This is a genomic window from Ruegeria sp. E8, from assembly GCF_056533985.1.
Genome location: NZ_JBQFOY010000006.1, coordinates 56,401 through 111,892, shown reverse-complemented (window position 1 = coordinate 111,892; position 55,492 = coordinate 56,401). Strand labels below are relative to the sequence as shown.

At 58.8% G+C, this 55,492-nt stretch carries 59 protein-coding genes and 1 other RNA gene (2 of these 60 running past the window's edge); 23 read left to right on the top strand and 37 right to left on the bottom strand.

Annotated features, from left to right (window positions below; translation table 11 throughout):
• The 4 genes from ACR0LF_RS10335 to scpA all read right to left on the bottom strand — a co-directional run.
• Positions 1–334, bottom strand: the beginning of a protein-coding gene (locus tag ACR0LF_RS10335) for a TerB family tellurite resistance protein (RefSeq protein WP_480578352.1). It extends 347 nt beyond the left edge of the window; the window shows 334 of its 681 coding nt (coding positions 1–334); its start codon is at positions 332–334; the stop codon falls past the left edge of the window.
• Positions 335–379: 45 nt separating this feature from the next.
• Entirely contained in the window at positions 380–868 is a 489-nt protein-coding gene (locus ACR0LF_RS10330) for an N-acetyltransferase family protein (RefSeq protein WP_480578350.1), read from the bottom strand.
• Positions 865–1,467: a VOC family protein gene (locus tag ACR0LF_RS10325; protein ID WP_480578348.1), complete on the bottom strand. Its 603-nt coding sequence runs from the start codon at positions 1,465–1,467 to the stop codon at positions 865–867. The genes ACR0LF_RS10330 and ACR0LF_RS10325 overlap by 4 nt, the downstream gene beginning before the upstream one ends.
• A 107-nt stretch (positions 1,468–1,574) precedes the next feature.
• Positions 1,575–3,701 (bottom strand): methylmalonyl-CoA mutase, encoded by a 2,127-nt coding sequence (gene scpA, locus ACR0LF_RS10320; protein WP_480578346.1) that lies wholly within the window; start codon positions 3,699–3,701, stop codon positions 1,575–1,577.
• A 168-nt stretch (positions 3,702–3,869) separates the two neighbouring features.
• On the opposite strand from scpA, the gene ACR0LF_RS10315 reads away from it, so the two are divergent.
• On the top strand, positions 3,870–4,316 hold the full coding sequence (locus tag ACR0LF_RS10315) for a DUF4174 domain-containing protein (protein ID WP_480578344.1): 447 nt from the start codon (positions 3,870–3,872) through the stop codon (positions 4,314–4,316).
• Positions 4,317–4,392: 76 nt separating this feature from the next.
• Here ACR0LF_RS10315 and ACR0LF_RS10310 read toward each other — a convergent pair whose 3' ends face one another.
• Both ACR0LF_RS10310 and ACR0LF_RS10305 read right to left on the bottom strand, forming a co-directional pair.
• Positions 4,393–6,438 carry an acetyl-CoA carboxylase biotin carboxylase subunit gene (locus ACR0LF_RS10310; RefSeq protein ID WP_480578342.1) on the bottom strand — a complete coding sequence of 682 codons (2,046 nt, stop codon included), beginning with the start codon at positions 6,436–6,438 and terminating at the stop codon, positions 4,393–4,395.
• A gap of 116 nt (positions 6,439–6,554) precedes the next feature.
• Positions 6,555–6,758 (bottom strand): hypothetical protein, encoded by a 204-nt coding sequence (locus tag ACR0LF_RS10305; RefSeq protein WP_480578340.1) that lies wholly within the window; start codon positions 6,756–6,758, stop codon positions 6,555–6,557.
• A gap of 650 nt (positions 6,759–7,408) precedes the next feature.
• Here ACR0LF_RS10305 and ACR0LF_RS10300 point away from each other — a divergent pair.
• Positions 7,409–8,560: a DcaP family trimeric outer membrane transporter gene (locus ACR0LF_RS10300; RefSeq protein WP_480578338.1), complete on the top strand. Its 1,152-nt coding sequence runs from the start codon at positions 7,409–7,411 to the stop codon at positions 8,558–8,560.
• 86 nt (positions 8,561–8,646) lie between these two features.
• On the opposite strand, the gene ACR0LF_RS10295 is transcribed toward ACR0LF_RS10300, so the two are convergent.
• The 3 genes from ACR0LF_RS10295 to ACR0LF_RS10285 all read right to left on the bottom strand — a co-directional run bounded on the left by ACR0LF_RS10295 (position 8,647) and on the right by ACR0LF_RS10285 (position 11,265).
• Positions 8,647–9,000 (bottom strand): hypothetical protein, encoded by a 354-nt coding sequence (locus tag ACR0LF_RS10295; RefSeq protein ID WP_480578336.1) that lies wholly within the window; start codon positions 8,998–9,000, stop codon positions 8,647–8,649.
• A gap of 133 nt (positions 9,001–9,133) precedes the next feature.
• Positions 9,134–9,619 carry a DUF6497 family protein gene (locus ACR0LF_RS10290; protein ID WP_480578334.1) on the bottom strand — a complete coding sequence of 162 codons (486 nt, stop codon included), beginning with the start codon at positions 9,617–9,619 and terminating at the stop codon, positions 9,134–9,136.
• 113 nt (positions 9,620–9,732) lie between these two features.
• Positions 9,733–11,265 carry an acyl-CoA carboxylase subunit beta gene (locus tag ACR0LF_RS10285; RefSeq protein ID WP_480578332.1) on the bottom strand — a complete coding sequence of 511 codons (1,533 nt, stop codon included), beginning with the start codon at positions 11,263–11,265 and terminating at the stop codon, positions 9,733–9,735.
• A gap of 183 nt (positions 11,266–11,448) precedes the next feature.
• Here ACR0LF_RS10285 and ACR0LF_RS10280 point away from each other — a divergent pair, with 183 nt between their 5' ends.
• Positions 11,449–12,654 carry a multidrug effflux MFS transporter gene (locus ACR0LF_RS10280; protein ID WP_480578330.1) on the top strand — a complete coding sequence of 402 codons (1,206 nt, stop codon included), beginning with the start codon at positions 11,449–11,451 and terminating at the stop codon, positions 12,652–12,654.
• Positions 12,655–12,717: 63 nt separating this feature from the next.
• Positions 12,718–14,118 carry a helix-turn-helix domain-containing protein gene (locus ACR0LF_RS10275; RefSeq protein ID WP_480578328.1) on the top strand — a complete coding sequence of 467 codons (1,401 nt, stop codon included), beginning with the start codon at positions 12,718–12,720 and terminating at the stop codon, positions 14,116–14,118.
• Positions 14,119–14,193: 75 nt separating this feature from the next.
• Here the strand turns inward: ACR0LF_RS10275 and ACR0LF_RS10270 are convergent, their stop codons facing one another.
• The 7 genes from ACR0LF_RS10270 to ACR0LF_RS10240 all read right to left on the bottom strand — a co-directional run bounded on the left by ACR0LF_RS10270 (position 14,194) and on the right by ACR0LF_RS10240 (position 20,676).
• Positions 14,194–14,433, bottom strand: coding sequence for an HP1242/YdcH family protein (locus tag ACR0LF_RS10270; RefSeq protein ID WP_480578325.1), 240 nt, complete (start codon positions 14,431–14,433; stop codon positions 14,194–14,196).
• A gap of 100 nt (positions 14,434–14,533) precedes the next feature.
• Positions 14,534–15,118: a thermonuclease family protein gene (locus tag ACR0LF_RS10265; RefSeq protein ID WP_480856298.1), complete on the bottom strand. Its 585-nt coding sequence runs from the start codon at positions 15,116–15,118 to the stop codon at positions 14,534–14,536.
• Positions 15,119–15,236: 118 nt separating this feature from the next.
• Entirely contained in the window at positions 15,237–16,895 is a 1,659-nt protein-coding gene (gene betA, locus ACR0LF_RS10260) for a choline dehydrogenase (RefSeq protein WP_480578319.1), read from the bottom strand.
• Positions 16,896–16,962: 67 nt separating this feature from the next.
• Positions 16,963–18,471: a choline-sulfatase gene (gene betC / locus ACR0LF_RS10255; RefSeq protein WP_480578316.1), complete on the bottom strand. Its 1,509-nt coding sequence runs from the start codon at positions 18,469–18,471 to the stop codon at positions 16,963–16,965.
• Positions 18,468–19,040 carry a choline-binding transcriptional repressor BetI gene (gene betI, locus ACR0LF_RS10250; protein ID WP_480578313.1) on the bottom strand — a complete coding sequence of 191 codons (573 nt, stop codon included), beginning with the start codon at positions 19,038–19,040 and terminating at the stop codon, positions 18,468–18,470. The genes betC and betI overlap by 4 nt, the downstream gene beginning before the upstream one ends.
• Positions 19,041–19,127: 87 nt before the next feature.
• Entirely contained in the window at positions 19,128–20,036 is a 909-nt protein-coding gene (locus ACR0LF_RS10245) for a DMT family transporter (protein ID WP_480578310.1), read from the bottom strand.
• Positions 20,037–20,076: 40 nt separating this feature from the next.
• Positions 20,077–20,676 carry a LysE/ArgO family amino acid transporter gene (locus ACR0LF_RS10240; RefSeq protein WP_480578307.1) on the bottom strand — a complete coding sequence of 200 codons (600 nt, stop codon included), beginning with the start codon at positions 20,674–20,676 and terminating at the stop codon, positions 20,077–20,079.
• Positions 20,677–20,763: 87 nt separating this feature from the next.
• Between ACR0LF_RS10240 and ACR0LF_RS10235 the strand changes: the two genes are divergently transcribed.
• Positions 20,764–21,657 carry a LysR family transcriptional regulator ArgP gene (locus tag ACR0LF_RS10235; protein ID WP_480578304.1) on the top strand — a complete coding sequence of 298 codons (894 nt, stop codon included), beginning with the start codon at positions 20,764–20,766 and terminating at the stop codon, positions 21,655–21,657.
• Between the two features lie 27 nt (positions 21,658–21,684).
• The gene (locus tag ACR0LF_RS10230) at positions 21,685–22,374 is read left to right on the top strand and encodes a nitroreductase family protein (protein WP_480578301.1); all 690 of its coding nucleotides are present in this window, start codon (positions 21,685–21,687) and stop codon (positions 22,372–22,374) included.
• On the opposite strand, the gene ACR0LF_RS10225 is transcribed toward ACR0LF_RS10230, so the two are convergent.
• A complete protein-coding gene (locus tag ACR0LF_RS10225; protein WP_480578298.1) occupies positions 22,371–23,666 on the bottom strand; it encodes an MFS transporter in 1,296 nt (431 codons plus the stop codon). The two genes, ACR0LF_RS10230 and ACR0LF_RS10225, sit on opposite strands and share 4 nt — an antisense overlap.
• Positions 23,667–23,812: 146 nt before the next feature.
• Complete coding sequence (locus tag ACR0LF_RS10220) at positions 23,813–24,553, bottom strand: YebC/PmpR family DNA-binding transcriptional regulator (RefSeq protein ID WP_171175476.1); 741 nt, start codon at positions 24,551–24,553, stop codon at positions 23,813–23,815.
• 110 nt (positions 24,554–24,663) lie between these two features.
• Between ACR0LF_RS10220 and ACR0LF_RS10215 the strand changes: the two genes are divergently transcribed.
• From ACR0LF_RS10215 to ACR0LF_RS10200, 4 genes are all read left to right on the top strand, one after another.
• The gene (locus ACR0LF_RS10215) at positions 24,664–26,436 is read left to right on the top strand and encodes an SLC13 family permease (protein WP_480578295.1); all 1,773 of its coding nucleotides are present in this window, start codon (positions 24,664–24,666) and stop codon (positions 26,434–26,436) included.
• Positions 26,437–26,452: 16 nt separating this feature from the next.
• Positions 26,453–27,187 (top strand): glutamine amidotransferase, encoded by a 735-nt coding sequence (locus tag ACR0LF_RS10210; protein WP_480578292.1) that lies wholly within the window; start codon positions 26,453–26,455, stop codon positions 27,185–27,187.
• 73 nt (positions 27,188–27,260) lie between these two features.
• Complete coding sequence (locus tag ACR0LF_RS10205; protein ID WP_480578289.1) at positions 27,261–28,118, top strand: bile acid:sodium symporter family protein; 858 nt, start codon at positions 27,261–27,263, stop codon at positions 28,116–28,118.
• A gap of 11 nt (positions 28,119–28,129) precedes the next feature.
• Positions 28,130–29,791, top strand: a complete 1,662-nt coding sequence (locus ACR0LF_RS10200; RefSeq protein WP_480578286.1) for an FAD-binding dehydrogenase — start codon at positions 28,130–28,132, stop codon at positions 29,789–29,791.
• Between the two features lie 13 nt (positions 29,792–29,804).
• Here the strand turns inward: ACR0LF_RS10200 and ACR0LF_RS10195 are convergent, their stop codons facing one another.
• From ACR0LF_RS10195 to ACR0LF_RS10185, 3 genes are all read right to left on the bottom strand, one after another.
• Positions 29,805–30,542, bottom strand: coding sequence for a YbaY family lipoprotein (locus ACR0LF_RS10195; RefSeq protein ID WP_480578283.1), 738 nt, complete (start codon positions 30,540–30,542; stop codon positions 29,805–29,807).
• Positions 30,543–30,637: 95 nt separating this feature from the next.
• Positions 30,638–32,416: an SLC13 family permease gene (locus ACR0LF_RS10190; RefSeq protein ID WP_480578280.1), complete on the bottom strand. Its 1,779-nt coding sequence runs from the start codon at positions 32,414–32,416 to the stop codon at positions 30,638–30,640.
• 87 nt (positions 32,417–32,503) lie between these two features.
• Complete coding sequence (locus ACR0LF_RS10185; protein WP_480578277.1) at positions 32,504–33,319, bottom strand: TIGR00282 family metallophosphoesterase; 816 nt, start codon at positions 33,317–33,319, stop codon at positions 32,504–32,506.
• Positions 33,320–33,452: 133 nt separating this feature from the next.
• Between ACR0LF_RS10185 and ACR0LF_RS10180 the strand changes: the two genes are divergently transcribed.
• A complete protein-coding gene (locus ACR0LF_RS10180; protein ID WP_480578274.1) occupies positions 33,453–33,680 on the top strand; it encodes a putative hemolysin in 228 nt (75 codons plus the stop codon).
• A 3-nt stretch (positions 33,681–33,683) separates the two neighbouring features.
• On the opposite strand, the gene ACR0LF_RS10175 is transcribed toward ACR0LF_RS10180, so the two are convergent.
• Complete coding sequence (locus tag ACR0LF_RS10175; protein WP_480578271.1) at positions 33,684–34,241, bottom strand: 5-formyltetrahydrofolate cyclo-ligase; 558 nt, start codon at positions 34,239–34,241, stop codon at positions 33,684–33,686.
• Positions 34,238–35,632, bottom strand: coding sequence for a magnesium transporter (mgtE, locus tag ACR0LF_RS10170; protein ID WP_480578269.1), 1,395 nt, complete (start codon positions 35,630–35,632; stop codon positions 34,238–34,240). The genes ACR0LF_RS10175 and mgtE overlap by 4 nt, the downstream gene beginning before the upstream one ends.
• A gap of 141 nt (positions 35,633–35,773) precedes the next feature.
• Here mgtE and guaD point away from each other — a divergent pair, with 141 nt between their 5' ends.
• Complete coding sequence (gene guaD, locus ACR0LF_RS10165; RefSeq protein WP_480578266.1) at positions 35,774–37,060, top strand: guanine deaminase; 1,287 nt, start codon at positions 35,774–35,776, stop codon at positions 37,058–37,060.
• Here guaD and ACR0LF_RS10160 read toward each other — a convergent pair.
• From ACR0LF_RS10160 to ACR0LF_RS10150, 3 genes are all read right to left on the bottom strand, one after another.
• On the bottom strand, positions 37,057–38,391 hold the full coding sequence (locus tag ACR0LF_RS10160; protein ID WP_480578263.1) for an 8-oxoguanine deaminase: 1,335 nt from the start codon (positions 38,389–38,391) through the stop codon (positions 37,057–37,059). The two genes, guaD and ACR0LF_RS10160, sit on opposite strands and share 4 nt — an antisense overlap.
• A 114-nt stretch (positions 38,392–38,505) precedes the next feature.
• Entirely contained in the window at positions 38,506–39,297 is a 792-nt protein-coding gene (gene hisN, locus ACR0LF_RS10155) for a histidinol-phosphatase (protein ID WP_480578260.1), read from the bottom strand.
• Positions 39,298–39,338: 41 nt separating this feature from the next.
• The gene (locus tag ACR0LF_RS10150; protein WP_170343628.1) at positions 39,339–39,710 is read right to left on the bottom strand and encodes a helix-turn-helix domain-containing protein; all 372 of its coding nucleotides are present in this window, start codon (positions 39,708–39,710) and stop codon (positions 39,339–39,341) included.
• Between the two features lie 342 nt (positions 39,711–40,052).
• On the opposite strand from ACR0LF_RS10150, the gene ACR0LF_RS10145 reads away from it, so the two are divergent.
• Positions 40,053–41,009, top strand: a complete 957-nt coding sequence (locus tag ACR0LF_RS10145; RefSeq protein WP_480578668.1) for an NADPH:quinone oxidoreductase family protein — start codon at positions 40,053–40,055, stop codon at positions 41,007–41,009.
• Positions 41,010–41,015: 6 nt separating this feature from the next.
• Here ACR0LF_RS10145 and ACR0LF_RS10140 read toward each other — a convergent pair whose 3' ends face one another.
• Entirely contained in the window at positions 41,016–41,897 is an 882-nt protein-coding gene (locus tag ACR0LF_RS10140) for a LysR family transcriptional regulator (protein WP_480578258.1), read from the bottom strand.
• 124 nt (positions 41,898–42,021) lie between these two features.
• Between ACR0LF_RS10140 and ACR0LF_RS10135 the strand changes: the two genes are divergently transcribed.
• Both ACR0LF_RS10135 and ACR0LF_RS10130 read left to right on the top strand, forming a co-directional pair.
• Positions 42,022–42,231, top strand: a complete 210-nt coding sequence (locus tag ACR0LF_RS10135) for a DUF1127 domain-containing protein (RefSeq protein WP_480856289.1) — start codon at positions 42,022–42,024, stop codon at positions 42,229–42,231.
• Positions 42,232–42,415: 184 nt separating this feature from the next.
• Positions 42,416–43,195: a Bax inhibitor-1/YccA family protein gene (locus ACR0LF_RS10130; RefSeq protein ID WP_480578252.1), complete on the top strand. Its 780-nt coding sequence runs from the start codon at positions 42,416–42,418 to the stop codon at positions 43,193–43,195.
• Between the two features lie 136 nt (positions 43,196–43,331).
• Here the strand turns inward: ACR0LF_RS10130 and ACR0LF_RS10125 are convergent, their stop codons facing one another.
• The 3 genes from ACR0LF_RS10125 to ACR0LF_RS10115 all read right to left on the bottom strand — a co-directional run bounded on the left by ACR0LF_RS10125 (position 43,332) and on the right by ACR0LF_RS10115 (position 45,048).
• A complete protein-coding gene (locus tag ACR0LF_RS10125; protein WP_480578249.1) occupies positions 43,332–43,838 on the bottom strand; it encodes a hypothetical protein in 507 nt (168 codons plus the stop codon).
• A 207-nt stretch (positions 43,839–44,045) separates the two neighbouring features.
• Positions 44,046–44,213, bottom strand: a complete 168-nt coding sequence (gene rpmG, locus ACR0LF_RS10120) for a 50S ribosomal protein L33 (RefSeq protein WP_007799108.1) — start codon at positions 44,211–44,213, stop codon at positions 44,046–44,048.
• 127 nt (positions 44,214–44,340) lie between these two features.
• Positions 44,341–45,048 (bottom strand): DUF533 domain-containing protein, encoded by a 708-nt coding sequence (locus ACR0LF_RS10115; protein ID WP_480578245.1) that lies wholly within the window; start codon positions 45,046–45,048, stop codon positions 44,341–44,343.
• Positions 45,049–45,316: 268 nt separating this feature from the next.
• Between ACR0LF_RS10115 and ACR0LF_RS10110 the strand changes: the two genes are divergently transcribed.
• The 3 genes from ACR0LF_RS10110 (at position 45,317) to ACR0LF_RS10100 (ending at position 47,207) form a co-directional block, all read left to right on the top strand.
• Entirely contained in the window at positions 45,317–45,952 is a 636-nt protein-coding gene (locus ACR0LF_RS10110; protein WP_480578242.1) for a DUF1326 domain-containing protein, read from the top strand.
• A 12-nt stretch (positions 45,953–45,964) separates the two neighbouring features.
• Positions 45,965–46,807 (top strand): DUF2182 domain-containing protein, encoded by an 843-nt coding sequence (locus ACR0LF_RS10105; RefSeq protein WP_480578239.1) that lies wholly within the window; start codon positions 45,965–45,967, stop codon positions 46,805–46,807.
• Between the two features lie 67 nt (positions 46,808–46,874).
• A complete protein-coding gene (locus tag ACR0LF_RS10100) occupies positions 46,875–47,207 on the top strand; it encodes a GYD domain-containing protein (protein WP_480578236.1) in 333 nt (110 codons plus the stop codon).
• Between the two features lie 6 nt (positions 47,208–47,213).
• On the opposite strand, the gene rnpB is transcribed toward ACR0LF_RS10100, so the two are convergent.
• The 5 genes from rnpB to gatC form a co-directional block, all read right to left on the bottom strand.
• Positions 47,214–47,613, bottom strand: an RNA gene (gene rnpB / locus ACR0LF_RS10095) — RNase P RNA component class A.
• A gap of 123 nt (positions 47,614–47,736) precedes the next feature.
• Entirely contained in the window at positions 47,737–48,453 is a 717-nt protein-coding gene (locus ACR0LF_RS10090; protein WP_480578233.1) for an N-acetylmuramoyl-L-alanine amidase, read from the bottom strand.
• Complete coding sequence (locus tag ACR0LF_RS10085; protein WP_480578230.1) at positions 48,404–49,093, bottom strand: hypothetical protein; 690 nt, start codon at positions 49,091–49,093, stop codon at positions 48,404–48,406. The genes ACR0LF_RS10090 and ACR0LF_RS10085 overlap by 50 nt, the downstream gene beginning before the upstream one ends.
• A gap of 38 nt (positions 49,094–49,131) precedes the next feature.
• Positions 49,132–50,619 (bottom strand): Asp-tRNA(Asn)/Glu-tRNA(Gln) amidotransferase subunit GatA, encoded by a 1,488-nt coding sequence (gene gatA, locus ACR0LF_RS10080; protein ID WP_480578227.1) that lies wholly within the window; start codon positions 50,617–50,619, stop codon positions 49,132–49,134.
• A 3-nt stretch (positions 50,620–50,622) separates the two neighbouring features.
• A complete protein-coding gene (gatC, locus tag ACR0LF_RS10075; protein WP_037308265.1) occupies positions 50,623–50,910 on the bottom strand; it encodes an Asp-tRNA(Asn)/Glu-tRNA(Gln) amidotransferase subunit GatC in 288 nt (95 codons plus the stop codon).
• Positions 50,911–51,139: 229 nt separating this feature from the next.
• Here gatC and ACR0LF_RS10070 point away from each other — a divergent pair, with 229 nt between their 5' ends.
• Entirely contained in the window at positions 51,140–51,298 is a 159-nt protein-coding gene (locus ACR0LF_RS10070) for a hypothetical protein (RefSeq protein WP_171092527.1), read from the top strand.
• A 157-nt stretch (positions 51,299–51,455) separates the two neighbouring features.
• Positions 51,456–52,019, top strand: coding sequence for a DUF4202 domain-containing protein (locus tag ACR0LF_RS10065; protein ID WP_480578223.1), 564 nt, complete (start codon positions 51,456–51,458; stop codon positions 52,017–52,019).
• Positions 52,020–52,094: 75 nt separating this feature from the next.
• Here ACR0LF_RS10065 and ACR0LF_RS10060 read toward each other — a convergent pair whose 3' ends face one another.
• Positions 52,095–52,766 (bottom strand): ceramidase domain-containing protein, encoded by a 672-nt coding sequence (locus tag ACR0LF_RS10060; protein ID WP_480578220.1) that lies wholly within the window; start codon positions 52,764–52,766, stop codon positions 52,095–52,097.
• A 60-nt stretch (positions 52,767–52,826) separates the two neighbouring features.
• Between ACR0LF_RS10060 and ACR0LF_RS10055 the strand changes: the two genes are divergently transcribed.
• Both ACR0LF_RS10055 and ACR0LF_RS10050 read left to right on the top strand, forming a co-directional pair.
• Positions 52,827–53,519 carry a metal-dependent hydrolase gene (locus ACR0LF_RS10055; RefSeq protein WP_480578217.1) on the top strand — a complete coding sequence of 231 codons (693 nt, stop codon included), beginning with the start codon at positions 52,827–52,829 and terminating at the stop codon, positions 53,517–53,519.
• Positions 53,519–54,694 carry a M24 family metallopeptidase gene (locus ACR0LF_RS10050; RefSeq protein WP_480578214.1) on the top strand — a complete coding sequence of 392 codons (1,176 nt, stop codon included), beginning with the start codon at positions 53,519–53,521 and terminating at the stop codon, positions 54,692–54,694. The genes ACR0LF_RS10055 and ACR0LF_RS10050 overlap by 1 nt, the downstream gene beginning before the upstream one ends.
• Here ACR0LF_RS10050 and ACR0LF_RS10045 read toward each other — a convergent pair.
• A complete protein-coding gene (locus ACR0LF_RS10045) occupies positions 54,691–55,143 on the bottom strand; it encodes a nucleoside deaminase (RefSeq protein ID WP_480578210.1) in 453 nt (150 codons plus the stop codon). The genes ACR0LF_RS10050 and ACR0LF_RS10045 overlap by 4 nt on opposite strands.
• On the opposite strand from ACR0LF_RS10045, the gene ACR0LF_RS10040 reads away from it, so the two are divergent.
• Positions 55,142–55,492, top strand: partial view of a pseudouridine synthase gene (locus tag ACR0LF_RS10040; protein WP_480578208.1) — the beginning only. 528 nt of this gene lie beyond the right edge of the window; only the first 351 of its 879 coding nucleotides appear in the window; its start codon is at positions 55,142–55,144; the stop codon falls past the right edge of the window. The two genes, ACR0LF_RS10045 and ACR0LF_RS10040, sit on opposite strands and share 2 nt — an antisense overlap.

The window sequence follows — 55,492 nt, the reverse complement described above, 5'->3', positions numbered from 1 at the left end:
GGTCGCAGAGCGTAGTGCTGTCTTCGGCAAACATCCGCGCGATTTTTCGGGCGTAGTCTTGATAGCCCGCCACATCCGTACGGGCCATGTTGAAGACGCGCGCCGCGCCCTCTTCGTCTTCGCGCGCGATCTGAAACACGTCACGGAAGGCAGTGACCTCGTCCCGGGTCACCTGACCATCGGCCTTGGCCATTTTTGCGCCCAGCGCAATCACGGCAATCGTGAACGCCACTGACCGTTCCGGCGGTGAACGCAGTTTCTCAAAAACTGCGGTCAGGCTTTCACCTTGGGCCAGCGCGCTGAGCGCATCGGATATTCGGGTCCAGATCGACATGGGCGTACACTAGCGTCAGAGTTGGCGGCTGTCAGGTGCGACAGATCACTCCGGCGCAAGAATTTTCTGCAACAGCACAAGATCCAGCCATTGGTTCCATTTGAACCCAACTTCCGGCATGAGGCCGACCTGCTGGAACCCCAACGCCTCGTGGAACGCAATGGCCGTGGGGTTGGCCGAGGATACCCCCGCAACCAGAACATGAACCCCGTCGGCGCGCGCGACGGCTTCCAAAGCCGTCATCAAAGCCCGCCCTGCGCCCCTGCACCGCGCATCCGGAGCCAAAAAGATCGTATGCTCGCAACTGCGCGCATAGCCGGGGCCGCTGCGAAAGGGGCCATAGGTGGCAGAACCCAACACAGTGCCCTGGTCTTCCGCCACCAGATAGGCCGGGCCGCGCTGACGGATGTCGGCTGCAATTGCTTCGGCGCTGCGTTCATCCGTTGTGAATGTGACCAGCGTCTCGCGAATGATCGCGTTGGTGATCCGTGCGATGTCGAGCGCGTCCGACACTCGTGCCTGGCGGATGTTCATTCCAGAACCCGAAGTCCGTGAGGTGTCTCGAACTCAGCCCTGAGCGCGGCCGGGCCTGTGTCGAACACCACATGATCCAGTTCACCCAGATGCCTGGCCAGCGTCAGGGCGTCAGGGTGATACACAACCAACCGCCGCAGACGACATGCGCTGTCCTGCAACATGTTCGCAGGGTGCAGGTCGCCCTGCCACTCGATCAGGGCGGGGAACAGGTTATCGAACGGCAAACGCCCGTTTGGCGGAACCGCCATGCGCCATCTCAAAGCGCCGCGTGTCAGATCAATGGGCTGGCCGGCGCCATCGGGAAACATCGACAGCGAGGCCTCGATATCCTCAACCCGGCAAATCCAGTTGGTCAGACGCGGGCTGCCCTGAAAGCGGTCCAGATCGAACCAACGCGTTCTGCCCGGAAGTTGCGCCTGTGGATCGATGGCAATCGCTTCCAAATAGAGGCCATCCCCGAGGCCCAGCAGCCTGTTATAGGTCCCGAATTTTTCGTGCTTGCCCCCAGGTTGCAGCGCAACACCAAGCGCCTGCTCGATATGGGCGGACGCTTCTTCAAGCGTTTCGCCCGCAACGGCCAGATGATCCAGTAACATGCGCGACCTCCTGCAAGATTTACGGCCAGACCCCTGCGGATCTGGCCGTATGTTTCCGTCAAAGACGCGCGATCACAAGATTTTTCGCAGAAAAATCCTGTTCTTCGTCAGCTCCGCGCTTCGCGGATCAGGCGCAGGATGTCCTGCGCGGCTTCGGGAATGTTGGTGCCCGGGCCAAAGATCGCCTTGACGCCGTGATCATAGAGGAACTGGTAATCCTGCTGCGGGATCACACCGCCACAGATCACGATGATATCCTCGGCACCGGCCATCTTCAGCTCTTCGACCAGTTTCGGCGCCAGTGTCTTATGCCCCGCCGCCTGAGACGAGATTCCGATCACATGGACATCGTTGTCCACTGCGTCCTGCGCGGCTTCGGCCGGGGTCTGGAACAGGGGGCCAACGTCCACGTCAAAACCGATATCAGCAAAGGCGGTGGCGATCACCTTGGCGCCGCGGTCATGGCCGTCCTGCCCCATCTTGACCACCAGCAACCGCGGGCGGCGGCCTTCGGCCTCGGCGAATTCTTCGATGGATTTCTGGATGGCGGCAAAGCCTTCGTCGCCTTCGTAGGCCGCTCCATAGACACCGGCCAGCGTTTTCACTTCGGCGCGGTGACGGCCGAACTCTTTCTCCATTGCCATGCTGATCTCTCCTACGGATGCGCGGACACGGGCGGCCTCGACGGCGGCGGCCAGCAAGTTTCCACCCTCACGGGCAGTTGTGGTCAAAGCGTCGAGCGCCTGTTGGCACGCGGCCTCGTCACGGGTGGCGCGGATGCGTTCCAGCCGAGCGACCTGCGCCTCACGCACGGCCACGTTGTCGACGTCCAGAATGTCGATCGGGTCTTCCTGTTCCTTACGGTACTTGTTGACCCCGACGATAACCTCGTCGCCCCGGTCGATCATAGCCTGACGGCGGGCGGCGCTTTCCTCGATCCGCAGCTTGGGCATTCCGCTAGCGACGGCCTTGGTCATGCCGCCCATTTCCTCGACCTCTTCCATCAGGGCCCAGGCTTTTTCGATCAGATCGTTGGTCAGGCTTTCGACGTAGTAAGAGCCCGCCAGCGGATCGACCACATCGGTTACACCGGTCTCTTCCTGTAGAACCAGCTGCGTGTTCCGCGCGATACGGGCCGAGAAATCGGTCGGCAGCGCAATCGCCTCGTCCAAAGCGTTGGTATGCAGCGACTGGGTGCCGCCCAGAACCGCGCTCATCGCCTCATAGGCGGTGCGGATCACGTTGTTATACGGGTCCTGTTCCTGCAAGCTGACGCCCGAAGTCTGGCAGTGGGTGCGCAGCATTTTCGACCGTTCGGATTTTGCACCAAACTCGGTCATCACGCGATGCCATAGCGTGCGGGCAGCCCGCAATTTGGCGATCTCCATGAAGAAGTTCATGCCGATGGCAAAGAAGAACGACAAACGGCCCGCGAACTTGTCCACATCCATGCCGGCGTCCAGCGCCGCGCGCACGTATTCGCGCCCGTCCGCGATTGTATAGGCCAGCTCCTGCACCAGGTTCGCCCCGGCCTCTTGCATGTGGTAGCCCGAGATCGAGATCGAGTTGAATTTCGGCATCTCATTCGCGGTAAATTCGATGATGTCCGACACGATCCGCATCGAGGGTTCCGGCGGGTAGATATAAGTGTTGCGCACCATGAACTCTTTCAGAATGTCGTTCTGAATGGTGCCCGACAGCACAGATTTGTCATGGCCCTGCTCTTCGCCCGCGACGATGAAGTTCGCCAAAATCGGGATCACTGCGCCGTTCATGGTCATCGAGACGGAAACCTTGTCCAGCGGAATGCCGTCGAACAGGATTTTCATGTCCTCAACAGAATCGATGGCCACCCCGGCCTTACCTACATCGCCGACAACACGGGGGTGGTCACTGTCATAGCCCCGATGCGTGGCCAGATCGAAGGCCACCGAAACCCCTTGCTGACCCGCTGCCAGATTACGGCGGTAGAAGGCGTTCGATTCCTCGGCGGTCGAAAAGCCCGCATACTGGCGAATGGTCCACGGACGACCAGCATACATCGTCGCCTTCACCCCGCGTGTGAACGGGCCAAAGCCCGGCAGCGAACCCATATGCGGCAGATCAGCCGTGTCATCCTGCGTATAAAGCGGTTTGACAGAGATGCCTTCCAGCGTCTCTTTGGTAAGATCGTCCAACGGACGTCCGCGCAGCTCTTTCTCGGCCAGCGCTTTCCAGTCCTTCGTGTCGGTCATTTCGATTTCCTCTCGTCAATTCGGATGGCGGCAGTCGAAAGCTTCCGCATTAAGGTCCTGCACTTGGCCATTACGTTCGGGCACAAGTGCGAAATTTTGAGTGCTCTGTACAAATCGTCAGTCGCAATCGTGGTCACAGGGGCTATATTCGAAAGAACAGGAGGCCACATGACACGCACGCTTGCCTTTGTTTTCTCGGCACTAATCCCGCTGGCCGCTTTGGCAGCGGATGGCACGGCGACATCAGATGACAGCTTTGTTCGCCCGGTCGGTGACAGCGAGCTCAGCGAGTTTCTATGGGTCAACCGCCCCATTGTTGTCTTTGCCGACACACCCGCAGACCCGCGTTTCCAGCAGCAGATCGACATGCTGGTCGAAGGCGAAGCCGCCATGCGCGACCGAGATGTTGTCGTTTTGACCGATACCGATCCGTCGGCGCGGTCTCCGATCCGGTCACAGTTGCGCCCGCGCGGGTTCCAGATGGTGTTTGTCGACAAGGACGGTGTGGTCAAACTGCGTAAACCTGCGCCGTGGAGCGTGCGCGAGATTGGCCGGTCCATTGACAAAACCCCGCTACGCGAGCGCGAAATCCGCGACCGGCGCGAAGGCGGCTGAACGCTTTCACCATACCGCTTGGCCCCGGCGCAGAACGCCGGAGGCTGTTGGCGATATGACGAAAGCACTGTCATGATCACTCGAACTCGATGATCACTTCGTCCACGGCGAGGCTGTCGCCGGGGCCAGCGTTGATCTTGGCAACGGTGCCCTTCTTCTCGGCCCGCAGGATGTTTTCCATCTTCATCGCCTCGATGGTGCACAGGGCCTGACCCTCCTGCACCTCTTGGCCGACTTCGACATCGATCTTCACGACCAGACCCGGCATCGGGCATAGCAGCATTTTCGAGGTATCGGGCGGCAGTTTTTCCGGCATCAGCTTGGCCAGCTCCGCCTGACGCGGGCGACGCACCAACACTTTTAGGTCAGCCCCCCGGTTGCGAATGCGGAACCCGCCCCGAACCTCGCCAACCTTCAGAACCAGCGGGCTGCCATCTACATCCAACATCGCCAGTTGATCCCCCGGGGTCCAGTCCGAAGCGACACGAATGGTCGCGCCATCGGCAAACTTGACGGTCGCGCCTTCCTTGTCCGCATTGACCTGAACCGGGAATTCATGACCTTCCAGCGAAACAACCCAACGCTTTCCAACCTTGCGTTCGTGATTGTCCATCCGGCCCGACACGCGCGTACGGCGGATTTCGGCGACGCGGTGCATGGCCGCGCAAGAGGCCGCAATCCGACGCAGATCAAGCTCGGGCAAGGCGACGCCTTCGAACCCGTCCGGATATTCCTCGGCGATGAACGCCGTGGTCATGTCTCCGCTGATGAATTTCGGGTGATCCATCACCGCTGACAGAAACGGCAGGTTGTGGCCGATGCCTTCGACCTCGAAACTGTCCAGCGCCACGCGCATAGCCTCAATCGCCTGTTCGCGGGTCGGAGCCCAAGTGCAGAGCTTGGCGATCATCGGGTCGTAATACATGCTGATCTCGCCGCCTTCATAGACGCCGGTATCGTTGCGCACGGCAGCATCACCTTCGGGTGCATCGCCTTGCCATTTGCCGTTGACCAACATCGGACCAGCCGCCGTTTCCTGCGGCGGGCGATAACGGGTCAGACGACCAATCGACGGCAGGAAGTTGCGATATGGGTCTTCCGCATATAGGCGGTTTTCGATGGCCCAACCGGTCAGGGTTACATCCTCCTGCGTGATCGACAGCGGCTCACCCGCCGCGACGCGGATCATCTGTTCCACCAGATCAACCCCGGTGATCAGTTCGGTGACCGGGTGTTCCACCTGCAGGCGGGTGTTCATTTCGAGGAAGTAGAAGTTCTTTTCCCCGTCAACGATGAACTCCACCGTACCCGCGCTGGAATAGCCAACGGCCTTGGCCAAGGCCACGGCCTGTTCGCCCATCGCCTTGCGGGTTTCCGGATCGAGGAATGGCGACGGTGCTTCTTCCACAACCTTCTGGTTTCGGCGCTGGATCGAGCATTCGCGTTCACCCAGATAGATGCCATTGCCGTGGCTGTCGCACAGAACCTGAATTTCGATGTGGCGGGGCTGGGTCACGAATTTCTCGATGAAAATCCGGTCGTCACCAAAGGAATTCGCGGCTTCGTTCTTGGACGACTGGAAGCCCTCACGCGCCTCTTCGTCGTTCCAGGCGATCCGCATGCCCTTGCCACCGCCCCCGGCGCTGGCCTTGATCATCACCGGATAGCCGATTTCGTTCGAGATCTTGACCGCCTCATCCGCATCCTCGATCAGCCCCATATATCCGGGAACCGTCGACACGTTGGCGTCCTGAGCGATCTTCTTCGAGGTGATCTTGTCCCCCATCGCCTCGATCGCGCTTTTCGGGGGGCCAACAAAGGCCACGCCTTCGGCCTCAAGCGCCTCAGCAAATTTGGCGTTTTCCGACAAGAAGCCGTAACCGGGGTGAACCGCCTGTGCGCCGCTTTGACGGATGGCATCCATAACCCTGTCGATCACGATGTACGACTGGTTGGCCGGCGGCGGACCGATATGCACGGCTTCATCCGCCATCGACACATGCAGCGCGTTCTTGTCCGCGTCCGAGAAAATGGCAACGGTGCCGATACCCATTTTGCGGGCGGTCTTGATGACCCGGCAGGCGATCTCGCCCCGATTGGCGATCAGGATCTTATTGAACATGGAACGTCCTTTGGCTTGGTGTTCTGGAAACGCAAAACGCCGCCGCAGGGAACGATCCCCACGACGGCGTGATGCGTGATGACGGACGAGGCGACACGCGCCCCGAAAAAGATGTGTTAGTTACAGTTGTTCTGCGTTTTACAGTAAAGCACATTGCCCGCCGCGCCGACGACTGCGCCGAACAACGGGTCGGAGTTGAGGACGGCCGCCCCCACAGCGCCTGCGCCGCCGCCGAGGAGTGCCTGCTCGCCTGTCGTATCGCCGCAGGCGGCCAGGCCCGCACAGGTTGCCGCAACAAGGATGAGTCGTGAGATTCGCATCGTATCTGCCCATTGTGGTTTCTTGACTTTTCAGGGGGCAGATGCGCGAAACGCGGCCTGTTATTCAATATCAATGGCTGCGTTGGCAGATTTTGTGCAGGTTTTTGCTTCTTTTTGCCCAGTGCGCGCAAAAAGAAAAACGCGGACAGGTCTATGTGGGGAACACAAGCCTGCCCGCGCAAGGAAGGGGTACGGAATAGTAGGTGCATGTGCGGCGCAGGCAAAGTAGAGCCGCACGGCCAGACCAGTTTGCACAGCACAATCTCACCGGCAAACACAGTATTGTTTCCAATTGAGATTTCGGCTGGTTTCTGCCCACACCGCATCTTGCCGCGCAATTTCGCGCCGACACAAATTCTTCGTTGCTCGGGCATATGAGCCCAGATCTCCGTCACAGTTTCGTTACAAATCAACCCGCTCACAGAGGGTTTTGCATTTGCAGCATCACGAATCTCTGCCGGCTCTTGATGTAAAAAACTGCCTTGTTGCAACGCGTTATTCCGCGCGCTCAACGCCCTGTGATTCAGCGTATCGAAAAATACTCTTTTCGTTGAGGAATCAGGGCCTTCTCTTCGCTTTCTCGTGATTTCCCAAGATTTTCGCCGCGTGAAACGGTCCGCGGGCACACTCGCACTCAAAGGAACACCCAAATGACTATGATACGAAAAAAGGCACTCCTGCTTGCTGCCTCCGCGCTTAGTGTGACCAGCACGCTTGCCTTTGCTCAGGATGCCCAGACCCAAGCCGAACTCGACGCTTTGCGCGCCCGGGTCGAAGCTCTGGAATCCGACAAGAGCAGCCCCGCCAATGGCGATTTCCGAATCGGAAACACCGTTCTTGACGTTTACGGATACGTGAAAGCCGACTTCTTCTATGATTTCGAGTTCGAACAGGGCGATACAGCGTTCGTCAACAACATTGGTGAGCCCGCAAACGCCACCAGCGGAACCTTCGGTGCGACGGTACGTCAGTCGAGGATCGGTCTGCGCACCAGCACCCCCAGCGGTATCGGCGAAATCGGCGGTCAGCTTGAGCTTGACCTTTTCGGCTCGGGCGGTACTGCCGAGCTGCGGGTGCGCCATGCCAATATCACGATCGGAGATCAGTTCCTGATCGGTCAATTCTGGACCAACTTCCAACCTCTGGACACGTATCCGACCTCGGTCGAATTCAATGGCCCCGTTGGTATCGCTTTCGCACGAGTGCCTCAGCTGCGCTATACAGGGCAGATCGGCAGCAATGCTCAGTTCTCGGTCTCGATCGAAGAAAATGTAAGCGGGTCGAACTCTGATGACCCGGTTCTGACTGCGGCAGCCGAGTACAACGACGGCAGATACATTGCACGCGGGGCGGTTCTCTACGGCAAAGCCAATTCCGGCAACGTCGAAGTCGACCAAACCGGCTTTACAGCTTCCGCGTCGGTGCGTCCGTGGCAGGGTGGCCTGTTCCAGGTCAACTACGTCACAGGTGAAGCGATTGGACCATACCTGATCGGCCTTGGCAGTGCGATCGTCAACGGACAAGCCAACGACGTGGACGGCTATACAGTGGAATTCAGACAAGACCTGAGCCCCAAGTGGAATGTCGGCATCGCCTACGGCCGGGAAGATTACGACCTGCCGACCTCGACCGGTACGTTGTCTTTTACCGAGCTTGAGACAATCCACGTCAACGCCTTCTACAAGGCGACCGACAACCTGACGCTCAGCGCCGAATACATCTATGGTGAGCGGAACGATGCGCCGACCGGCAGAACCTTCGACGGCAGCCGTGTGCAGCTTGCTGCGCAATTGAACTTCTGAGACCACATACAGATCCTGCCCGGTTTCGGGCAGGAACATTCCGAAACCGGTTGCCTCAGGCGGATATGCAGTGGCCAAAGTCACGATCAGCCTGCCCCGTCGATTATGTCCGGAAAGGACGCACGGGCTGCGTCCACATCGATCACAAGCAACGCATCATAGCTGGCGGCGTCGAACGGATCTTCGGCCGGGATAACCTCGCGCCCGAACAGCCAGCTGAGACGACCTGCATCCAGATTTCCCCGCTCGAACGGCTGATCGCCGAAATGAACCCACAGAGCCTCCATGAACGCGGTGTCTGCGCGCTTGTCTGCCGGTTTACGATCGCGAAACCGTTCCCGCCGTGTAAGCGGAGTAACGCCCTTGGGATTGGCGCGACGAATGGTGAACTGAAAGTCGGTGCCCGCAAGGCGACCGGGAAATCCGCGATGTTTCAGCATGGCGACACTCCTTGCCCCCGGTTTGCTGAAAAAAGTAATTCGAACCCGAAATGGGATGGGATCATATTGCGCACCTCCAAAGCCGCACCGTTAGTCTGAGACGCTTTGAATTCATGACAGCAAATCTTCATGCTCAAAGCCCCTCCCAGATACACCGGGACTGCTCCAGCCGGTAGGCTTCAAAAAACTGTGTCGCATCCGGGGCCGCATCGCCAAATTCCACTGGGCGATCCGACAGAGAGATGACGACCCGTGATGGCTCCAGTTCGTGCTGAGCCACGTATGGAACGGCCAGAATCTGGCACAGATGCTCCATATCCTTCGACGCCACATCATAGCCGATCCGCCCGACCGACGCGCCGATCTTCGGGGCGATAAAGCGGAAGCGCACCCAAAGCTCACCGGGGTTGTTATCCAGCAGGACATCGTTCAGATGCACCGGCTGGCCTGACGGGACGGGCAAGGAACTATCGGTCTGGGCAAAAACCGGCGTGCTGAGCATGAAGAACACCAGACAAATGGCGCGACCCCGGACCCGCCGAGGGCGGGCTCCTCCTTCCGGGATCGCGCGCGCAGTGCTTTTGGCCTGCGCGGTTCTATGTCTGATGGGTCGGATCATTCAACTATTCGCCGCATTTTGTCAATTCCGCGCCAATTTTGAGCGGTTTTTGCCTTGGAACGCGCGTGCCGCCGCAAGAGAGCATCGGGGCGGGCTGTGCCGCCCCGAATGGTTTAGAGCGGAATATTATCGTGCTTTTTCCACGGGTTCTTCAGCTTCTTGCCGCGCAGACTGGCAAAGGCACGGGACACGCGACGACGGGTCGATTGCGGCATGATCACCTCGTCGACAAACCCGCGTTCGGCAGCGACGAAGGGGTTCGCAAAGCGATCTTCGTAATCCGCGACATGCTGCGCCGTCTTTTCCGCATCTTTCAAATCCGAACGGTGAATGATCTCGGTCGCGCCCTTGGCCCCCATCACCGCGATTTCTGCCGTCGGCCAGGCATAGTTGAAATCGCCGCGCAGATGCTTGGACGCCATAACCACGTACGCTCCACCATACGCCTTGCGGGTGATCACGGTGACCTTGGGCACAGTGGCCTCACCATAAGCATAAAGCAGCTTCGCGCCATGTTTGATCACACCGCTGTATTCCTGCTGCGTCCCCGGCAAGAAGCCCGGAACATCCACAAAAGTCAGGATCGGAATTTCAAAGCAGTCGCAGAACCGCACGAACCGCGCCGCCTTGCGGGAACTGTCGATGTCCAGGCACCCGGCCAGCACCATCGGCTGGTTGGCCACGACACCAACTGTCTGCCCTTCCAGACGGATGAAACCGGTGATGATGTTCTTGGCGAAATCTTCCTGAATTTCGTAGAAATCGCCCTCATCCGCCACTTTGGTGATGAGTTCCTTCATGTCGTAAGGCGTATTCGGATTGTCGGGAACCAGAGTGTCCAGCGACGTCTCCAACCGGTCAGGTTCATCAAAGAACGGACGGACCGGAGGTTTCTCGCGGTTGTTGAGCGGCAGGAAATCCACCAGGCGCCGCACTTCGGCCAGAGCTTCCACGTCATTTTCGAACGCCGCGTCGGCAACCGAGGACTTCTTGGTATGGGTCGACGCACCGCCCAGTTCCTCGGCGGTGACAACTTCGTTGGTCACGGTTTTGACCACGTCCGGACCGGTTACGAACATGTACGATGAGTCTTTGACCATGAAGATAAAGTCGGTCATCGCCGGGCTGTAAACCGCACCACCGGCGCAGGGGCCCATGATCACGCTGATCTGCGGAACCACGCCCGAGGCCGTGATGTTGCGCTGGAACACTTCGGCATAGCCAGCCAGCGATGCCACACCTTCCTGGATTCGCGCCCCACCCGAGTCGTTGATCCCGATGATTGGCGCACCGTTTTGCACCGCCATATCCATGATCTTGCAGATTTTCTGGGCGTGCGTTTCCGACAGCGATCCGCCAAAGACGGTAAAATCCTGACTGAACACATAGACCATGCGCCCGTTGATCGTACCCCAGCCGGTGACGACACCGTCACCCGCAGGCTTTTGATTTTCCATCCCGAATTCGGTGCAGCGGTGGCTGACGAACATATCGAATTCTTCAAAGCTGCCCTCATCCAGCAGCAGCTCGATCCGCTCACGCGCCGTCAGCTTGCCCCGCGCGTGCTGCGCATCGATCCGTCTCTGCCCACCGCCCAGTCGAGCGTCCTCACGGCGGTCTTCCAACTCGGAAAGGATGTCTTTCATGACGATTATCCCCTATAAAATTTGCCGCGACCCTACTCGCTTGGCTTGCTCAGCCAAAGCTCTTTTCGGCAAATTTGCAAACTTTCAGCAACAACAATCTGGAAAACTGCAAATGTGCTAAGTATCGCCCTGAAACTTACACACGACTGGCAATCCGAAATTCCATGGCTATACATGTGAACCATGCAGTTCAGTTCTCGCGCGACTCACCGCACACCGCCTACATTGACAACGCTTGTTTTGCTCTCGGGCCTGTCCGCGCTGAGCATGAATCTGTTTCTGCCCAGCCTGCCGAATATGGCGCTGTTTTTCGACGCTGATTACAATGTCATGCAGTTGTCGATTGCGCTGTATCTGCTGGTCAACGCAATCCTTCAAATCCTGATCGGACCGCTTGCGGACAAGGCTGGTCGCAGGCCTGTGCTGCTTTGGGGAATTGGGCTGTTCCTGCTGGCAACTCTGGGGTGCATTTATGCCCCCAACGTTGAAATCTTTCTGGCCTTCAGGATGTGTCAAGCCGTTGTCGTTGTTGGCATGGTTCTCAGCCGCGCTGCGGTGCGGGATATGTACGATCAGGATCAGGCCGCCTCGATGATCGGATACGTAACCATGGGGATGGCCGTGGTCCCGATGATTGGACCAGCTATTGGCGGCCTTCTTGAGGAAAGCTTTGGCTGGAAGGCGAACTTCTGGCTGCCTTTTGCTCTAGGCGCATTGACGCTTGCCTTAACGTTCACGGATTTCGGCGAAACGTCGGCCAAAAGCGGTAAAACGCTTGTTCAGCAATTCAAGGAATACCCCGAGCTTCTGACCTCGCCGCGGTTCTGGGGCTATTCGCTGTCCTGTGCTTTGTCGTCCGGCACCTTCTTCGCCTATCTCGGCGGAGCCCCCTTTATCGGAACCGAGTTGTTTGGGCTGAGCGCGGCACAGGTCGGCGTGTATTTTGGCGCTCCTGCGGTCGGCTATTTTGTCGGCAACTTTCTAAGCGGCCGGTTTTCCATGCAAATGGGCATAAACAGAATGATACTTTGGGGCAGCCTGCTGAACGCATTTGGCGTCGCGCTGTCAGCACTTCTGTTTCTCACCGACCAAGGCACCGCGCTCAGCTTTTTTGGCTTGGTGACTTTTGTCGGCGTTGGAAACGGCATGGTTATCCCCAACGCCACCTCCGGTGCCCTGTCAGTACGTCCGCATCTGGCCGCAACCGCCTCGGGGTTGAGCGGTGCGATCATGCTGGGCGGCGGCGCGGGCCTAAGCGCGTTGGCAGGCACGCTGCTAACACGCGAAACCGGCGCCATGCCTTTGCTCTGGCTGATGCTGACAAGCGCAATTCTGGCAATTGTCGCAATTGGATTCGTGATCCGGCGCGAACGGCAACTGGGGCTGTAACGGCTTGCTCCGGAGACTTTGCAAAGTTACTCTTCCGAAATAGAAAACTTGCAAAGGCACCCTATGGCCACCCAAAAACTCTATGCCGGCGCGAAACTTCGTGAGATGCGCACGCGGCTGACCCTGACACAACGCGAATTCGCCGCCAAGCTAGGTGTTTCTCTCCCCTATCTGAACCAGATGGAGAACAATAACCGGCCAATCTCGACCACGGTTGTGCTGGCACTGGCTCAGGAATTCGGCATGGATGTCACCGAGCTCAGCACCGGTGACAGCGAACGGCTCGTGTCGGATATGCGCGAGGCTCTGGCCGACCCGGTTTTTGCAGATATCCAGCCACCGCTCGCCGATTTGCGCCTGACCGCGTCCAACGCCCCGGCATTGGCCCGCGCCTTTATCGAACTGCACAAAACCTACCGGCAAACCCATGAACGCCTTGCGTCTCTGGACGAAGCCTTGGGGCGGGAAGACGCCCGCATGCAGGCCAGCCCCTGGGAAGAGGTGCGGGATTTCTTTCACTATTGCGACAACTACATCGATGCGGTGGACCGGGCAGCAGAGCTGTTTGCCAACCGCGCAGAAGGCCCCGGCACCATCAGACAAGCTGCTTTGAACAGCCTAGCGGAACGCGGCATACAAGTGATGTTCTCCGACATTGATCCCCTTCGCACATATGACGCCGAAAGCAAGATCCTGCGCCTGTCGTCCCGCGCCGCGCCGCAAACGCAGGTGTTTCAGCTGCTATTGCAGGTCGCGCTTATCAGTCAGGACAAGTTGCTGGAAGCAACGCTGGATTTTGCCAAGTTCCAAAGCGAAGAGGCACGGTCGATCGCCAAGATCGGCCTTGCCAACTATTTCGCGGGCGCTTCCTTGATGCCGTACTCCGCATTCCTGACCGCCGCCCAGGAAGAGCGTCACGATCTGGAACTACTCAGCAACCGGTTCGGCGCCTCGATCGAGCAGGTCGCGCACCGGTTGTCGACACTGCAACGCCCCGGTGCAAAGGGTATCCCGTTCTTTTTCGTTCGCGTGGATCAGGCCGGTACGATCACCAAACGGCATTCGGCCACACGTCTGCAATTCGCGCGATTTGGCGGCGCTTGCCCCCTATGGAACGTGCATCGGGCTTTTGAAACGCCCGGTCATTTCCTGCGGCAACTGGCAGAAACACCGGATGGGGTGCGCTATATCTCACTGGCGCGGGACGTGTCGAAATCAGGTGGCTCATTCGGTGCCCCCGTCAGGCGGTATGCAATCTCGCTGGGGTGCGAAGTTCGCCATGCCCCGGCCCTCGTCTATGCCGACAATCTCGACATCAACAACGCCAGCGCCTACGAGCCCATTGGCATATCCTGTCGTATCTGCGAACGGCAAACTTGCCACCAGCGCTCGGTCCCGCCACTGGAACGCCGCCTCAGCATCGACACCCATATGCGCGGCACCCTGCCCTACGAAGTCACCTGATCTTCACCTGGCTAAAAGTATCCCGGGGGAGTCGCGGCAGTCGCCGCGACGGGGGCAGAGCCCCCGACACAAGGCTTAGGATTTGGACAAAATTGCCCAGATTTCGTCCTTCAAGGCCGCCCGTTTCTTGCGCAAGTCGATTTCGGCCAGTTCTTCCATGGGTTCGACATTGGTTTCGGCCCGGTGCACCACACGGTTGACCTCGTGATACTCCTCGGCCAGCCGGGCAAAATGCGCGTCCGATTGCTTGAGCTGGCTCATCAGTTCGACTTTATCCGGAAACTCTTCGGCCAGTTCATGCGGGGTGTGAGACATTTCTGTTCGCTCCTTAACGTGTCGTTGCATACCAGTGGTAGAAGCGTGGCGCGCTGCCCTCTTTGACGCGGATCAATTTCATGCAAGTTTCGTGCAGATTTCAACGTCGTGTGGCACGCCATCCTGCGGCGCGAGCCTCAGTAGCTGAGCAAAACCACCGCTCGCCTTTGGCCGCGCTGATCCGGGTTTTGGCATAGTATCTTTGCCCCGGCATATGAAAAACCTTTTCACCCTTGGACGAAACGTTCCCCTTGATCCGGCATCCTTCGGAGGATTGAGCTTTTCCCTCGGCCCGATGCACCCACGGCACCTGAACCTGCGTTTGATGCAAGCCCCTGCCTTGAGACTTCGCGCCCTGCTCGGCGCGCACATAGAAGTCTGAGTATCTACGATAGGCAAAGGCCAACCCTTGCTCCACGATCTGGCCCGCAACGTCCTCACGCCCCACGGTGCAACGCGCAATAATTCGGCCATAGCGATCCCGATCCAGCGGCACACACGTCGCCATCCGGCCCTGAAACTGCTGCCGGACCTCATGTGTGGCCCAAGCCCCACATGGCCAGTTTGATCCGTCAGGATCCTGACATGTCTGATCCAGTTCGGGCGCATCTATGCCATGCAGACGAACCCGGACACCGCCCACATCCCAGGTGTCGGCATCAATCACGTCAACCCTGCCTGCCAAGCCTTCTGCTGCGAGGGTCACGTTTGGCAAGAGAAGAACAAAAGCTAAACAAATTCTTAACATGCCCCCGATATGCGCTGTGTTTCAGGCACATTCAACCGGGGGCAGTACAGAAAGGTTAACGCTGTGCCGTAGCCCAGCCTGGGTGAATCCACGGGCGGTCATTGGCTTTGGGCAACGGGCCTTTGCCCAAGAGCGAATCCGATATTTTCTCACCCACCATGATCGACGGGGCGTTGAGATTGCCGTTAGTGATCTGCGGAAAGATCGAACTGTCTGCAACGCGCAACCCGTCCACACCGATCACACGGCCTTCGGGATCGACCACTGCGTTTTTGTCATCCGCACGTCCCATCCGGCAGGTGCCACACGGGTGATAGGCGCTTTCGGCATGTTCCGCTATGAAAGCGTTCAACTCTTCATCCGATTGCACAGCGGCACCGGGCTGGATTTCCTTGCCCGCATAGGGTTTGAAAGCGTCTTGCCCAAAGATTTCGCGGGTCAGACGAATACAGGTACGGAAGTCTTCCCAATCCTCTTCATGGCTCATGTAGTTGAACTTGATCACCGGAGCGTCTGCGGCTTGGGCAGATCGCAAAGTTACAGCGCCCCGCGAAGGTGAGCGCATCGGGCCGACATGCGCCTGGAAACCGTGCCCCTCGGCCGCTGCTTGTCCATCATACCGAACCGCGATGGGCAGGAAGTGATACTGAATGTCAGGGTATTCCACGCCCGGCTTCGAGCGGATGAAGGCCGCGCTTTCAAACTGGTTCGACGCACCCAGACCGGTTTTGGTAAACAACCATTGCGCTCCGATCAGGCCCTTGCTGAACAGGTTCCAGTGTTTGTAAAGCGTGATTGGCTGCAGCGATGCCTGCTGGATGTAAAGCTCCAGATGGTCTTGCAGGTTGGCACCAACGCCCGGACGGTCCGCAATTACATCAATCCCATGTTCGGCCAGATGCGCCGCCGGGCCGATACCCGACAGCATCAACAGCTTGGGAGAGTTGATCGAGGACGCGGCCAGAACCACCTCACGCCGGGCTTTGATGACCTCTTTCTTGCCGCCACGGATCAGTTCGACGCCTGTAGCACGACCGTTTTCCATGACGATCCGGCACGCGAGACCGCGCACGATATCGCAATTGTCGCGCTTGAGTGCGGGCTTCAGGTAGGCATTCGCCGCCGACCAGCGCCGTCCTTTCCAGACGGTCTGTTCCATCGGACCAAAGCCTTCCTGCTTTTCGCCGTTATAGTCGCCTGTGACCTCGTATCCGGCCTGCTGGCCAGCATCCACAAAGGCCTGAAACAGCGGGTTTTCACGCGGGCCCCGGGATACATGTAGTGGGCCATCCTTGCCGCGCCATTCGGGATCACCGCCATGGCCGCCGTCATGCCACGTCTCCATCCGTTTGTAATAGGGCAGAACGTCTGCATAGGACCAGCCATCCGCCCCCATCTCGGCCCAGGTATCGAAGTCGCGCGCATGACCACGGACATAGACCATGCCGTTGATCGAGGACGAGCCGCCAATCACCTTGCCGCGCGGGCAAGCCAGACGGCGGTTGTTCAGATGCGGCTCGGGCTCGGACTGATAGCCCCAATCATAGCGCGACATGTTCATCGGATAGCTAAGCGCCGCCGGCATCTGAATGAACGGCCCCATGTCGGTGCCACCATGTTCGATTACCAGAACCGAGGCCCCTGCCTCGCTCAGCCGATATGCCATTGCGCAGCCTGCGGACCCTGCGCCAACGATGACAAAATCTGCTTCCATTTCCACAACTCCTGCCCCGCCGAGACGTGATGCCTCCGGCGGGAGTATTTTCGAAAAGATGAAGAGGTTACTCGCCGCGCGGGAACCGAGCGTTTTCCTCTACGATGTTCAGATCCATGTGATTGCGCATGTAGCGTTCCGACGCTTTTTGCAGCGGCTGGTAATCCCATGGGTAGTATCCGCCTTGACGCAGCGCTTCGTACACCACCCAGCGCCGCGCCTGGCTGGCGCGGACATCGGCGTCGAAGCGATCCAGATCCCAGCGGGCCTCGGACTTTGCGCGCAAGGTTTGCAGCGTGCCCGCATGTTCGGGACTGTCTGCGAGATTGGTCATCTCGTGCGGGTCGGCTTCAAGATCGAACAGCTGATCCGGATCCAGCGCGCAGCGGTTATATTTCCACTTGCCATAGCGCAGCGACACCAGCGGCGCGTAGGATGCCTCGGCCGCGTATTCCATCGCCACCGGCGCGGTGCGCTCGGTGCCTTTCGCCAGCGGTACGAGGTTTTCACCATCCGTCCACGGTGCGATTTCGTCCATGTCGACACCTGCCAAGGCGCCCAGGGTCGGCGTTACATCGATGGTCGACACCGGCGTATCGACCCGCCCCGCAGGCAGGTCTGGGGACGAAATCATCAGCGGCACGCGCGCCGAACCTTCGTAGAAGTTCATTTTGAACCACAAGCCGCGCTCGCCCAGCATGTCGCCGTGATCCGAGACGAACAGGATGATCGCCTCCTGCCGCGTTGTCTCCAGCACCTCGAGTATCTCGCCGATCTTGTCGTCGAGGTAGGAGATATTGGCGAAATAGGCGCGGCGGGACTTGCGGATGTCTTCTTCGGTAATGTCGAAACTGCGCCAGTCATTTGCATCGAAGATACGCTTGGCATGCGGGTCCTGATTGTCATATCCGATATCGGCGACCTCGGGCAGCAGATGCTCGCAATCCTCATAGAGATCCCAGTATTTGCGGCGGGCCACGTAGGGATCATGCGGATGGGTGAAGCTGACGGTGACACACCACGGGCGGTCATCCTTGCCGCGCGCCAGATCGTATAGCTTGGCTTTGGCGTTGTAGGCGACCTCGTCATCATATTCCATCTGGTTGGAAATCTCGGCAACACCCGCACCGGTGACCGAGCCCATGTTGTGATACCACCAGTCGATCCGCTCGCCCGGTTTGCGATAATCCGGGGTCCAGCCGAAATCGGCCGGGTAAATGTCGGTGGTCAGGCGATCCTCGAACCCGTGCATCTGGTCGGGGCCGACGAAATGCATCTTACCGGACAGGCAGGTATAGTACCCGGCCCGGCGCAGATGGTGCGCGTAGGTGGGGATGTCGCTGCGAAACTCGGCGGCGTTGTCATAGACGCCGGTGCGCGAAGGTAATTGACCAGACATGAAGCTGGCCCGTCCCGGCGCGCAGAGAGGCGACGCCGTGTAGGCATTGGCAAACCGGGTCGACCGTTCCGCCAGTTTCTTCAGGTTCGGGGCATGAAGCCAGTCTGCGGGACCGTCAGGGAAGAGGGTCCCGTTCAGCTGATCCACCATCAGGATCAGAATGTTCGGTTTTGTCATTTTTCAGCCTCGAGCAGAGTATTGAGCACACGCATCGCGTGGTTCACGGCCAATTGCGGTTCTTCGGGGGCGCTGAGTGCGGCGCGGATGTATAGCCCATCGATCAGGGCAACCATGTTCTCGGCCGCCTCGTGCGGGTCAGCCAGCTTGTGCCGCAGGGCATCGGTCAGGTTCGATTTGATACGGGCCTGATAGATTTGCCACAGGCGCAGGGCGTCGGCATTGGTCTGAGCCAGAACATAAAAGGTCATCCAGGCTGCGATCACATCGGGCGTGAAACAGGAGGGCGCAAAACAGGCCCGGACAATCGCCTGGGCCCGGTCCTCTGGCGCGGCTGCTTTCAACTCACCTCGCGCCTCATTACCGAAATCCGACAGAATCTGGCGCATGGCCGCCAGGAAAATCTGATCCTTGCCACCGAAGTAATGATGCGCCAGCGCACTGGACATGCCCGCGCGTTTGGCAATCTGACTGACTGTGACATCCAGAGATTTCTTTACGCCCAGCTCAGCAATTGTCGCACGGACAATCGCATCCCGACGGATTGGCTCCATTCCGACTTTTGGCATCGCTCCCCCCATGAACAGGCGTACTGCCTCCACGCTAGGGGGTTTTTATTGACTCGTCAATTAATGAAAATTCAGAAACCGCTGATATTACAGCTTGGGCGCTATGCTCGGAGGCGTCAAGTCCCTGCGATTAAGCACAAATTCGCGCCATGAGATGAAGCTTACAGCCCCCAGGATCAGTGTTCCCCCAGCGACGACCCAGACGTCAACACTTTCATGGAAAATCACAGCACCTACAATCGTGGCCCAGATCAGTTGAAGAAAGGTCACCGGTTGAGTGATGGCCACCGGTGCGGCTTGCAATGCCAATGTCATGAAATAATGGCCCGCTGTCGCAAAGCAGGCCACAAGGAACAGAATTCCGAGATCCTGCAAACTCGGCTGCGTCCACACGGCAAGCGCAAAAGGCATCAGCCCGATCGTCACCCAGATCGACATATGCGCCACAACGACAGAAGGTGGAACATCGCGCACCAGAATTTTGGCCAGCAAATAGGAACCACCCAAGGTCAGGGCCGTCCCAAGCATGGCCAGGTGACCCGGTGACACTTCGCGAAATCCCGGTCGCAGGATGATCAGCACCCCGACCAGAGCAACAAGGATGGCCGCGATCCGGCGAAAGGCCAGCTTTTCGCCCAGAAACAAGGCCGCCCCCAAGGTGACATAGACCGGCGTCATGTAATTCATGGCGGTGACTTCAGCCAACGGTATCTGTGTCATGGCGAAAAACCAGAGCATGACGCCAGCCGTATGCACGGCACCGCGTAGCCCGAACAACTTCAGCAACCGGGGCGTAAGGCGCGTCGTCAAGATCGAGCGCATGGCTGGCAATATGAACACCAGCCCCAAGGCGTAGCGCAGGAATGCGGCCTGGATCGGGTTCATCGTCGTGCCCAGAGATTTCACCAAGGCGGTCATCACGACAAAGGAAAGCCCGGCGGCAAACATCCAGAACATGCCGGCAAGCGGGCGTGACGATACAGCGAATGTTGACATGGCTTAGGTTGAACACCGAAACCCGGTCGGGAACAACCCTTCACATAACAACAAGTTTCAGTGCGATCCCCAGCATGACAGCACCAATTCCTGCATCCAGAACCTGCCACGCCCGCGGACGCGTAAAAACAGGCGACAGGATACTTGCGCCGTAGCCGAGTGAAAAGAAGAACACAAAGCTGGATGTCATCGCGCCAAGCGCAAAACCAAACCGGTCGTCATATTGTGCCGAGATCGAACCGATAAGCACCACCGTATCCAGATACACATGTGGATTCAGCCAGGTAAAAGCCAGAACCGTCAACAGCGCGGCCTTCAAACTGGTACGCTGCCCATTGCCGATTTCCATCACCGCACCGCCCTGCCAGGCGGACCGGAAACTGCGCAACCCATACCAGGTCAGGAACGCGGCCCCTCCGTACCGCATCACGGTTTCGAACCAGGGTGCCGCCTGCGCCAGCGTGCCGAATCCCGCCACGCCTGCGCCAATCAAAATGGCGTCAGATACCGCGCAGGTGAGGCACAGGATAAAGACATGTTCGCGCCGCAACCCCTGTCGCAGAATAAAGGCGTTCTGCGCCCCGATAGCGAGAATCAGACTGAAACCCAGTGCGAAACCTGCGATCACGGATGTGGGCATGGGACCTCCTGTTTATCCAGAGCGTTGACTAAGGCCTGCGCCGCGATCTATCAAATTAAAGATGTTGTCACTGAATAAGTTCAGCTAATGCTGCTGGATCCTCACCACCTGTCTGCTTTGTCTGCCATTCTGCGCCATGGCAGCTTTGATGCAGCCGCAGCGGAACTGGCTGTGACGCCTTCGGCAATCTCTCAGCGGATAAAAGCGCTGGAAGATCGGGTTGGAGCATCCCTGATCCATCGGGGAACGCCCTGCACCGGAACTCCAGCAGGGCTGCGCATCGCGCGATACGCCGAAGATGTCGACCTGCTTGAGGCGCAGCTGGCCCGCGAATTGACGCTGGAGCAGAAACCAGGGTCCGCCCGGGTCCGCATTGCGGTGCCCGCCGACATACTGGCCACCTGGTTCATTGACGCAATGGCAGATGTGCCTGACATGTTGTTCGACCTTGTGATCGACGATCAGGACCATTCGGCCGACTGGCTGAGGCGAGGCGAGGTCAGCGCCGCGGTCACCGTCGGCGGGCAGCCCGTGACCGGTTGCGACGCGATTGCGTTGGGCGTGTTGAGATATCTGCCGACGGCCAGCCCTGACTTCATCGATACTTGGTTCAAGAATGGTGTAACCAAAGAGGCGCTCGGCAAGGCACCCTGCCTCGTCTTCAACCAAAAGGACGGTCTGCAAAAGGCATGGATCACACAATACACCGGCAGCCGCCTTACCGCCCCGTCCCATTTCCTGCCGTCATCTCACGGGTTCGTTGATGCCGCGATTGCTGGGATTGGGTGGGGTATGAACCCTGCAGCCCTTGTGAAAAACGCTATCGCGCAAGGGCTGTTACGCCCCATCGTTCCCGACTCGCCGCTGGACGTCGCCCTCAGTTGGCAGGTCGGACGGGTTCTTGCGCCCGCTCTCAAACCGCTTACACAAGCAGTCAAACGAGCTTCGGAGCGGGTATTGCTTCCGCAAACAAGCCAATAGTCCAACACCACGCAATCGGAGGAACCGATGTTCTCACGCGATGCCCTCAGCTATGACCCCATTCCCCTGCCCGATAGATGCGAGATCAGCGATGCGGACATGCAAGGCGCGGCTCAGGCGTTCTATGACAAAATGCGTCAGCGTCATACCGTCCGGGATTTCAGCACACGCCCGGTTGCGCGCGATGTGATCAAAACCTGCCTGCGTACTGCCGGAACCGCTCCGTCCGGGGCCAACCATCAACCCTGGCACTTTGCGGCCATCTCGGACCTCAGCCTGAAGCAGCGCATTCGCGACGAGGCCGAGGAAGAGGAGCGGCGTTTTTATGCCGGCGGCGCGGGTGATGAGTGGATCAAGGCGCTGGAACCCATCGGCACCAACGCCGTCAAAGAGCACCTGACAATCGCACCATGGCTGATCGTGGTGTTTGCCCAGCGCTGGGGGCAATTCCAAGACGGGACGCGGTACAAGAACTACTATGTGCCCGAGAGTGTGAATATCGCCACCGGCTTTCTGCTGGCCGCATTGCATCACGCAGGCCTCAGCACCTTGACCCATACCCCGAGCCCGATGCGGTTTCTGAACGATGCGCTTGACCGTCCCGCATCGGAAAAACCGACGATGATCATCGCGGTCGGCCACCCCTCGGACACCGCGACCGTGCCTGCGGTGGCGAAAATGAAGAAACCGTTGGAAGAGATTTCTTCGTTTTTCTAGGCGCCTGTGCTTGACCCCTGTGACCGAGAGGCGTCTTCCCGGTCAGGCAGCATCATGCGATAGCACATCACGCAGGCGATCAGACTGGTGGCAACAATGAAGGCAACCGCCAGTGCGACCTCATGCATATGGGCGACCGCTGCCAGGGCGGCGGACAACAGAACCGCGGTCAACCGGGCGAATGCCTTGACTGCTGCCGATCCTTGCACCCGTTGGTCCTTGGGCGCGACGTCCATGAAATAGAGCTGGCGTGCACTGCTGATCCCGGTCACAGCAACGGTAGCCACAAACAGCGCAACCGCATGCAGGTGCACGGCATGGTCGATCCCCAAGTAGTGAAACGCCAGAAGAACACTTCCAGTACCGGCCACCAACAGTGTTCCGGCCACCATGACAGCACGATGAGATTTCATGTTCACCACTTGCCACAATGGCCCCGACACAAGATACCCCGAAGCCGATGACACAATCATCGCGGTCAGACCCTTGGCCGAACTGTGATGCGCCTCGGCCGCGATCAGGGCGAAGAACGGCACCGATAGCGAAACTGCAACCAAGGGCATACGCATGATGATATAGCGCCGAAACCAATGGTATTCGAACATGCTCAGGATACCTTTGATATTCTCCTTCAACGAGAATTTTGGCGATGCTTCCGTCTCTGCTTGCGGTTCGACCTTGCGCACGTTCTCGGTCATCGCCAGCATCAAAAGACCTGAAATCATAAAGAAAACGACTGCCACCCCGATCATGATTGAATGGCGCGAAAAGGGCGGGTGTTCCTTGGTGATCTGATGCACCAGCAGGGCAAGGCCGATGGCGCACAGGCCCCCTCCGCCAAGTTGCAGGTAATGCATCACCATGCGCGACCGCGAGTGGACATGGTCGCCCAGCAGATCGGTGAACATGAGATTCTGAACCTCGTCCACCAGACCGATCACGAAAAAGATCAACACGAAAACCACCGCGATCAACGGCACGACCCCCGTCGCGGCTGCCGCCATTGCCAACACCAGACAGGCCCCGATAAGGGCTTCGGTCAAGGCAATGGCGCGCTTCTTTTGCGATTTCGCCGCGACGGATTGTGCCAGAAAGAAGTCAGAGATCATGCTGCCAACCATTCGCACCGAAACCAGCGCACCTGCCACGAACATCGGCAGTTCGAAGGACACGGCCAGAAACGGTAACACCACCGAGGGGCTGCCCAGGGTCCATGCGACCTGCGACACGATGCTTTGCCCAGCAAGAACCGGCACATTGCGCTTGGTCTTATCAGGTGTCACGTCCGTCATTGATCTTTCGGTTGCGTCTTCCCAGAAATTCCGAGTCATCCCAGCCTAAGCGCTTGGACGGATTCCGCCAACAATCCTTGAAATCTGCCTGAAAACGAAAAAACCCGGCCAGTTGGCCGGGTTTCGCAACCGAAGTTTTTAACAGATCAGAGCTGAGCCATAACCTCATCGGTGGCTTCGAAGTTGGTCGTGACGCGCTGCACGTCGTCATCGTCTTCCAGCGCATCAACCAGCTTCATCAGCTTTTGCATGTCTTCCAGACCCAGCTCGGTCGTGGTGGTGGGCTTCCAGACCAGCTTGGTGGATTCCGATTCACCCAGCGCTTCTTCCAGCGCGCTCGACACGTCGTTCAGATCGGTATCCGCACACCAGATGATGTGGCCATCTTCCGAGCTTTCGACATCCTCGGCACCGGCCTCGATCGCGGCTTCGAAAATCGTATCCGCATCGCCGGCATCCGCCTGATACACAACCTCGCCCTTGCGGTCGAACATAAACCCGACCGAGCCGGTCTCACCCAGATTGCCGCCGTTCTTGGAAAAGGTCGAACGCACGGTCGAGGCGGTGCGGTTGCGGTTGTCGGTCATGGTTTCGACGATCACGGCCACGCCGTTGGGGCCGTAACCCTCATACCGGATTTCTTCGTAATCGTCGCCTTCACCGGCCACCGATTTCTTGATGGCGCGGTCGATCACGTCCTTTGGGACCGAGTTCGACTTGGCCTCTTTCACCGCCAGACGCAGGCGCGGGTTCTTGTCGGGATCGGGGTCGCCCATCTTGGCGGCCACAGTGATCTCTTTCGACAGTTTGGAAAACAGTTTGGACCGCGCGGCGTCCTGACGTCCCTTGCGGTGCTGGATGTTGGCCCATTTGGAGTGGCCTGCCATGTTGCGTCCTCGTCATCGTGATTGCGTGTTCGGCGCTCATATAGACGTTTGCGGGGGGCAGGATCAAGAGAGCGGCTTGCGACGACATCACTGGCTTGTATGGTGACGGCATGACGACAGATCAGATCATTCTTTTTGCGCTTTTCATCACCGTCTTTGGAATGATGCTTTGGGGGCGGTTTCGATACGACCTTGTGGCCTTTGCCGCGCTGATGATCGGCGTTGTGCTGGGCGTCGTGCCAGTGGACGACGCCTTTGCCGGGTTTGGCCACCCGGCCACCATCATCGTTGCGCTGGTTCTGGTGGTCTCTGCCGGTCTGGTCCGGTCAGGGGCGGTGTTCATGATCACCCGCACTCTGGTCGATGCTTCACGAGGGTTGGGCGCGCATATCGCCCTGATGGGCGGGATCGGAGCAGTTCTGTCGGCCTTCATGAACAACGTGGCAGCTCTGGCCTTGCTGATGCCTGTGGACATCCAAACCGCGCGCAAAGCGGGGCGATCAGTAGGTCTGTCGCTGATGCCGCTGAGCTTTGCCACCATTTTGGGGGGTATGGCGACGCTGATCGGCACCCCTCCGAATATCATCATCGCGTCGATCCGCGCAGAAACACTGGGCGAGCCGTTTCATATGTTCGATTTTGCCCCGGTCGGCGGGCTGGCAGCAATCGCTGGCCTGGCTTTTGTCGCTCTGGTGGGCTGGCGCCTGATCCCAAATCGCGGTCCGCAAACTGAGACATCCGAGGCACTGGCCGAGTATATCGCCGAACTGACCGTTCCACCTGAGTCCGCGCATATCGGCAAACGGGTTAGCGAGCTATACGAGGCTGCCGAAAAATCCGACGTGGCGATCATCGGCCTGATCCGGGACGGCAAGCGACGCTATGGCCGCTCTGCCCATGCCACGTTGAAAGAAGGTGACGCGTTGGTTCTGGAGGCCCGGCCCGAAGCGTTGGACGAATTCCGCGCCGCGCTGAATCTGGATTTCTCGGACACGCGGCGGCAGGAATTGCTGACGGCTGAGGGCGACGGGCTGGAAGTGATCGAAGTGGTGGTGCCGGAAAGCGCGCGCATCACGGGGCGCACGGCGCAGGGGCTTGGGCTGGCCTGGCGGCAGAGCACTGTTTTGATGGGCATCTCGCGCCAGGGTCGGCGAATTACCGAACAGGTTCGCAAGACCGAGGTTGAACCCGGTGACATCCTGCTGCTGCTCTGCCCACGCGACCGGGCGGCGGATGTGACGGATTGGCTGGGCTGCCTGCCCCTTGCCGGGCGCGGGCTGAACGTAACGGCAAACGACAAGGCATGGCTGGCCATCGGTCTGTTTGCCGCTGCCGTTCTGGCCGCAAGTGTCGGGTTGATCTATTTGCCCATTGCCCTGGGGCTGGTGGTCATCGCTTATGTGCTGACCAAGATCATGCCAATCGCTGATATCTACAACCACATAGAATGGCCCGTGGTCGTACTGCTGGGGTCGATGATTCCGCTGGGTAGTGCTTTGGAGACCTCGGGCGGCACCGAACTGATCGCCAATGCCCTGATCCAATTGACCGATGGCTTACCCGCCTGGGCGATCTTGACGGTACTGATGGTCGTGACCATGACCTTGTCGGACGTGCTGAACAACACCGCCACAGCCATTGTCGCCGCACCGGTCGGGATACAAATGGCGCGCACGCTCGAGGTATCGCCCGACCCGTTCCTGATGACCGTGGCCGTTGCAGCTTCGGCTGCGTTCCTGACCCCTATCGGGCACAAGAACAATACACTGGTTCTGGGTCCCGGCGGCTATCGGTTTGGAGATTACTGGCGCATGGGGTTGCCGCTGGAAATCCTGATCATTGCCGTCTCGATCCCCGCCATCCTTGTCTTCTGGCCGCTGTGACGGGTAAAGGCTGCGCATGAAACGCTTTTTGATCCTGCAACTGCGCTCGGAAACGGATGCATCCGACGCCGAATACGCCTCGATTTTGAACCGGAGCGGATTGTCGCCCGCGCAGACCCATCGCATCCGTCTGGATTGCGAAGACCTGCCCGAGGGGTTGGATGTCACCGACTATGCCGGTGTCATCGTAGGCGGTGGGCCGGGCTGTGTCAGTGACGACCCGGCAACCAAATCCCCGCTGGATGCGCGGATCGAAGCGGCGATCATGGGCTTGATGCCGCAGATTATCGCGCAGGATCACCCCTTCATGGGCTGCTGCTATGGCCTTGGTATTCTGGCCGCGCATCTGGGCGGCGATGTCAGCAAGGCGCAATATGGCGAGCCTGTGGGGCCGTCTACCTGCCACCTCACCAAAGACGGGCAGCAGGACGTGTTGACCGCAGGGTTGGACAACACTTTTGACGCTTTCGTGGGTCACAAGGAAGCGGTTCAGGCGCTGCCTGAGGGTTGCGTTCACCTTGTCACCTCCGCCCCTTGCCCGTTTCAGATGATCCGCTGGGGGCAGAACGTCTATGCCACGCAATTCCACCCCGAGGCCGACGCCAAAGACTTTGAACAGCGCATCAATATCTACAAAAACCACGGCTATTTCCCGCCCGAGGACGCGCAGAAACTGATCGATCACTGCCATTCGGCCGATGTCACGCAACCCGGCGAAATCCTGCGCCGTTTCGTCCAGCGGTACGAATGACCCAACGGCGCGGTTGCCTGCGCCTTCCTGCCTCGCTTAGGCTGATCTGACGCGACTTTGGGAGGAGTTGTCCTTGGATCTGCTAATAAACGTTATCCTGCCGGTTTCGCTGGCCATTATCATGCTGTCTCTGGGTATCGGGCTGGAAGTCGCTGATTTCCGCCGTGTTCTGAGCCGGCGGCACGCGTTTGCCATCGGTGCCGTAAGTCAAATCGTGCTGTTGCCCGTGGCAGCCTTTATAACAGTCAAACTCTTCGCTTTACCGCCCGAAATCGCAGTTGGTTTCATGCTGCTCAGTTTTTGCCCCGGCGGCGTAACCAGCAATATCCTGTCCAAGCTCGCCAAAGCAGATGTGGCGCTGTCGGTCAGCCTGACTGCGGTGATCAGCCTGTTGTCGATGATAACGGTCCCGATACTCGCCACGTGGTCGGTTGTGCATTTCCTGGGCGCTGACGCCCCCGAGGTTTCGATCACCGGGCTGGCGATCGCTCTGTTTCTGATCACGACGCTGCCGGTGGCGATTGGCGTTGGAATTCGCCACTTTGCAACAGGGTTTGCAAACCGTATTGAAGCCGGACTGTCGACCTTGGCAACGGTGCTTTTCGTTCTTGTCGTCATCACAGCACTGGTCGCGAACTGGCAGCTGTTTGTTGACAACCTCACCAAAATGGGCGCGGGGCTGATCTCGTTGAACGTGGCTTTGCTGTTGATCGGTCTGGGGCTCGCGCGCGCCGCAAATCTGTCGTGGAATGAGTGTAAGACCATTTCCATCGAAACCGGAATTCAGAACTCGACACTGGGCATTACACTTGCTGCTTTGATTACAAATACTGACAGTGGGTTCAGCCCGCTGGCCCTGCCTTCGGCTGTCTATGGCATTATGATGTATGCTGTCGTCCTGCCGTTTCTTGTCTGGTTCCGCCGCCGCTGAAAGGACAGTTCATGACGAATAACACAGCAGATGCGATTGTCGTCGGCGCGGGGCTGGCAGGGTTGGCCGCGGCGGCCGAGTTGGGCGACCGGGGCAAGAAGGTGATCATCGTCGATCAGGAACCCGAGAGCTTTCTGGGCGGTCAGGCATTCTGGAGCCTCGGCGGCCTGTTCATGGTCGACACACCCGAACAACGCCGCATGGGCATACGCGACAGCCGCGATCTGGCATTGCGCGACTGGATGGGCAGCGCGCAATTTGACCGCGAGGAAGACCTATGGCCGCGCAAATGGGCCGAAGCCTATATCGAATTTGCCGCTGGCGAAATGCGCCCTTGGCTGCACAAGATGGGCCTGCGCTGGTTTCCCGTCGTGGGCTGGGCTGAACGCGGTGGATCTTATGCAAATGGGCACGGCAACTCGGTCCCGCGCTTTCACATCACGTGGGGCACCGGCCCCGGCGTTCTGGAACACTTCGACCGTCGCGTCCGCGAACATGTCAGCGCCGGGCTGATCCAGTTAAAATTCCGTCACCAAGTCAGCCATATCATCATGCAGAACGGGAGCGCCAAGGGCGTGTCCGGTGAGGTTCTGGCCGATGACACCGCCCAACGCGGCGGCAAGACCAACCGTGACGAGGTGGGAGAGTTCGAGGTCTATGCACCCTCTGTCATCGTCACCTCTGGAGGTATCGGCGGTAACTTTGAAATGGTGCGGCAGAACTGGCCCAAGGATCGTCTTGGGGAACCACCGCAGGACATGGTGGCGGGTGTTCCGTTTCACGTCGACGGCCGCATGATCGCGATCAGCGAAAAGGCGGGCGGTCATGTCATCAATGGTGACCGCATGTGGCATTACACCGAAGGCGTTCGCAACTGGGATCCGATCTGGCCCGCCCATGGCATTCGCATTCTGCCTGGTCCCAGCTCGATGTGGTTCGATGCCAAGGGCAACCGTCTGGCGCCACCCTGCCTTCCGGGGTTCGATACGCTGGGGACGCTGCGTGAAATTCTGAAGACAGGGTACGAGTACAGCTGGTTTGTTCTGACCCAGAAGGTGATCAAGAAGGAATTCGCCCTCTCCGGGTCTGAGCAGAACCCCGACTTTACCTCTGGCAGTTGGAAAGAGGTTATCCGGCAACGCATCTTGTCAGGCTCCAAGGCAACCGCCCCGGTCGAGGCGTTCAAGGAAAAGGGTGAGGATTTTGTTGTCGCCAACACGTTGACCGAACTGGTCAATGGAATGAACCATCTGGGCGGGGGTCTGATTGACGAGGCCCATCTGCGCGCCCAGATCGAAGCACGGGATTCTCAGGTCGACAACCCGTTCTCGAAAGACGCGCAGATGATGGCGATCCTTGCGGCGCGGAATTATCGCGGAGACAAGCTGATCCGTACCGCCAAACCACACAAGTTCCTTGATCCGGCCAACGGTCCGCTGATCGCGGTCAAACTGCACGTTCTGACGCGCAAAACGCTGGGCGGGCTGCAGACCAATCTGGACAGCCAGATGATCGGAGCCGATGGCAACGTTGTGCCCGGCCTGTTCGCAGCAGGCGAAGTCGCCGGGTTCGGCGGTGGCGGCTATCACGGCTACAACGCGTTGGAAGGCACGTTTCTGGGCGGTTGCATCTTTTCCGGTCGCAACGCAGGACGGTCTAGGACAGTCGCCTGACGGCCCAGCCCATTTACTTGCGCACCAGCTTGATCACGGGCTCGCCCTGAGCATCCAGCAGGGCCAGCGCGTTGCCTTGCATCGCGAATGTCGTGACGCTTTGCATCGATTTCAGAAACTGCCGCTCGACCTCATCCATCGGGGGCGGACACGCCATGAGCGTTGCGGCCATATTATCCGGAAACTCGATCCGGTTACCGGAAATCTCGGCCTGGCCGCTGAACCGGTTACAACCGCCACTCCCCGAAAACGCGCCATTTTGCCCGAATGCAAGCTCGGGCCGTTTTTGCGTCTCGACAGGCGCGCCGTTCAGGCCCGAGGCGACCCACTCGGTGTTTTCCAGCGCAAGCGCGCCCTGATTTTGCACCTGCACCAACAGCAGGTCAGCAGCATTTTCTGCCCCATCGGTCAAAACCGGGTAAACCGTATCCGTTGTGAACAGCAGTTGTTGCCCCTGTGTGACCGAGGCGCGCACGGCATAGCTGTGGCCGTCCTTGATCAGCGCCTCATCATAATCCAATTTAAATTGCGCCGGCACCCCGGTCAGCGCGTATCTCTGGGCGGCAAGTGTCACGGCTGGGGCATCAGCTAACGAGATATCCTGAAGCTCAACAAAAAGGGTCGCATCAGGCGGAAGGGCAATGCGCTCTCGGTATGTCGCGGTTCCTTCAACGGTACCAGCAATCGCTGCGCCGCTTAGAACGGTCGCTAACGCGGCACCCGTAAATATGGCGCGGCCTGAAGTCGGCATGGCAAATCCCCTTTGCAAATTACATTCACAAAAGATTGTGCATCATCCGGTATTTACAAGTCTGAAGCCATCCAGGCGGCAATTCTGCGCCGATTTTATAATGGCCAGATTAACGGAATAAGCAGCGAGGCAAGCAATCCAACCGTTATGTTCAGCGGCACCCCAACCTTCAAAAAGTCAGTGAACCTGTAACCACCGGGGCCGTAGACCATCATGTTGGTCTGGTATCCGATCGGCGTGGCGAACGAGGCCGAAGCTGCCACCATGACCGCAACCACAAGCGGGCGCGGATCTATTCCCACGGCCTGAGCCAACCCGATGGCAATTGGCGTGACCACGACCGCGACGGCGTTGTTCGAAACCAACTCGGTCAGTACCGAAGTCAACAGATAGATCGCCCAGATAATCAGGAATGGCGGCAAAACGCCCAATCCCGGCGCCACGAACTCGACAATGAGAGAGACCGCTCCTGAGCTGTCCAGCGCCGCACCGATGGCCAGCATCGCAAAAATGAGCGCAAGCAATCGGCCTTCGACAAAGGAAAACGCCTCATCCGCATCAATGCAGCGCGTCAGAAGAACCACGGCGACAGCCACAATCGACAACAGCAGGATCGGCGCAACGCCCAACGCCGCAAGGGCGACGATCCCGATCAATGCGCCAACAGCAATCGGTGCATGGCTGCGACGGAAGGCGCGCGCGGAAGGCTGAGTGACGTCCACCATGTCCATGTCAGCCGCAAGCCGCTGGATATCCGCCGGGGCACCTTCCAACAGCAGCGTATCCCCAACCCGCACCACCAGATCATCCAGTTGCCGGCCGATATTCTGATTGCGACGGTGCACCGCCAACACGTAGACGCCGTACCGACGCCGCAGGCGCAGCATGCCCAGGGTCCGCCCAACCATTCGGCACCCGGGGGTGATCAACACCTCGACTGTCTTGGTTTCAACCGCGGAAACCTGATCCACACGTTTGAGCTCTTTGTTGGTCTGAAGGCTCAGCAGTTCGGTCATCTCGGTTCGCAAAACCACGCGGTCGCCAACCCTCAGTTCGACGCCCTTTAGATTACGCCGCAGCGACTCATCCCCACGAACCACGTCGATCAAACGTACGCCGGCGCGTTTGAATAATTGAACGCCGGTTACTTCGCGCCCGATCAGGTTGCTGTCAGGCGGAATGACGGCCTCGGTAAAGAACTTCATCTTTGACCGATCGCTGAGTAGCGACGCCATACTGTCTCTCTCGGGCAACAGCTTAGGCGCGATGAACCGCAGATAGATCATGCCATAAATCACCACCGCGATCCCCAGTGGCGTGACCTCGAAAATCGTGAAAGCTTTCATTCCCTGCGCGCGGGCGACCCCATCCACCAGCAGGTTGGTCGAAGTGCCGATCAGCGTCAGTGTACCACCCATAATGGCGGCGTAACTCAGCGGGATTAAAAGTTTCGAGGCGGGCACGTTCAGGGTGCGGGCAATTTGCACAAAAACCGGGATCATCACCACGACAACCGGCGTGTTCGACACCACTGCCGAGGCCAATACGACAAACCCCATAAGCAACCCGATGGCAAAACGCGGATTAACCTGAGCCTGTTTTTGCGCTGTCGAGGTAAACGAGTCCAACGCCCCGGTTCGCACAAGGGCCCCCATGATGATGAACATCGCGCCAATCGTCCAGGGCGCGGGGTTGGAGAGTACCGCAAGTGCGCTTTGATACGGCAAAATGCCGGTCACAAGCATCAGCGAGACGCCACCGATGGCCACTACTTCGGTCGGATAAACCTCGCGCAGGAACATGATGAACATGCCCGCAACGATGAGCAGCGCCAGAATTGCGCTCCCTGTGTCTGTCAGTGAAAGGAAGATCATTCGTGGTATTCTGTCCGAACCCGAGCCCAAGCGCCTGATGACAGGCAGTTTCACGCATTGCGCGCAACAGAGCAAGCCTGACGTTAACTATTCGGGTCCGGCCTGTTCCAAACGTCCCCCAACGCGCACCATACGCACAGTTTTTGCGCTGCCATCCTGATCGTTGGTTTCCACAAACACACCGCTCAGCGTTGCCTCGCCGTTTGCGGGGGTAAAACGTGCCTTGGGCATACCAGTGATGAAGCGACGCATCGGCTCGATTTTGTCCATGCCGATGACCGAGTCATAGTCGCCGCACATGCCAGCATCTGTCAGATACGCAGTGCCACCCGGCAGAATTTGAGAATCCGCTGTAGGCACGTGGGTATGAGTGCCAACCACAAGACTGGCGCGCTTGTCGCAATAATGGCCCATCGCCATCTTCTCGGACGTCGCCTCGCAATGCATGTCGACGATGATCGCATTTGCCTGACCACCGCGCGGATGTGATTTCAGGATCGGCTCGATTGCCGAGAACGGGTCATCAAAGGGCCGTTTCATGAAGACCTGCCCCAGCACCTGCACCACCAGAACTTTGCGCCCGCCCGGCGCGTTGAACAGCCGGTGTCCGCGCCCTGGTGCGCCCTTGGCAAAATTCACCGGACGCACGATGCGCTGTTCTTTCTCGATGTATTGCAGCATGTCTTTCTGGTCGAAAGCGTGATCGCCCAGCGTCAGGCAATCCGCTCCGGCATCCAGAAGCAGCTTGGCGTGATCACCGCTGAGCCCCATGCCGTTCGACGCGTTTTCACCGTTGACCACAACAAAATCCAGCCGCCATTCGTCTCGCAGACGCGGCAAATGTTGCTGAACGGCGGCGCGGCCCGCGCGCCCCATGACATCACCAAGAAACAAAATCCTCATGAACCGGGTCGTAGGGGCTGTGCAGGGCAATAACAAGGCGGAACCGTGAAATTTGCCATCACCTTAGAGGTTGAAATCACATTCAATCGTGGCAATGTTTTGATGCAGTTCTTGGATACAGAGGGAATTCTTCGTGAAGTCATTTACAGTTCTGACCGCCTGCCTTTTGACCGCCACAGCGGCGGTGGCAGAAGGCACCAAAACCTCCATGCCCAACCCGGCCGCAACTTTTTGCATCGAAAACGACGGAACCTACCAGCTTCGCAAAAACGAAGACGGAAGCGTTTTTGGTGTCTGCATCCTGAAAGATGGCACCGAATTGGATGCCTGGGACTACCTGCGCAGCCATTTCGAGCAATAACAGTCAGAAGGTCAGCACACGGCTTTCCGTGATGAGCATATCCAGCTGTTGATCAGTTGGCTCCAACGGCAGGTTCTGCGCCTCCTGCTCGTCAAAGGCAAAGCCGATGGCAAGTGTCGGGCGTTTGGCGCGCAGGCCTTCCAGCGTCCGGTCGTAGAAGCCTCCGCCATAGCCCAAACGTCCACCCTTTGTATCGAATGCAACCAGCGGCACGATCAGAATCTCGGGATCGAAATAGTCATCCACCTCGGGCACTCTGGCGCCAAACGGGCCATCTTTCAGAGCACCTTCAGGTGTCCAGCGAGAGAATTTCAGCGGCTGACCGGCCGCCTGAATGACGGGCACCCCCACTGGCCCATAAGCTGATGCCTCGGCCATTGCGGCCAGCGGGTCAATCTCGGTCCGGATCGGCATATAGCCCGACATCGGCACACCGCGATGACCTGCCAGAACCTCGGACAAACGGCCTGCCGCACCGGGCAAACGAGTATCGAATGCAGCCTTACGACGCGCAAAGGCCGCCTTGCGGGCCGTAGCTTTGATTTCGGTCAGATCGGTCACAGTAACACCACGCTGGCAAGCCCAAGAAAGATGAAGAACCCCATGACATCTGTTGTTGTTGTCACAAAAGTTCCCGACGCCAGTGCAGGGTCGATGCCCATACGGTCCAGCACGACCGGTACTACCGTACCTGCAAAGCCTGCGATGATCATATTCACGACCAAGGCCGAGCCAATCACGACACCCAGCAGCGGAGAGTCAAACCACAGCATTCCGACGGTTCCCAACACGATGGCGAAACACAGCCCGTTGAGCATACCGACAAGCAATTCACGCCGGATCACCCGCATCACGTTTGCATTGGTCAGGTCGCGTGTCGCCAAAGCACGCACGGCAACCGTCAGCGATTGGGTCCCTGCATTGCCCCCCATCGACGCCACAATCGGCATCAGGATGGCCAACGCGACCAATTGATCGATTGCGGCCTCAAACTGCGAAATCACCAGCGAGGCGCAGATCGCCGTACACAGGTTCACCGCCAGCCACGGCAGGCGCCGCCGACTGGTCGCGGCAACGCTATCGGACAGCGAGCTTTCCTCGCCCACACCGGCCAGACGCAGAATGTCTTCTTCGTGCTCTTCGTCCAGAACGACCATCGCGTCGTCGATGGTGATGACACCAACCAGACGTCCGTCTGCATCCACCACCGGGGCCGAGATCAGGTGGTACTGGTTGAAGGCATAGGCTACGTCTTCTTCATCCTGATCGACGGGGATGATGTGAAACTCTTCTTCGGCCAGATCATGCAGCGGAACTTCACGTCGCGCCGCCATCAGCTTGCCCAATGTCACCTGCGCCACCGGTTTCAGGCGCGGATCGACCAGAACGACGTGATAGAACTGTTCGGGTAGATCATCATTGGCGCGCATGAAATCAATGGCTTGCCCGACAGTCCAATGCTCGGGCGCCATGACGACCTCGCGCTGCATGAGGCGACCGGCCGAGTTCTCGGGGTAGGACAGCGCCTGTTCTGCAGCGACCCGCTCAGAATCCTCGAGCGCGTCCAGAATGGTTTCCTGCTGCGGCTCCTCAAGGTCCTCCAGCAGGTCAACGACGTCGTCGCTTTCCATCTCGCGCACGGCTTCTGCCAGAACGTCCGGGTTCAGGACCGAGATCACCTCTTCGCGTACCGATTCATCCAGTTCAGACAGGATGTCGCCGTCGAATTCCTTGTCGTACAAGCGGATCAGGCGGGCACGGTCAAACGGGTTGATCTGTTCAAGAAGGTCAGCGATGTCGGCCGAATGCAACGGCTCCATCAACTCGATCAGCTTATCGCGATCGTCGATGTCCACCGCATATAGGATCGCCGCCACTGTCTTGGGATCCAGCGCGTAGACGTCTTCGTCCCGGGGCTGATCGTGTCCGGCTTCGTCACTGCCTGTCGTCATGCGCTGCCCCCCCTTTTTTCGGCGATTGACCTCTAAATAGAAGAAGCAGCTACCGGAAAACAATGACAATGCGCCGATTTACCCACTTCTTTCCCCCGACTATGCTGATGCGCGGTTCCAAACTGGCGGAGAACAGGGCAAATGGCGCAAAAAACGCTTTTGAAAGGGCGGGTTCTGAGTTTCACCGGCTCACCCTTTGACGGAGACCCGACCGAAGCCGCCCGGCTGGATGAAGCGGTCGTGATCGAAGACGGGCGTGTTGCAGATGTCGGCACCGCCGATGCACTGGCACAAGCCCATCCTGACGCCGACGTAAAGGACCACGACAATCACTTGATCATGGCAGGGTTCGTCGACCCGCATGTGCATTACCCGCAGACGGCGATGATCGCCAGTTGGGGCAAGCGGCTGATCGACTGGCTGAACAGCTATACCTTCCCGGAAGAAATGAAGTTCGGCGATTTCAGCTATGCAAGCGAAATCGCCAACCGTTATCTGGATCTGACGACCGCGCACGGCACCACCACAATGTGCAGCTTTTGCACGATCCATCCCGAAAGCGTGGATGCGTTCTTTACCGCCGCGCAGAAACGCGGGCAGCGTGTGGTCGCGGGCAAGACCTGCATGGATCGAAACGCACCCGAGGGCCTGCGCGACACCGCACAGACGGCTTATGACCAATCGGCCGCCCTGCTTGAGAAATGGCATCGTATCGACCGGTTGTCTTACGCCATCACTCCGCGCTTTTCGCCGACCTCAACACCCGAACAGCTTGAGGCGATGGGCGCGCTGTGGGCCGAGCATCCGCATTGCCTGATGCAAACCCATTTGAGCGAGCAAACGGACGAAATCGAATGGGTCCGGTCCCTGTTTCCCGATGCGCGTGATTATCTGGACACTTACGAGAAATTCGGCCTGCTGGGGCAGAACGGCTTGTATGGGCATGTCATCCATCTAGAAGACAGGGAACGGGATCGCTTGCGCGAGGTCGATGCCTCGCTGATCCATTGCCCCACCTCCAACACCTTCATTGGGTCTGGGCTGTTTGACATGAACGGGCTGATCCATGATGGCCATCGGATCGGTCTGGCCACGGACACCGGAGGCGGATCCAGTTTTTCGATGTTGCGCACCATGGCGGCGGCCTATGAGATCGGCCAGCTGCGCGGACGCCCGCTGCACCCTGCGCAATTGCTGTGGCTGGGTACGGTCGGGTCAGCGCGCAGTTTGCGGATGGACGATTGCATCGGCAATATCGCACCGGGGATGGAGGCGGATCTGGTCGTGCTTGACCTCGCCTCAACTCCTGCGATTGCTCAGCGTGAGGCCCATGCAGACGATGTTTGGGAGGCCGTCTTCCCGACCATCATGATGGGTGATGATCGGGCCGTGACCGAGGTTTGGATCGGCGGACGGAAGGCGGCTTAAGCCTGCAACGCCCGGGCAAGCATATTTTGACGCTCAATCACGCGGGGCAGATCAATCGTTGTGATCTGCCCATCACGCACGATCTGACGGCCTTCGACGAACAGATGTTTCACCGTCATCGGCCCCGCCAGAAGCAAGGCCGCCGGATCCCAACTGCCTGCGCTTTCGATGCAGCGCGTATCCCAAACCGCGATGTCCGCGCGCTTGCCGGGCATCAACCGCCCGCAATCGGGGCGCCCCAGCACGTCCGCACCGCCACGTGTCGCAATCTCCAACGCTTCGCGGGATGACATGGCGTCCGCGCCATTGGCCACCCGTTGCAGCAGCATCGCCTGCCGAGCTTCAAGCATGAGGTTGCCATTGTCATTGCTGGCCGAACCATCCGCGCCAAGGCCGACCTTGACGCCCGCATCCCGCATCGCCCGCACCGGCGCGATGCCCGATCCAAGGCGGCAATTCGAACATGGGCAATGGGCCACGCCTGTCTTGGTGCGCGAGAACAGATCAATCTCGGCCCCGTCCAGCTTGACACAATGGGCGTGCCAGACATCCGGGCCGGTCCAACCCAAATCCTCGGCATACTGACCGGGGCGACAACCGAACTGAGCCTGCGAATAGGCGATATCCTCGTCATTTTCGGCCAGATGAGTGTGCAGCATCACACCCTTGTCCCGCGCCAAGAGCGCTGCATCGCGCATCAGGTCCCGGCTGACGGAAAACGGCGAACACGGGGCAAGGCCTACGCGGCACATCGAGCCTTCCGACGGGTCATGAAACGCATCCACGACGCGGATCATGTCGTCCAGAATGGCAGCTTCCTCTTCCACCAGACTGTCCGGCGGCAGGCCACCATCGCTTTCGCCAATGCTCATCGCGCCCCGCGTCGGGTGGAACCGCAGCCCCAGCTCGGACGCCGCAGCAATGGTATCCTCCAGTCGCACGCCATTGGGATAGAGATAGAGGTGATCGGAACTCAACGTACAGCCCGACAGCGCCAGTTCCGCCAAGCCGAGCTGGGCCGAGGTGAACATCTCTTCCGGCCCGAACCGAGCCCAAATCGGATAAAGCGTTTGCAGCCACCCGAACAACAACGCATCCTGCCCGCCCGGCACAGCACGGGTCAGAGTTTGGTAGAGATGGTGATGGGTGTTCACCAGACCGGGTGTCACCAGACAGCCCGAGGCGTCGTGAACCTCGCCCTGTGTCCGCAATCCCTGCCCGATCTGGGCGATCTGCCCGTCGCGGACCAGAATGTCAGCCCCGGACAATTCCTGCCGTGTATCGTCCATCGTCAGGATCAGATCGGCGTTCTTGAGTAGGATTTCTGTCATATCGCGCTCCTGCATCTGCCCGTTTCGTGCAAGGAGTGCTTTAGCCGGCGGAAAACGGGCTCAAGAACCGGCTATATCCGGTTTACCCGTCATTACCGGGCCCGGCAACAGAATTCAGAATTGGCGCAGGATCTGAAGCGCCGCGGCATGAATGTCCTCGTTCGCCGCTGCCAAGGCGCGACCACCTTCATGCGCCGGACCACCCTGCCAATCGGTCACAATACCGCCTGCCGCCTGAATAACCGCGATAGGTGCCTGAATATCGTAAGAATTCAAACCAGCCTCGATCACCAGATCCGCCTGCCCAGCGGCCAGAAGCGCATAAGCGTAGCAATCCATGCCATAGCGCGTTAGTTTCACCTGCTCGGCAACAGCCTGAAACCCTGCCCTGTCTTCCGGGCTGCCGACCTCGGGGAAAGTGGTAAACAGGGTTGCCTGATCCAATGTTTTGGTATCGCGCGTTTGCAATCTGCTGGTCCCGAGCGGGCCGGTCAGTTGAGCCCCGGAGGGCGATCCGACAAAGCGCTCTCCGATATAGGGCTGATCGATTACACCCATGAAGGGTCCATCCTGATCGCTTAAGGCAATCAGAACACCCCAGGTTGGCGTGCCGCTGATGAAACCGCGCGTGCCGTCAATGGGGTCCAGAACCCAGGTTCGGCCACTGCCGCCCTCATGCGCGTCGAACTCTTCACCCAGAATGCCGTCATCGGGGCGATGGCGGGCCAGAACCTCTCGCATCGCTTGCTCAGCGGCGCGGTCGGCCACGGTGACAGGATCAAACCCGTCGGCCAGCTTGTTTGCCGTTTCCAGATTTGTTTGACGAAAAAAAGGAAGTATGGCCGCGCGCGCTGCTTCGGCCATTTCTTCGGCAATTTCGATATCGCTCAATGTCGTCGGTTGCATAGCTCCTCAGGTGCGAGCAATCCGCGACAAAGTCAAGTCGATCAGGCGACGTCGCTGAGAACGCGCGCCAGCTCGAACAGGCGGCGGCGCTGGTTTTCCGGAATCGCATAGTAAGAGCGCACCAGATCCAAAGCTTCTTTGTCGCCCATCAGGTCGGCAGGGACAGATTTCTTGTCCGCGTCGCTTTTCTGGGCTTCTTCCAAACCTTCGAAGAAGAAGCTGACCGGAACATCCAAAGCCTCGGCAATGTCCCACAGGCGGGAAGCGCTGATTCGGTTGGCTCCGGTCTCGTATTTCTGGATTTGCTGAAACTTGATACCAACTTGCTGCGCCAACTGCTGCTGGGTCATGCCAATCAGCCAGCGGCGATGCCGAACGCGCTTGCCCACATGGACATCGACGTGATGAGTCATTGGTATTCTCCTATACTACACAAACATCTGCACGGGATGTTGCGACGTCCGATATCGCAATATTAGAGAGCTCCCCTTAACCACTCCCTAATCCGGACTGTACCGCCCCCCGTTAACAGCACTGACTACTTATAATGCCGGTTTTGAGATTTTTTTCAAGCTGGTTGAGTCGGGGATCATTCACAAGGATTTGTGGTTGTATTCGTCTGAGCATATACAAACCTGTTTTGCGCGCCGTTCGAAATCATGCAGCAAATCTCTGATCCATTTTGCCCGCAGACCCAAATGAATTGACTTTTCACACAGCACACGCGCCTATGTCCGAAACAAATGAGGAGCGTCATGCGGGCCTATTGCATTCCATCCGACGGGGCGTCTGCCCAGCTTTGTGACGTCAAGATGCCAGAGCCGGGTAAAGGCCAGGTGAGGGTGGCGATAAAAGCCTGTGGCCTGAACTTTGCCGACCTGCTGATGCAGCAAGGCACATATCAGGACACGCCCCCTGCCCCATTCACTTTGGGCATGGAAATTGCTGGTGTCGTGGACGCCATCGGGCCCGAGGTTTCAAACCTGAAACCCGGCGACCGGATCGCGGTGTACTCGGGTCAGGGCGGGTTGGCAGAGTATGGCGTGTTCGACGCCGAACGCGCGATCTTGCTGCCGGACACCACGCGATTCGAGGATGCTGCAGCCATCCAGATCGCATACGGAACAAGCCACATGGCCCTGGATTATCGGGCTCGCCTGCAACCCGGTGAAACTCTTCTGGTCACAGGTGCAGCAGGTGGTGTCGGCCTGACCGCTGTCGAGATCGGCAAACTCATGGGGGCCACGGTCATCGCGCAGGCCCGCGGCGATGAAAAGCTCGCCGTTGCCCGCGCCGCAGGTGCCGATCATCTGATCGATGCCTCGGAAGATCTGCGGGATCGGGTCAAATCGCTGGGCGGCGCGGACGTCGTTTATGATGCAATCGGTGGGGACGTATTCAAGGCAGCCTTCCGCGCCACGAACCCGGAAGGACGTTTGCTGCCCATCGGATTCGCCGGGGGTGAGGTTCCGCAAATTCCAGCCAACCATCTGCTGGTCAAGAACCTGACGGTGATCGGGCTTTACATCGGAGGGTATCTGAAATTTCGCCCCGAAGCTGTGCGCAACAGTTTTGAAACCCTGTTCAGGTGGCACACAGAAGGCCGGATCAAACCGCATATCAGTCATGTCCTGCCACTAGAAGACGTCGCGCAGGGGCTGCAATTGCTGAAAGAGCGGAAATCGACGGGCAAAATCGTAATCACCCCCTGATCGCGATCACCCGACCACGGCCCGCAACTGCGTGCTGCCCAGCATGCGAAAATTCTGTCGCACAAGTTGCGCCAGCGCCTCGACCACTGCGTCACGGCCCGGTTCGCCGCCGTAGAGGTTGATCATATGCGCGGGCAAGTCCGGCAATGCCCCAGCGGACTCGATCTGCTCAAGATGCGCGGCTTCGGTCCCGTCCAGCATAGCATGCACCGCCAGATCGGCACTGACCGTGGCTTCGATCGTACGGTCGTTCTCGGTTTCTACCGACAGCTCCCAAGGTATTCCGGCGGCATCCAGTGCCGAAATCACCTGTGGCCGGAACAGGCAACGACGCCCGAGCGCCAAGGGCAGTGGTCGCTTCCGCCAGGCTGACCCGCCCGGGGCACCAATCCAGCGCAGCGGCAGTTCGGCAATGGTTTCCGCCCCTTCAGCCGAGGACGGCTCGGTCGTCAGGATCACGTCGCACTCGCCACGTTTGTACATGTCTTTCAGTTGCAGTGAATAAGACGACACCAACTGCACCCGGACGCGGGGAAAATCTGCATTGAACCGCTGCAAGACCCGAGGGATCGCGGGATAAACGATGTCATGGGGAACGCCCAGAACCACCTCGCCCTCAAAGGCCTGATCGGTGAGTTTTGAGATGATCTCGTCATTCAAGGCGATCATGCGGCGCGCGTAAGCCAGCAGTTGTTCACCGGACGCGGTCAGAGCAATTGTTCTGCCGCTGCGATCCAGCAGCTCCAAGCCCAGCAACTCTTCCAACCGTTTCAACTGCATCGAAACGGCGGATTGCGTCAGGTGCAAAAATCCAGCGGCGCGCGTGACGCCACCTTGATCCGCAACCGCCACAAAGGACCGCAGGGTGGTAATGTCCAGATTTCGCATCTTCACGATTCCTTATGCGTTCCATCAAAAATATTCGTTTTTAAAATGTGTCATATTCCCCCATATCAATCAAGGAAATTGATGACAGTTGGTGAAACCATCGAGAAAGCAGAAAGGACACGCTATGACCCAACTTGCAATCCATCACCCATGCAAACCGGCAAAACGGTCGCTGATGACCTTGATCTTGCAGGCATTCGAGCTGTCTAAACAGCGCCGCAAACTGGCACAGTTGGACGACACCACGCTTGAAGATATCGGGGTGACCCGTGCAGAGGCATCGGCAGAAGCAGATCGTTTCTTCTGGGATGCGCCTCAATTCTGGAAAAGATAACTGTGATACACATATTTTTAAGGCGATAGGTGACCTGGAGTCGCCTATCGCTATTTTTGTTGCGTGTTTTAGTCGGTTTTCGGTCGGAATCTCTTGAAACACAGCCCCTAGTTGCCGATATTTAGGGGGAAAACCGCCCCGCTTCGCCGGGGCGTATTAACACAAGAACAAGGGAGACCCTTTGATGGCACAATTCGACACGATCCGGACGGTATCCGGCGCGCGCGCCGCCGAGATTGATCAGGGCCTGCGCGCCCACATGAATAAAGTTTACGGCACAATGTCCATCGGCATGCTGATCACAGCACTGGCGGCATGGGCTATTGCCGGGCTGGCAGTGACCAGTGACCCAAGCAACGCGGTCGCGCAGATCGGCGCTGATCGCTACCTGACCAGCCTGGGCGGTGCGCTGTTCCTGTCGCCGCTGAAATGGGTTGTCATGTTTGCCCCGCTGGCCTTTATCTTCTTTGGCTGGGGCGCCTTGATGCGCCGTGGCTCGGCCGCGACGGTTCAGCTTGGCTTCTTCGTCTTTGCCGCCGTGATGGGCGTATCCATGAGCTCGATCTTCATGGTCTTCACACCCTATTCGATTGCACAGACCTTCCTGGTGACCGCGATCGCCTTTGCTGGCCTGAGCCTGTACGGTTACACCACCAAGCGTAACCTCAGCGGTATGGGCACTTTCCTGATGATGGGCGTGATCGGTCTGCTGGTTGCAATGATCATCAACCTGTTCCTGCAATCCGGCGTCATGATGCTGGCCATCTCGGCCATCGGCATTCTGATCTTCGCAGGTCTGACCGCGTTCTATACGCAGGACATCAAGAACACCTACGTCGCCCATGCAGCGCATGGCGATCAGGAATGGCTGGACAAAGCGGCCTTTGACGGCGCGCTGAGCCTGTACATCTCGTTCCTGAACATGTTCCAGTTCCTGCTGATGTTCATGGGGCAACAGGAATAAGCCGTTACGGCATAAGAATTGGTTCGGGGCCGGTCATTGACCGGCCCTTTTCTTTGCGCGTCAGTTTTTCATTAGCCCAGAAACGAAAAACCCCGCCGATCAGGCGGGGCTTTCTGTTTCTGGAACTCGGCTGTGCTTAGCTGCAGTTCAGCGGAATGGCAAAGCCGGAACTCTTCTCGGACGTGCCTTTGCGGAACACATCACCCGCTGGCAGGCAGCCGGTAAAACGCTCGGTCTCTTCCGCGAAACCCACTCCGATCGAGTTGTCCACCTTAACGTTGTTTTTCGGTGTGCGCAGAACACCAAACAGGGTCCCATTGACGCTAACTGTGCTGAGGAACAGGTTCGTGTCGCTGCCCTGCAGTTGTACCGCGTTGTCAGGCGTCTGCCCGCCATTGTCGATTGCGACCGATGCCACCTTGGACGGCTCGACCTCGTCACTCAAAAGCGTGACAGTCCGCAACTCTGCCAGTTCAGCAGGAACGTTGGTCGCATCAGGCAGGAAGGCAACGGCTCCGGGTACATCCGCAATCGTGCGCGGTTCGCCATCGATTCCGGTAAACCCGACACCTTCGCGGTTAAACGGATCGTCACAGGCCGCTAGGGTCAGAACGGCAATTGTGGATAACAAGATTTTTTTCATGGCGGTCAACATTTTGTGGCGGTTTGCTGAAGCGTACTTGCAGGACGCCGCAAAAAGCAAGCCACGGTCAGTGCGATTGCTTCAACCGCTGATGCGCCACTGCAACGGACCGCTCAGGGTGCTACCCGCCGAAAGACAGGAAAGCAGAACTGAAAAAGGGCTCTGCCAGACAGAGCCCTTTTCGAAATGTCCACGTGGAACGGCAGATTACTTGATCTTGCCTTCCTTGTATTCGACATGCTTACGAACGACCGGATCGTACTTACGAACGGTCATTTTTTCCGTCATGGTGCGCGCGTTCTTTTTGGTCACGTAGAAGTGGCCCGTGCCCGCGGTCGAGTTCAGACGGATCTTGATTGTCGTCGGCTTCGCCATGGTTATCTCCTGCGTCCGGAAAGGCAGGGGCCTTTCGGTTGAATTCCTATGAGCGTGCGCTTTTACGCGCTGCACCGCCTATGTCAAGGCCAATCGGATGATACCAGCTCAGGAATCGGGAACAGGGTCAATCGCGCAGGGTCGGAGCCCCCATATAGGTGTGAATCTGGTCTCTTTCCGCGTCCGACAGGCCCAAAGCGGTGGACAATTGTCGCAGGTATGACGCCTCACGCGCGTTGTCCAGACGGATTGCGGCCAGAGACGTCGCATAAATCTGCGCTCCAAGTGGGGCACCAGAATCAGCCGCTAGACCCATCACATCGATCGGAGCGTTCAGCTGTTCCTGAACGAAGGCGCGCTCTTCATCGCTGATGTCGTCGCCCAACTCGCCCAGGATTGTTTCCTTTTCCTGTTCATCCAGCTCACCATCTGCCTTGGCCGCCTGAATCATCGCCCGCAGCATCAATTTGGCCTGGGCTTCCATCGCAGCACCCGCAGGTGTTCCGCCGAACACGGCCTCCATCATGTCGGTTGTCTGTTGGCTGCCTGTTTTCGCAGCGCCCTGCATGGCATTCAACAGCCCGCCAAGACCGGCTGCACCTGCGGCTGTACCACCCAGCCCCATTTTGCCCATCATGTCCTGCAGGCCCGTCGCGCCACCGGGAAGGCCGAATTGCTCGGCCATTTTGCCCAACTGATCCATGCCAAAGCCGCCACCAGAACCTTGCATCATATCCTGAAGGCCAGCCATTCCGCCCATCTTCTGATACTTGTCCATGCCCTTGGCCGCAGCAAACCCAATGGCCACCGACGCAAGTGTTTTCATAAAGCTCATAACTAACCTCCCGGTTCTGCAAATGTGCGCCCGAGCCTAACAGCCGAATGTGAAGACGAATACCGCGTTCAACCCCAAGGCGATAAGCGCTTGTAATAACGACTGGAACAGACGTGTAGTTCGGCATCATGTTTGTACATATTACGGATTCGTGATAGGTTCGCGCAGCCAAGAAGCCTGATATGGGCTCGAGTTTCGAGGCAGCAAGAACAAGGCGCGACCCGCTATCAGCAGGTTTTTTTAGTTGTGACTTTTCTTGGGGGCTATCATGACAGAGTGGGTTATTCAGGCCGAGGAACTGGCCAATTGCAATTGCAACTTCGGTTGTCCGTGTCAGTTCAGCGTGCTTCCATCTCATGGCAATTGCGAGGCGGTCGTCGTCTTCGATATCCAAAGCGGACACTATGGTGACACCGATCTGGGCGGTCTGCGGGCAGCAGGTGTCTATCATTGGCCGGGCCCGATTCACGAGGGCAATGGCCAGATGCAACTGATCATCGATGAAAGCGCCACAGCCGATCAACGCGCCGCACTACAGGCCATCATGACCGGTCAGGATACCGATGAAATGGCCACGTTCTGGTATGTCTACAGCGCGATGGCGCCCACGAAGCACGAAACGCTGTATGTCCCGATTGAGCTGGACTGGAACAGGGATGAGCGCAGCGGTTTCGCCAAAGTTCCGGGGGTTTTCGACGTCGAGGTTCGTCCAATTCCGCATATTGTATCCGGCGCGGCACATCGGGCCTCGATCCAACTACCGAACGGTTTCGAATACCGCCACGCCGAGGCGGCATCCGGTTCTGCCAAAACAACAGGGGGTCAGATCAGCCTGACCTTTGACGCGACCCACGCGCATCTGGCGCATCTGAATATCTCGGGCCACGGCGTCCTGGGCGCCTAGGCGGAGACTGTCATGACCAGACAAGACACATCGCCCCGGGTCGGGGCGGTTGAGCGGTTGCTCAGGCAGGACAACGCGATTGTTCTGGGAAGTGTCCTGCTGATCATTCTCGCGGCTGCCTGGTACACGGTTGCCGGCATCGGGATGAACATGTCTGCGGTCGAGATGACCCGCATGGCTGGCCCGATCGGAGAGCCCATGCAAATGGGCCCTGGCGCGACGTGGAGCGGCAGCTACGCCCTGCTTATCTTTCTGATGTGGTGGGTCATGATGATTGCCATGATGACCCCCAGCGCCGCGCCTGCCGTTCTTCTGTTCACCGCGATCAAACGGATGGGACCTGAAAAGGATCGAACTGCAACGTTCAGCCTGTATTTCCTGTCTGGTTATCTGGTTACCTGGGGCGCCTTCAGTCTAGTGGCAACTGCGCTGCAATGGGGGCTGGAGTATATAGGGCTGTCTGACGGACCGATGATGACGATCAGTTCCGGCGTCTTCGCAGGGAGTGTTCTGCTGGCTGTGGGCCTCTATCAGTTTTCAAGTTTGAAGAACGCCTGCCTGCGCCACTGCCAGAGCCCCGCGCGTTTTCTGGCCGATCACAACCGGCCCGGAATCTTCGGGGCGTTTCGGACCGGCGCTCTGCACGGTACGTATTGCTTGGGGTGTTGCTGGGCCTTGATGCTGCTGCTGTTCGTTGGAGGGATCATGAACCTCTACTGGATCGTGGGCATCGCTGCATATGTCGCGCTGGAAAAGCTTCTGCCCAGAGCCCGGTGGCTTGTGCCAATGACGGGCGTCGCGCTGATCTGTGCGGGTCTCTGGTTCATTGCGGCACCGTTGTTTTCTGGCACCTGATTTTAGACGGCCTGGGGTCGGCTGACTGAAAGACCCAAAAAACGATTTGATGTAACAGGAGGTATCAATGCCCATTTTCATTACTTACGCATCTTACTCGCAAGCCGGCGTCCAAGGTATGTTGCAGAAACCCGAGAACCGCACCGGCCCAGTGAAAGCCTTGCTGGAGAAAGTCGGCGGCAGACTGCTGTCCTTCTACATGACAACCGGGGGCAATGACGTGGTCGTGATAAGCGAAGCGCCGGATGGCACGGACGCCGTGGCCGTAGGCATGGCTGTCGCGGCGTCGGGCGCGGTGACCAACATAGAAACGGTGCGCGCCTGGACGGCTGACGAGTTCGTCTCGGTCGCCGAGAAGGCCGCCAAGCTGGCAGGGGCGTACACACCGCCCGGAGGATAAGGGAATACGCGCGGAGGGCCTGTAAGCCGGATCTTGTTCCGGGGTTGCCCCCTTCGATGACCATTCCTCTAGGCCGTGCATTGCTGCGCGGCTCAAGCTGCCAACCCGGTCCCTCTCGGCCAAGACGCGCTTAGCGGTGGTATCGGCAAACGCCGACCTTCCCGCGCGGGGACCCTATTTGGCATTGCTCCCGGTGGGGCTTGCCGTGCCGCCACTGTTGCCAGCGGCGCGGTGGGCTCTTACCCCACCGTTTCACCCTTACCCAGAACCGAGGTTCCGGGCGGTCTGATTTCTGTGGCGCTTTCCGTCGGGTTGCCCCGCCCGGGCGTTACCCGGCACCGTTGTCTTGTGGAGTCCGGACTTTCCTCTCGGGCCTTGCGACCCCAGCGGCCATCCGGCCCTCCGCGCTTGGGCTGGGTAGGCTGTGCGCCCTGCCTCGTCAAGAGTGGAAAACGGTCTAAGGGGCCAGCCCCTTCTTGGCCTGCGGCCAATTCATCCCCGGGATATTTTTGGCCAGATGAAGAGCGGATCAGGCCGTTGCGTTGGAATGAGAGAGCATGTTGATGTCGGCGGCCTCCAAGGGGCCTGTGGCCCAGGGGCGAAATCGCAGCCGAACGGCAGCCAGCAGCTGTTCATCATCCACTGAGGCCGTGAAACCAGCCTTCCGCGCGATAGTGCGGAAGACTTGCGAAGTCGGCGCGACCGACGCGGTGTCCATCCCGCGCGGTTTGGCCAAGGCCTGCCGCTCGAGCCTTTTCCAATCGAAGCGTGGCCCGGGGTCGGATTTCCGCCCGGGGGCCATGTCGGAATGTCCGATGACCCCAGAATGCGGAATGGACCAGCGCCTCATGATATGGGGCAGCAGCTGTTCCAGCATTGCCATTTGCGGTTCGGAAAAGGGATGCGTCCCGGTGTTGTCCAGTTCGATCCCGACCGAACGGGAATTGATGTCGTCCTTACCATCCCACTCCCCTGCCCCTGCATGCCAGGCCCGGTCTTCTTCACGCACCAGTTGCCACAGAATACCGTCGCCGCCGATCAGGTAATGGGCCGAGACCTCTGCAGCCGGATCGCAAAGACGGCAAAGGGCGGCCTGCGCGCTGTCCATCGCGGTGTAGTGAATCACGATCAAAGACGGCGTCAGACCGTCTCGACGCTCACCGAAATTGGGCGACGGATGCCAAATGGGCGAGATTTCAGTTGTTGACGGCACTGCGGAACGGGCTTGGGTCCCAGCCACACGCATAGCCATCCCCGTCCGGGTCCAGACCTTTGCGGTCGCGCTGAGGACCGCCATTGGACAGGAATTCGATCTGAGCCTGATCCGGCGACGGGAACTGCGCGCAGTTTCGCTGCGCCTTGGCCTGAAGGTTGAAACCGGACCGGCTGTAAAGTTGCACACCTACCGGATTGGACGTGCTCAGCGCATATTGCACGATGTTTGGCTGGCCGCTCGCCGTACGCTCGGGCACGGCGGTTGGGGCGACGAGTTCATAGGTCTGACGGTTTTGCTCGATCCGGGCGGCATCAGATTCGATGCTGCGGCGCCCGGACACGGCTGCGAAATCCTGTTCGTCCGAAATCGCGCTGTTGTTGGGCGCAGGGGCTGTGGTTTGCCCGGACGTGCTGGCCAATGCTGCTGCCGTTTGGTTGGCGATATCGGCGTTCTCACCAGTGGCGACGGGTGCGGTACCCGGTGCCCCAAGCGGTTGTTGCGAAACTGCGACCGGAGCCAGCAGCGGATTGCCCGCCGCACCCTGGCCTGCCAGTTGGGCCTCTCTTTGCGCCTGATATTCCGGCGTGTTGAAGCCCGTGCTGGTCAGCGGTGCCACATCCGTGCACGCAGCTGCCAATGTCAGGGCGGGCACAAAAAGCAAAACGCGCATTGTTCGGCTCCGAGTCTGGGTATTCAGTTGCCCGAGGCTTACCACCATTTACCTGGCTTGGCCACAAAACCGGCCGCGTTTTCCAGCGCATAGGCGGTGTTGAGCAGGTCACCCTCTTCCCACGGGCGTCCGATCAGCTGCAAACCCAACGGAAGGCCTTGTGCATCCAGCCCTGCCGGGACCGAAATACCGGGCAAACCCGCAAGGTTCACCGTCACCGTGAAGACGTCGTTCAAATACATTTGAACAGGATCAGCCTCAGTCATTTCGCCCAGACCGAAGGCCGCCGACGGAGTTGCCGGGGTCAGGATCGCATCGACTCCAGCTGCGAACACGTCTTCGAAGTCTTTCTTGATCAGCGTCCGAACACGGCGTGCGCGGTTGTAGTAGGCGTCATAGAAACCTGCCGACAGCACATAGGTGCCGACCATCACACGGCGCTGCACCTCGTGACCGAACCCTTCTGCGCGGGTCTTTTCGTACATCTCGGTGATGCCGTCGCCCTGCGCCAGCTGCGCGCGGCGGCCATAACGGACACCGTCATAGCGTGCGAGGTTCGAGGACGCTTCGGCCGGAGCAATCACGTAATAGGCGGGCAGCGCGTATTTGGTGTGGGGCAGCGAGATGTCGACGATCTCGGCCCCCGCGGCTTTCAGCATCTCGGCCCCATCGGACCAGAGCTTTTCGATCTCGGCCGGCATGCCGTCCATGCGGTACTCTTTCGGGATACCAATCTTCTTGCCCTTGATGTCGCCGGTGAGCATGGCTTCGAAATTCGGGACGGCCAACTCGGTGCTGGTGGAATCCTTGGGGTCATGACCGCACATGGTTTCCAGCATGATGGCCGCGTCGCGCACGTTTTTGGTCATCGGACCGGCCTGATCCAGCGAGGAGGCAAAAGCCACGATGCCCCAGCGCGAGCAACGGCCATAGGTCGGCTTGATCCCTGTGATGCCGGTGAACGCGGCGGGCTGACGGATCGAGCCGCCGGTATCGGTGCCGGTTGCGGCCAGGCACAGGTCGGCCGCCACGGCGGAGGCAGACCCACCGGACGAGCCGCCCGGTGTCAGTTGCGCGTCGTCATTACCGCGACGCCACGGGCTGACCGCGTTGCCGTAAACGGAGGTTTCGTTGGATGAGCCCATGGCGAATTCGTCCATGTTCAACTTGCCCAGCATAACAGCACCAGCATCGGCCAGTTGCTGCGACACAGTGGATTCGTATTCGGGCTTGAAGCCTTCCAGAATCTTTGAGGCCGCCTGCGAGGGCACGGCCTTGGTGCAGAACAGATCCTTGATGCCGATCGGTAGGCCGCACATCGACGGCGCATCCCCCCCCTTGATCCGCTCATCCGCAGCCTTGGCGCGTTCCAGCGCAATCTCGGGCGTCTTGTGGACAAAAGCGTTCAGCGCGTCGGCTTCATCAATGGCCTTCAGGCAAGACTCGGTCAGCTCAACCGAGGTCACATCACCCTTGCGCAGCGCGTCGCGGGCCTCGGCCAGGCCCAGTTTGTTCAGATCGCTCATGTCTTACTCCACCACTTTGGGGACTGCGAAGAACCCTTCGCGGGCGTCGGGGGCGTTGGCCAGAACCTTGTCCTGTTGGCTGCCGTCGGTGACCACATCCTCACGACGTTTCAGGCGCATCGGCTCGACCGAAACCATCGGCTCGACGCCTTCGACATCCACTTCGTTCAGTTGCTCGATGAACCCAAGGATGGTGTTGAACTCGGATGCCAGCGCCGGCAGCGCGTCATCCTCGACCTTGATCCGGGCCAGTTTGGCCACCTTGGCGGCGGTGCTTTGGTCAATCGACATCGGCTTCCCTCATCTACGTTATGGGGCGTTTACCCGTCTGTTGCGGCAGTCGCAAGACCGCTGCGCCACAGGCATGCCCGACTTTCAAATTCTCCGCTCGTCGCCTGCCATTCAAAACTGAATGAGTGGTATACGAAAAAGTAAACCAATTAGTTCAGTTTCGATCTTGAAAACTAAACTGTACTGTTCATTTTAAGGTATGCGACACAACGCAAACCGGAGAAAAACCATGAAATCCCTGATCACAGCCGCAGTCTTGTCCGCCACCTTTCTGGCCGCACCGGCCATGGCTTTGGGTATCGACACAAGCAACCTGACACGCACGTTGACCTTCCCGTCCCCTGTCGCGGAACCGGTCACGCAGGATCAGGTCAAACCTGCCAAGTAAAGCGCAGGTTCCGGCCGGGTCAGACATCCCCTCTCTGACCCGGCCTTTTTTGCGTTTTCGAGGATGCACATCCCTGGACAAGCCGTTAGCATATTCGCGAACACCGAAAGGAACTGCGCCGATGTTTCGCAGTTCAGGCAAGCCAGTGGAGCAGATAATGAGCGCGCAAAAACAAGCGGTTCTGGACGCAATCGACGCGGCCAACTCAAATGACCCCAACCTCGACAACGGTCGCCCCGAAGCTTTGCTTTACGGTGAACGGATGAGCGCCGAGATGGATCGGTTGTTTCCAGACGCTTCTGACGCTCTGCAAATCGCAGCTCGTGGTCAGCATGTGGAGCGATGGAAACTTGCCCGCAATGAATACCCCGAAGGCCGGGCGGGCTATCTGGCATGGCGCAAGGCGCAGGGCGTTCATCATGCGGACGTTGTGATGAATTTGATGAGCCGCGAAGGCTATGACGCGGAACAGGTCGAGGCCGCGGGGCGCATGTTGCGCAAGCTGGGCATCAAGCGCGACGAAGAAGTGCAAGCTTTGGAAGATGTGATTTGCTTTGTTTTCCTGAAGTGGTATTTCCAGCCCTTTGCCGCGAAGCATTCCGCAGAGAAAATCCAGAGCATCGTTGAAAAAACCGCCCGCAAAATGTCGCCCGAGGGCCGTGCGCGTGTTTTGAGTGAGTTCGATTTGCCCGACCATCTTGCTGCGGCGTTTCAGGACTAAGTCAGACCCAGCGCTGTTCGCTGACTGCTCTCCCTTGTCTCTGGGATGGTCTCAAGAGGGCATCCCGCCTCACTTTCAAAGTCTGAGGCCCGTTGAAAAGCGGCCCCGTATCAGGGCCGCTCGATACACTTCGATCATCCAGCCCAACATGATGGCATTCAGGATATGCCACATGAAATGCGTCCCCAACGGCCACTGCCCGCAAACCGGTATGTCGAGCGCGCGGAAGGTGATCGAGAAAATCAGGATAAAGGCCCCGATTGTCATTCCTTTGGCCAGATTGGGATCACGACCCCGCAGCAGGAACGCGTAAATCAGGATCAGCAACGGGACCGGAGCATAAGCCGCCGACCCCCCAAGCCCCGGAACCAGTTGAAACAGAGGTACAGTTGCTGCCGCGTAGGGAAGAAAGAGCAAGGTTCCGCCGAAGGCCAATCCGGAAGACATCCGCCAGACATCTCTGTTCACTGCGAAGATATAAACAAGGATGAACAAAAGGATCGGCACAACGTCTGCCAGTGCCGCCCAGACCTGCGCATGGGTGTGAAACAGATAGCTGCCGATCCCGATCATCGCCAATAGCGTGACCAGAATCATAGCCAGCGGCATGTCCTGATTGCGTACCCGCCGCCACATGATCCAAGCTGAAATCAGAAAAGCCGCGTTTGTGATCGCATTGACCGGCTCGGCCCAGTAGTCCGGCGACAGGCGCTCGCAATATCCATCAATTTCTCGAATCCAGTCCATGAAAATTTACATAGCCGATGTTAGGCTGCTGCCAACAGAATGTTCAGGAGGAAAAAATTTATGAATATTATCTGGTTGGGCCATGGCAGCTTCCGCATTGAAACTCAGGGGCAGGTTCTGCTGATTGACCCCTGGCTGACAGGCAACCCGGTCCTGCCGGAAGATCAGCACGATGCGGCACTGGATGGCGCGACGCATATCCTTCTGACCCATACGCATTTTGACCATGTGGTTGATATTCTGCCATTGGCCAAACATCTGAAAATCCCGGTTGTCGGACAATATGACCTGATGGGCTATTGGAGCGAAGCAGAAGGCATTGAAACCATCGGCTTCAACAAAGGCGGCACTGTCAATCTGAACGGGGTCAAGGTGACAATGGTTCCTGCTTCCCACAGCTCGACCTTTTCAACACCGGACGGGTTGCGCACCGGCGGAAGTGAGGTCGGTTTCATGATCGCGGCTGAGGGGCGAATGCTCTATATCTCGGGCGATACCGACATCATGGCCGATATGGATTGGATGGGGGATTACTACAAACCCGACATCGGCATCCTGTCGGCGGGGGGTCATTTCACCATGGACATGAAAGCCACGGCTTATGCAGCAAAGCGCTATTTCAATTTCAAAACGGTGATTCCCTGCCACTATCAGACCTTCCCGATTCTTGAACAATCGGCCGAGGCTCTGGCCCGTGACCTGCCCGGCGTCGATGTGATCGAACCCCGGGTGATGCAGGCGATCTCTCTCTGATGCCCGCCTCGGATTTCAGCACCCGGGAATACGCGGACCGCATCGCCAGAACCCGTGCCGCGATGGCGCTGCGGGGGATCGAAACCCTACTGGTCACCGACCCCTCGAACATGGCCTGGCTGACCGGCTATGACGGATGGAGCTTTTACGTACCCCAGATGGTGATCCTTTCGGCCAGCGGCGCGCCGCTCTGGTGGGGGCGGACGCAGGACAAGGCGGGAGCGGCGCAGACGACATGGCTGGCGCCTTCGGACCTTCTCGATTGGCCCGAAGAGCATGTGCAACACCCCGATCACCACCCTGTCGAAGCCCTGGTCACCGAACTGAAGGAACGGGGCTGGATCACCCGGCTGGGGGTCGAGATGGACAACTACTATTACTCGGCCGCCAGCCACCGCATTCTGGAACGCGCTTTCGGCGTCGATGCTCTGACTGACGCCACCGGACTTGTGAACTGGCAACGTGCGGTCAAAAGCGATGCCGAGATCGACATGATGCGCAAGGCAGGCAAGTTGACCGCGCATATGCACGGGGTTCTGCGCGATGCGTTCCGCGAAGGGCTGCCCAAGAACCAACTTGTCGCCGAGGTTCAGGCGGCAGGCATCGCGGGCCTGCCCGGGTTGGCGGGTGACTACCCGGCAATCGTGCCGATTGCCCCGTCGGGAACCGAAGCGTCAGCCTCGCATATCACGTGGAATGATCGGCCATTGGCATCGGGTGAGGCGACTTATTTCGAGATATCGGGCTGCTACCGCCGCTATCACTGCCCGGCCAGCCGCAGCCTGTTTCTGGGTGATCCGCCCGACGACATCCGCCGCGCCGAGGCGGCGGTGCTGACCGCGATCGACGATGCGCTGCGGGCGGCACGCCCAGGCACCACCTGCGAAGAGGTGGCCGCCTGCGTCTATGACAGCTTTTCCCGCGCAGGGTATGTCAAAGCCAACCGCACCGGATATCCCGTCGGCCTAAGCTATCCGCCCGACTGGGGTGAGCGCACCATGAGCCTGCGGCCCGGCGACACCACGGAATTGCAGGAGAATATGACCTTTCACCTGATGCCCGGCCTGTGGACGGCGGATTGGGGTCTGGCCATAACCGAAAGCTTTGTGGTGACCGCGCAGGGCGGAGAACCGCTGGCCGATATCCCGCGTGAGATGGTTGTGAAACCGCTCTAGCCGCGCTGCGCGGCGAAGAACTGCCTCAGCAACGTGGCGGCTTCTTCCGCCGCGATGCCATCGTAGACCTCCGGCCGGTGATGGGCCTGCGGGTGCGAAAACACCCGCGCGCCATGCGCCACCCCTCCGGATTTGGGATCTGCGGCACCATAATAGATGCGCCGGATACGTGCCGCAGCAAGCGCGGCGGCACACATCGCGCAAGGTTCCAGCGTGACATAGAGATCATGATCGGGCAGCCGTTCAGAGCCAGCCTTTGCACAAGCCGCGCGCAGGGCCAGGATTTCGGCATGGGCCGTCGGATCGTTCAATTCGCGCGTTCGGTTGCCTGCTGATGCCACGACATTTCCTTTGGGTCCGACGATAACGGCCCCCACGGGCACCTCTCCTCGGCTCGCCGCTGCGCGCGCCTCGACCAGCGCCTGTTCCATATGCGATTTGAACACCATGCCCCTGACTGCATCAGAAACCTGCCTTTCGCAAGCGCGCGGGATGGGTTATGGCCCTGACATGAACAAGACCCCTCCTCCCGGCGACCGGATCGCCAAAGTCCTGGCTCGGGCCGGCGTCGCATCGCGGCGTGAGGCTGAGCGCATGATCGAAGCGGGCCGTGTGGCCGTGAATGGCAAGACCATTGACAGCCCTGCCCTGAATGTGACGGCGAAAGACAAGATCGTTGTCGATGGCAAACCGGTCTCGGAACCGGAACCCTCGCGCCTGTGGCTTTATCACAAGCCTGCTGGGTTGGTGACAACGACCCGCGATGAAAAAGGGCGCGAAACGATTTTCGACAAGCTG

Coding starts and splice junctions, on each gene's coding strand:
- ACR0LF_RS10330 (WP_480578350.1), bottom strand. CDS start 868: ATGAACATCCGCCAGGCACGAGTGTCGGACGCGCTCGACATCGCACGG.
- ACR0LF_RS10325 (WP_480578348.1), bottom strand. CDS start 1,467: ATGTTACTGGATCATCTGGCCGTTGCGGGCGAAACGCTTGAAGAAGCG.
- scpA (WP_480578346.1), bottom strand. CDS start 3,701: ATGACCGACACGAAGGACTGGAAAGCGCTGGCCGAGAAAGAGCTGCGC.
- ACR0LF_RS10315 (WP_480578344.1), top strand. CDS start 3,870: ATGACACGCACGCTTGCCTTTGTTTTCTCGGCACTAATCCCGCTGGCC.
- ACR0LF_RS10310 (WP_480578342.1), bottom strand. CDS start 6,438: ATGTTCAATAAGATCCTGATCGCCAATCGGGGCGAGATCGCCTGCCGG.
- ACR0LF_RS10305 (WP_480578340.1), bottom strand. CDS start 6,758: ATGCGAATCTCACGACTCATCCTTGTTGCGGCAACCTGTGCGGGCCTG.
- ACR0LF_RS10300 (WP_480578338.1), top strand. CDS start 7,409: ATGACTATGATACGAAAAAAGGCACTCCTGCTTGCTGCCTCCGCGCTT.
- ACR0LF_RS10295 (WP_480578336.1), bottom strand. CDS start 9,000: ATGCTGAAACATCGCGGATTTCCCGGTCGCCTTGCGGGCACCGACTTT.
- ACR0LF_RS10290 (WP_480578334.1), bottom strand. CDS start 9,619: ATGATCCGACCCATCAGACATAGAACCGCGCAGGCCAAAAGCACTGCG.
- ACR0LF_RS10285 (WP_480578332.1), bottom strand. CDS start 11,265: ATGAAAGACATCCTTTCCGAGTTGGAAGACCGCCGTGAGGACGCTCGA.
- ACR0LF_RS10280 (WP_480578330.1), top strand. CDS start 11,449: ATGCAGTTCAGTTCTCGCGCGACTCACCGCACACCGCCTACATTGACA.
- ACR0LF_RS10275 (WP_480578328.1), top strand. CDS start 12,718: ATGGCCACCCAAAAACTCTATGCCGGCGCGAAACTTCGTGAGATGCGC.
- ACR0LF_RS10270 (WP_480578325.1), bottom strand. CDS start 14,433: ATGTCTCACACCCCGCATGAACTGGCCGAAGAGTTTCCGGATAAAGTC.
- betA (WP_480578319.1), bottom strand. CDS start 16,895: ATGGAAGCAGATTTTGTCATCGTTGGCGCAGGGTCCGCAGGCTGCGCA.
- betC (WP_480578316.1), bottom strand. CDS start 18,471: ATGACAAAACCGAACATTCTGATCCTGATGGTGGATCAGCTGAACGGG.
- betI (WP_480578313.1), bottom strand. CDS start 19,040: ATGCCAAAAGTCGGAATGGAGCCAATCCGTCGGGATGCGATTGTCCGT.
- ACR0LF_RS10245 (WP_480578310.1), bottom strand. CDS start 20,036: ATGTCAACATTCGCTGTATCGTCACGCCCGCTTGCCGGCATGTTCTGG.
- ACR0LF_RS10240 (WP_480578307.1), bottom strand. CDS start 20,676: ATGCCCACATCCGTGATCGCAGGTTTCGCACTGGGTTTCAGTCTGATT.
- ACR0LF_RS10235 (WP_480578304.1), top strand. CDS start 20,764: ATGCTGCTGGATCCTCACCACCTGTCTGCTTTGTCTGCCATTCTGCGC.
- ACR0LF_RS10230 (WP_480578301.1), top strand. CDS start 21,685: ATGTTCTCACGCGATGCCCTCAGCTATGACCCCATTCCCCTGCCCGAT.
- ACR0LF_RS10225 (WP_480578298.1), bottom strand. CDS start 23,666: ATGACGGACGTGACACCTGATAAGACCAAGCGCAATGTGCCGGTTCTT.
- ACR0LF_RS10220 (WP_171175476.1), bottom strand. CDS start 24,553: ATGGCAGGCCACTCCAAATGGGCCAACATCCAGCACCGCAAGGGACGT.
- ACR0LF_RS10215 (WP_480578295.1), top strand. CDS start 24,664: ATGACGACAGATCAGATCATTCTTTTTGCGCTTTTCATCACCGTCTTT.
- ACR0LF_RS10210 (WP_480578292.1), top strand. CDS start 26,453: ATGAAACGCTTTTTGATCCTGCAACTGCGCTCGGAAACGGATGCATCC.
- ACR0LF_RS10200 (WP_480578286.1), top strand. CDS start 28,130: ATGACGAATAACACAGCAGATGCGATTGTCGTCGGCGCGGGGCTGGCA.
- ACR0LF_RS10195 (WP_480578283.1), bottom strand. CDS start 30,542: ATGCCGACTTCAGGCCGCGCCATATTTACGGGTGCCGCGTTAGCGACC.
- ACR0LF_RS10190 (WP_480578280.1), bottom strand. CDS start 32,416: ATGATCTTCCTTTCACTGACAGACACAGGGAGCGCAATTCTGGCGCTG.
- ACR0LF_RS10185 (WP_480578277.1), bottom strand. CDS start 33,319: ATGAGGATTTTGTTTCTTGGTGATGTCATGGGGCGCGCGGGCCGCGCC.
- mgtE (WP_480578269.1), bottom strand. CDS start 35,632: ATGACGACAGGCAGTGACGAAGCCGGACACGATCAGCCCCGGGACGAA.
- guaD (WP_480578266.1), top strand. CDS start 35,774: ATGGCGCAAAAAACGCTTTTGAAAGGGCGGGTTCTGAGTTTCACCGGC.
- ACR0LF_RS10160 (WP_480578263.1), bottom strand. CDS start 38,391: ATGACAGAAATCCTACTCAAGAACGCCGATCTGATCCTGACGATGGAC.
- hisN (WP_480578260.1), bottom strand. CDS start 39,297: ATGCAACCGACGACATTGAGCGATATCGAAATTGCCGAAGAAATGGCC.
- ACR0LF_RS10150 (WP_170343628.1), bottom strand. CDS start 39,710: ATGACTCATCACGTCGATGTCCATGTGGGCAAGCGCGTTCGGCATCGC.
- ACR0LF_RS10145 (WP_480578668.1), top strand. CDS start 40,053: ATGCGGGCCTATTGCATTCCATCCGACGGGGCGTCTGCCCAGCTTTGT.
- ACR0LF_RS10140 (WP_480578258.1), bottom strand. CDS start 41,897: ATGCGAAATCTGGACATTACCACCCTGCGGTCCTTTGTGGCGGTTGCG.
- ACR0LF_RS10135 (WP_480856289.1), top strand. CDS start 42,022: ATGACCCAACTTGCAATCCATCACCCATGCAAACCGGCAAAACGGTCG.
- ACR0LF_RS10130 (WP_480578252.1), top strand. CDS start 42,416: ATGGCACAATTCGACACGATCCGGACGGTATCCGGCGCGCGCGCCGCC.
- ACR0LF_RS10125 (WP_480578249.1), bottom strand. CDS start 43,838: ATGAAAAAAATCTTGTTATCCACAATTGCCGTTCTGACCCTAGCGGCC.
- rpmG (WP_007799108.1), bottom strand. CDS start 44,213: ATGGCGAAGCCGACGACAATCAAGATCCGTCTGAACTCGACCGCGGGC.
- ACR0LF_RS10115 (WP_480578245.1), bottom strand. CDS start 45,048: ATGAGCTTTATGAAAACACTTGCGTCGGTGGCCATTGGGTTTGCTGCG.
- ACR0LF_RS10110 (WP_480578242.1), top strand. CDS start 45,317: ATGACAGAGTGGGTTATTCAGGCCGAGGAACTGGCCAATTGCAATTGC.
- ACR0LF_RS10105 (WP_480578239.1), top strand. CDS start 45,965: ATGACCAGACAAGACACATCGCCCCGGGTCGGGGCGGTTGAGCGGTTG.
- ACR0LF_RS10100 (WP_480578236.1), top strand. CDS start 46,875: ATGCCCATTTTCATTACTTACGCATCTTACTCGCAAGCCGGCGTCCAA.
- ACR0LF_RS10090 (WP_480578233.1), bottom strand. CDS start 48,453: ATGCGTGTGGCTGGGACCCAAGCCCGTTCCGCAGTGCCGTCAACAACT.
- ACR0LF_RS10085 (WP_480578230.1), bottom strand. CDS start 49,093: ATGCGCGTTTTGCTTTTTGTGCCCGCCCTGACATTGGCAGCTGCGTGC.
- gatA (WP_480578227.1), bottom strand. CDS start 50,619: ATGAGCGATCTGAACAAACTGGGCCTGGCCGAGGCCCGCGACGCGCTG.
- gatC (WP_037308265.1), bottom strand. CDS start 50,910: ATGTCGATTGACCAAAGCACCGCCGCCAAGGTGGCCAAACTGGCCCGG.
- ACR0LF_RS10070 (WP_171092527.1), top strand. CDS start 51,140: ATGAAATCCCTGATCACAGCCGCAGTCTTGTCCGCCACCTTTCTGGCC.
- ACR0LF_RS10065 (WP_480578223.1), top strand. CDS start 51,456: ATGAGCGCGCAAAAACAAGCGGTTCTGGACGCAATCGACGCGGCCAAC.
- ACR0LF_RS10060 (WP_480578220.1), bottom strand. CDS start 52,766: ATGGACTGGATTCGAGAAATTGATGGATATTGCGAGCGCCTGTCGCCG.
- ACR0LF_RS10055 (WP_480578217.1), top strand. CDS start 52,827: ATGAATATTATCTGGTTGGGCCATGGCAGCTTCCGCATTGAAACTCAG.
- ACR0LF_RS10050 (WP_480578214.1), top strand. CDS start 53,519: ATGCCCGCCTCGGATTTCAGCACCCGGGAATACGCGGACCGCATCGCC.
- ACR0LF_RS10045 (WP_480578210.1), bottom strand. CDS start 55,143: ATGGTGTTCAAATCGCATATGGAACAGGCGCTGGTCGAGGCGCGCGCA.